The following is a 57,671-nucleotide window of genomic DNA, read 5'->3' on the forward strand; positions in this document are numbered from 1 at the left end:
GTATAAGAGACAGGATCAACTATGCCAGGGCCGCGGATATCGCCAGCCTGTTCCAGTCCGCGCCCGATGAGGAGGCGTCGCAGGGGGCGTCGCGGGGCGCCATCGCGGTCGATGAGCGCAGCAACAGCATCATCGCCTACCTGAGTCGTGAGCGGCTGGAGGAACTGCGGGGCATCGTCGCGCAACTGGATATCCCGATACGCCAGGTGATGATCGAAGCGCGCATCGTCGAGGCGAGTGTCGACTATGACCGCAGCCTTGGCGTGCGCTGGGGCGGCAATATCCGCGCAGGCGACTCCTGGGGCGTCTGGGGCGGGGGCGGGTTGCTTGCGACAAGTGACACGGCGCTCATCGCGCTGCCGGAGAACTCTCCATTCGTGGACATGGGCGCCGTGGGCGCCTCGTCGGGGATCGGCCTGGGTTTCGTCGGCGACAATGCGCTGCTGGACCTGCAGCTCTCGGCGATGGAGAAGAGCGGCAATGGTGAAGTGGTATCGCAGCCCAGGGTGGTGACCGCCGACAAGGAGACGGCGCGGGTCCTCAAGGGGGCCGAGGTGCCCTACCAGACGACCAACACCAATGGCGCGACCAACACATCGTTCCGCGAGGCTTCGTTGTCCCTCGAGGTGACGCCGCAGATCACCCCGGACAACCGGATCATCATGGCCGTCAGGGTCACCAAGGACGAGCCGGACTTTTCCCAGGCCGCCACCACTGGCGTGCCGGCCATCAGGAAGAACGAAGTGAATGCCAAGGTGCTGGTGGCCGACGAGGAAACCATCGTCATCGGCGGGGTCTTCTCCAATACCCGGAGCAAATCGGTGGACAAGGTGCCGCTGCTGGGGGATATCCCCTTGCTGGGCCGGCTTTTCCGGCGCGAACTGGTGCAGGACAGGAAATCCGAGCTGCTGGTCTTCATCACTCCGCGTATCATGGGCGCTTCCGCCATTGCAGTGAATCGCTGACCAGTCGATGCGCAACATTATCCTCGTAGGCCCGATGGGGGCTGGCAAAAGCACCATCGGGCGGCTTCTCGCCAAAGAATTGCACCTGCCGTTCAAGGACTCCGACAAGGTGATCGAACAGCGCACCGGTGCGAGCATCCCGTTGATCTTCGACGTGGAGGGCGAGCAGGGTTTCCGTGAGCGCGAGCATGCGGTGATCGCCGACCTGTGCCAAGCGGGCGGGCTGGTACTGGCGACCGGTGGCGGGGCGGTACTGCGCGAGGACAACCGTGCGGCGCTGAAGGCCGGTGGGCGCATCATCTACTTGCGTACCTCGGTCGAGCAGCAGCTCGCTCGCACGGCGCGCGACCGCAACAGGCCATTGCTGCAGACCGCCGACCCGCGGCAGAAACTGACCGAACTGATGGCGCTGCGCGACCCCCTGTACAGGAGCATCGCGGACATCATCATCGAGACGGACGAGCGGCCGCCGCGCAACGTGGTGGTGCAGATACTGGAGCGGCTGCAGTCGCTGGGGGCCGTTCCCGTTTCGCCGTGAGCCAAGGCAATCGGCATGTGCTCCCGGCGCATGTCCGCGGTTGCTATCCAGGCGTCCGAGCAAACACCCATGGCCCCATCTCGGGGGCCTTCGGCGCCCCTGCCGACGAAGGTCGGGGCTGGCCGGGCTCGCGGCGAATGGCGTGGCGACTATGGAAAGAGCCGTCGGCGCGGCATTCGCACATATACGATGATCTTCGGTTGCCGTGTACGCTCTATCTCCCGGCACGTATTGGCAATCCGCCCGCAATGCAGTGCCCTCCTGCGCCAGGCATATTCCTGTGTGCAAGCGATGACGGATGTGTTCATGCGATTGCCAGGGTTGTGACGAAACGGGGTCAGTCCATGGGCGAAACTGCGTTATCCTAGACGCCTTTTTACGGGGGGCATCATGCAGACTCTTAAGGTCGAACTCGGCGAGCGCAGTTATCCCATCCATATCGGCAGGCAACTGCTCGACGATACGGAACTGCTGGCACAACGGATACGTGGCAGGCAGGTCGCCATCGTCACCAATGAGACGGTCGCCCCCCTATACCTGCACCGGCTGTTGCAGAGTCTGCGCGACTTTTCCGTCACGCCCATCGTGCTGCCGGACGGCGAGTCCTACAAGAACTGGGAAACCCTGCAACTGATCTTCGACGGCCTGCTGCAGGCGCGGCATGAGCGCAGTACCACGGTGGTCGCCCTGGGCGGCGGGGTGATCGGCGACATGGCCGGTTATGCCGCCGCCAGCTACCAGCGTGGCGTCGACTTCATCCAGATACCCACGACCCTGCTGTCGCAGGTGGATTCTTCCGTGGGCGGCAAGACCGGGATCAACCACCCCCTGGGCAAGAACATGATCGGTGCCTTCTACCAGCCGCGCGCGGTGATCATCGATACCGAAACCCTGGAGACCCTGCCGGGCCGCGAGCTTTCCGCCGGGCTGGCGGAAGTCATCAAGTACGGCCTGATCTGCGACGAGCCTTTCCTCGGTTGGCTGGAGGAGCATGTCGAGCGCCTGCGCGCGCTCGACCCGGAGGTGCTGGCCGAGGCCATTCATCTCTCCTGCGCGGCCAAGGCCCGGGTGGTCGGTGCCGATGAACGCGAGTCGGGGGTGCGGGCCACGCTCAACCTCGGCCATACCTTCGGCCACGCCATCGAGACGCACCAGGGCTATGGCGTCTGGCTGCACGGGGAAGCCGTGTCGGCCGGAACTGTCATGGCGCTGGAGATGTCTCGTCAATTGGGTTGGCTGACGGTCGGCCAGCGTGATCGCGCGGTACGACTGCTGGCGCGTGCCGGGTTGCCGGTCGCGCCGCCGGCGAATATGACCGCGGACGATTTCATGCAATATATGGCGGTCGACAAGAAAGTGCTCAACGGACAACTGCGGCTGGTGCTGCTCAAGCACCTGGGTGAAGCGGTAGTGACCGGGGATTTTCCTGCCGACGTGCTACAAGCAACGTTGGGCGTGGATTACGCCGCCCTGACGCAACAGTTGGAATCCAGGTAATACGTTCATGTCCAGTTTGTCTGCCGACGATACCTTTCTGAACTACTACGGGTTCAGTCACGATCCTTTCGCCTCGCGTGTTCCGGGCTTCAAGTTCTTCCCGGCCCAACGCAAGCCGGTGCTTGGGCAATTGCACCACCTGGCGCGCTACAGCCAGTTGCTGCTGGTGGTGACGGGGCCCGAGGGGAGCGGCAAGACGCTGTTGCGCCAGGCCCTGGTGGCCAGTAGCAACAAACAGACGGTGCAGAGCGTGGTGATCACGCCGCAGGGCAGCGCCGATGCCAGCGTGGTCCTGCAGCAGGTGGCTCAGGCGCTCGGTGGCGTGCGTGCGGATTTCGATGGCGTGCTGGCGCAGATCATCCAGTTGGGGCTGACCGGCCAGGAGGTCTACCTGCTGGTCGATGATGCCGAGCGCCTGACCGGGGCGGCGGTGGAAACCCTGTTGCGCCTGGCGCAAGGCAGCCCCGAGGGGCGGCCACATGTGTTCCTGTTCGGCGAACAGGCGCTGGTGCCCAGGCTGGAAGCCCTGGTCGATGATCAGGAACTCTTCCATATCATCGCCCTGCAGCCTTATGACGAGGATGAAACCCGCGAGTATCTCGCCTTGCGCCTCGAAGGGGCAGGGCGGGGCCTGGAATGCCTGAATGAGCAACAGATCGAGCGCATCCACGAGGTGTCGGAAGGTTGGCCGGGGGTGATCAACCAGGTCGCGCGGGACGAGTTGGTCGAGGCGATGCAGGCGTCGGGTTCCTCCAGGCGCAAGGGGGGCTGGCTGGCCGCCCTTCCGATCAAGCATATGGTGGCCGTTCTGGCGGTTCTTCTGTTGATCGGCTTGGGTTTTCTGTTTTCGCGCGAGGCTTATGAGGAAGCAAGTGCACCAAAAGTGACGAATGGTTTGCCCCTTGATGGTGCGTTTTCGGGGAGGGAGCAGGATTCGACAGCCATCGAATTCGAGGGGGCGGGAGAGCCGCAGCCGGTCATTCGCGAGCCGCTGGCGGCTTCGGGTGAGATCGATGAAGATTTTGCCGGTATCGAGCGCGATAATGCCCCGAGCATTCCTGCTCCTGCTCCTGCTCCTGCTCCTGTAGCGGTACCTGTGCCAGCACCGGCGACAGCACCTGCGCCTGTAGCGCCGCCGGTCGCAAAGGCACCTGCTCCGGTGGAAAAGCCCAGGGAAGCGCCTGTTCCGGTGCGACCGATTGTCGCAGATAAGCCGAAGGCGGCCCCGCTGAACGTGCCTGATAGTAGTGCGAATTGGTATGCGGCGCAGAATGGATCGCATTACCTGGTCCAGGTCCTCGGCACCAGCAGTGAGGCCAACGCTCGGGAACTGGTGCGCAAGCACGGCGCCAACTACCACTATTTCGTCAAGCAGCACCAGGGTAAGCCGCTGTATGTGGTGACTTATGGCAGCTTCTCCAGCCGCGCGGCGGCCGTGGCGGCGATCAAGACGCTGCCGGCCAACCTGCAGGCTGGAAAACCCTGGGCACGAACTTTCGCCAGTGTCCAGCAGGAAATTCGGTAAAAAACCAGAAAATGCCCCAAAAAAGTGCGCAATGCACTTGTTTGGGGCTTGCAAAAAAAAATTGTGTCGCTCCACCCTGCTTTGTAAACTGCTCCCCCTTTTGCCCTCATGACCACGGGGCTTCGCTCTGTTCGGCTGGTAAGAGGTTGATTTACAACGTATTTAGCGGGTGGATTAGCTATGAATGCAGGTCTTTTTCGTCCTGAAGAGTTCAAGGATAACTGCGGCTTCGGCCTGATTGCCCATATGCAGGGCGAGGCCAGCCATCACCTGCTACAGACAGCTATTCAGTCGCTGACCTGCATGACCCACCGCGGCGGTATCAATGCCGATGGCAAGACCGGCGACGGCTGTGGCCTGCTGATCCAGAAACCCGACCTGTTCCTGCGCGCCATCGCCCGCGAAACTTTCGCCGCCGAGCTGCCCGAGCGCTATGCCGTGGGCATGGTGTTCCTCAACCAGGACCCGGTGCGTGCCGAAGCCGCGCGCGAGAACATGAACCGCGAAATCCTCGCCGCCGGCCTGCAACTGGTCGGCTGGCGCAAGGTGCCTATCGATCCATCCGTGCTGGGCCGCCTGGCGCTGGAGCGCCTGCCGCAGATCGAGCAGGTGTTCATCGCTGGCGAAGGGCTGTCCGAGCAGGAGTTCGAGGTCAAGCTGTTCTGTTCCCGCCGGCGCTCGTCGGTGGCCAATGCCGAGGACAGCGAGCACTACATCTGCAGCTTTTCCCAGAGCACCATCATCTATAAGGGCCTGATGATGCCGGCCGACCTGGCCGCCTTCTATCCGGACCTGGGTGACGAGCGCCTGCAGACCGCGATCTGCGTATTCCACCAGCGCTTCTCCACCAATACGCTGCCGAAATGGCCGCTGGCGCAGCCGTTCCGTTTCCTGGCGCACAACGGCGAGATCAACACCATCACCGGCAACCGCAACTGGGCCCAGGCGCGCCGGCTGAAGTTCGCCAATGGGCGGATTCCCGACCTGCAGGAGCTTGGCCCGCTGGTCAACCGCGTTGGCTCCGACTCGTCGAGCATGGACAATATGCTGGAGCTGCTGGTCACCGGTGGTATCGACCTGTTCCGTGGCGTGCGCATGATCATTCCGCCAGCCTGGCAGAACGTCGAGACCATGGATCCGGACCTGCGCGCCTTCTATGAATACAATTCCATGCATATGGAAGCCTGGGACGGCCCGGCCGGCGTGGTGATGACCGATGGCCGCCATGCCGTCTGTCTGCTCGACCGAAATGGCCTGCGCCCGGCGCGTTGGGTCACCACCCGCAATGGCTATATCACCCTGGCTTCCGAAGTCGGCGTGTGGGACTACGCGGCAGAAGACGTGCTGGCCAAGGGCCGGGTCGGGCCGGGGCAGATCCTCGCGGTGGATACCCGCACCGGCCAGGTGATGCACACCGACGATATCGATGCACGGCTGAAATCCCAGCACCCCTACAAGAAGTGGCTGCGCCAGCATGCCCTGCGCATCCAGTCGAGCCTGAGCGACAACGACCATGGTTCGGCGTTCTACGACCCGGACCAGCTCAAGCAGTACATGAAGATGTTCCAGGTCACCTTCGAGGAGCGCGACCAGGTGCTGCGCGTACTGGCCGAGCAGGGCCAGGAAGCGGTCGGCTCGATGGGCGACGATACGCCGATGGCGGTGCTGTCGCGGCGCGTGCGCTCGCCCTACGATTATTTCCGCCAGCAGTTCGCGCAGGTCACCAACCCACCGATCGACCCGCTGCGCGAAGCCATCGTGATGTCGCTGGAAACCTGCCTGGGTGCGGAGAAGAACATCTTCGAGGAAACCCCCGAGCACGCCCTGCGCGCGATCCTCAGTACGCCGGTGATCTCGCCGGCCAAGTGGCGCGCCATCATGGAGCTGGAAAGCGCCGACTTCGACCGCTATTTCATCGACCTCAACTACGACGAGTCGGTAGGCCTGGAAGCGGCGGTGCGCAATATCGCCGACCAGGCCGAGGAAGCGGTGCGTGCCGGCAAGGTGCTGCTGGTACTGAGCGACCGTAATATCGCGCCCGGCAAATTGCCGGCGCATGCCGCGCTGGCCGTGGGGGCGGTGCATCACCGCCTGACCGAAAAGGGCCTGCGCTGCGACTGCAACATCCTGGTGGAAACCGCCACCGCGCGTGACCCGCACCACTTCGCGGTGCTGGTCGGTTTCGGCGCCAGCGCGGTCTACCCGTACCTGGCCTATGAAGTGCTGGGCGACCTGATCCGCACCGGCGAGGTGCTGGGCGACCTCTACGAGGTGTTCAAGCATTACCGCAAGGGTATTTCCAAGGGGCTGTTGAAGATCATCTCGAAGATGGGTATCTCCACCATCACCTCGTACCGTGGCGCCCAGTTGTTCGAGGCCATCGGTCTGTCCGACGAGGTGGTCGAACTGAGCTTCCGCGGCGTCGCCAGCCGGATCAAGGGCGCGCGCTTCGTCGATCTGGAGGCCGAGCAGAAGCTGCTGGCGGGCGAAGCATGGAGCGCGCGCAAGGCGATCCAGCAGGGCGGCCTGCTGAAGTTCGTGCATGGTGGCGAGTACCACGCCTACAACCCGGACGTGGTCGGCGCCCTGCAGGCGGCGGTGCAGTCCGGCGACTACTCGCTGTTCAAGCGCTACACCGAACTGGTCGACCAGCGCCCGGTGTCGATGGTGCGTGACCTGCTCAAGGTCCGCGAATCCGAGCAGCCGCTGGCGCTGGACGAAGTGGAGCCGCTGCAGGCGATCCTGCAGCGTTTCGATTCGGCCGGTATCTCCCTCGGTGCGCTGTCGCCCGAGGCGCATGAGGCGATCGCCGAGGCGATGAACCGCCTCGGCGCGCGCTCCAACTCCGGCGAGGGTGGCGAAGACCCGGCGCGCTACGGCACGCTGCGTAGCTCCAAGATCAAGCAGGTGGCCACCGGCCGCTTCGGCGTCACGCCGGAATACCTGGTCAATGCCGAAGTACTGCAGATCAAGGTGGCACAGGGCGCCAAGCCCGGCGAGGGTGGCCAGTTGCCCGGTGGCAAGGTCAATGGCCTGATCGCCCGGCTGCGCTATGCGGTGCCTGGCGTCACGCTGATTTCGCCGCCGCCGCACCATGACATCTATTCCATCGAAGACCTGGCACAGCTGATCTTCGACCTCAAGCAGGTCAATCCGCGGGCGCTGGTATCGGTCAAGCTGGTGGCCGAGCCGGGTGTCGGCACCATCGCCGCCGGCGTGGCCAAGGCCTATGCCGACCTGATCACCGTGTCCGGCTATGACGGCGGCACTGGCGCCTCGCCGCTCACCTCGATCCGCTACGCCGGTTCGCCCTGGGAGCTGGGCCTGGCCGAGACGCACCAGACCCTGCGCGGCAACGACCTGCGCGGCAAGGTACGGGTGCAGACCGACGGCGGCCTGAAGACCGGCCTGGATGTGGTCAAGGCCGCCATCCTCGGCGCTGAGAGCTTCGGCTTCGGCACCGCGCCGATGATCGCCCTGGGCTGCAAATACCTGCGCATCTGCCACCTGAACAACTGTGCCACTGGTGTCGCCACGCAGAATGATCAGTTGCGCAAGGATCACTACATAGGTACGGTCGACATGGTGGTGAATTTCTTCACCTTCATCGCCACCGAGACCCGTGAGTGGCTGGCGCGCCTGGGCGTGCGCAGCCTGGGCGAGCTGATCGGCCGCACCGACCTGCTGCAGATCCTGCCGGGCGAGACCGACAAGCAGGCGCACCTGGACCTGACGCCGCTGCTGGGCAGCGACCATATCCCGGCGGACAAGCCGCAGTTCTGCGAAGTCGATCGCAACCCGCCGTTCGACAAGGCGCTGCTGTCCGAGCGCATGATCGAACTGGCCCGTGGCGCCATCGAGGCCCGCAGCGGTGGAACCTTCGAGCTGGATATCTGCAACTGCGACCGTTCGGTGGGTGCGCGGGTGTCCGGCGAGATCGCCCGACTGCACGGCAACCAGGGCATGAGCGATGCGCCCATCACCTTCCGTTTCAAGGGCACGGCCGGGCAGAGCTTCGGCGTATGGAACGCCGGTGGCTTGAATCTCTACCTGGAAGGCGATGCCAACGACTATGTCGGCAAGGGCATGACCGGCGGCAAGCTGGTGATCACCCAGCCCAAGGGCAGCGTTTACGCCAGCCGGGACTCGGCGATCATCGGCAACACCTGCCTGTATGGCGCCACCGGCGGCAAGCTGTTCGCCGCCGGTACCGCGGGTGAGCGTTTCGCGGTGCGTAACTCCGGCGCGCATACTGTGGTGGAAGGCGTCGGGGATCACTGCTGCGAGTACATGACTGGCGGCTTCGTCTGCGTACTGGGCAAGACCGGCTACAACTTCGGCTCGGGCATGACCGGTGGCTTCGCCTATGTACTGGATCAGGACAATAGCTTCATCGACCGGGTGAACAACGAACTGGTGAATATCCAGCGTATCACCGGCGAGGCGATGGAAGCCTACCGCAGCCATCTGGAGGCGGTATTGCGCGAATACGTCGAAGAAACGCAAAGCGCGTGGGGTTCCGAGTTGCTGGAGAACCTGGACGACTATTACCGCCGTTTCTGGCTGGTCAAGCCCAAGGCGGCCAACCTGGCCAGCCTGTTGTCGAACACGCGGGCCAACCCGCAATAAAGCAGCTCCATGCCGCAAGCCTCAAGCTGCAAGCCAGCAGTTGGCTTGCCGACCACCGTGATTGTCTTGCGGCTTGCAGCTTGCAGCTTGCCGCCGCTGTTAAGAGGTAACGCAATGACTGAACGTCTGAACAACGACTTCCAGTTTATCGAGGTCGGACGCCAGGATCCGAAGAAGAAGCTGCTGCGCCGCCGCAAGAAGGACTTCGTGGAAATCTACGAGCCCTTCAAGCCGCAGCAGGCCTCCGAGCAGGCGCATCGCTGCCTGGCCTGTGGCAACCCTTATTGCGAGTGGAAGTGCCCGGTTCACAACTTCATTCCCAACTGGCTCAAGCTGGTGTCGGAAGGCAATATCCTGGCGGCCGCCGAGCTGAGCCACCAGACCAACACCCTGCCGGAAGTCTGTGGCCGGGTGTGCCCGCAGGATCGCCTGTGCGAGGGCGCCTGCACCCTCAATAGCGGTTTCGGCGCGGTGACCATCGGTTCGGTGGAGAAGTACATCACCGATACCGCCTTCGCTATGGGCTGGCGCCCGGACATGTCCAAGGTCAAGCCGACCGGCAAGCGCGTGGCGGTGATCGGCGCAGGCCCGGCGGGCCTTGGCTGCGCCGACATCCTGGTGCGCAATGGCGTTGCCCCGGTGGTCTATGATCGCAACCCGGAGATCGGTGGCCTGCTGACCTTCGGTATTCCCGAGTTCAAGCTGGAGAAGACCGTGCTCAGCCATCGCCGCGAGGTCTTCACCGGCATGGGCATCGAGTTCCGCCTGAACACCGAGATCGGCAGGGACGTTTCCATCGAACAACTGCTGGCCGAGTACGACGCGGTGTTCATGGGCATGGGCACCTACACCTACATGAAGGGTGGCTTCCCTGGCGAAGACCTGCCCGGGGTGCACGACGCGCTGGACTTCCTGGTGGCCAACGTCAATCGCAACCTGGGTTTCGAGAAGAGCCCCGAAGACTTCATCGACATGAAGGGCAAGAAGGTGGTGGTGCTGGGCGGCGGCGACACCGCGATGGACTGCAACCGCACGTCGATTCGCCAGGGGGCGGGCAGCGTCACCTGTGCCTACCGTCGTGACGCGGCGAATATGCCGGGTTCGCGCAAGGAAGTGAAGAACGCCAAGGAAGAGGGCGTCAAGTTCCTCTTCAACCGCCAGCCCATCGCCATTGTCGGCGATGGCCGGGTGGAAGGGGTCAAGGTGGTGGAAACCCGCCTGGGCGCGCCGGATGCCCGTGGCCGCCGCAGCCCCGAGCCGATTCCCGGCTCCGAGCAGATCCTGCCGGCCGATGCGGTGGTGATCGCCTTCGGCTTCCGTCCGAGCCCGGCACCCTGGTTCGAAGGCCAGGGCGTCGCCACCGACGGCCAGGGCCGTGTGGTAGCGCCCGCCGAGGGGCAGTTCAAGTTCCAGACCGGCAACCCGAAGATCTTCGCCGGTGGCGACATGGTGCGCGGCTCCGACCTGGTGGTGACCGCCATCCACGAAGGCCGCACGGCGGCCGAGGGCATCCTCGACTATCTGGGGGTGTGAAAAGCGGGCTGGAGGCTTGAGGCTATGGGCTGGACGAAGGAGCAGGATGGGGTGACATAGGGTTAAGCGACCGCAAACTTGTCCAGCCTCCAGCCTCCAGCCTCCAGCCTCCAGCCTCCAGCCGCGTCATCGTCCAAGCTTCCTCAATTCATCCGACTCCACGATACGCACCCCCTGGTCCTCTTCCAGGGCCAGGCGCCAGAGTGCGCGGGCCAGTACGCAGACATCGATGCCGTGGTATTTGCCGGGTAGCAATTGCGACAGTGGCGCCGCCAGGCGTTCTCCCAGTCGTGGTTCGAGGCGTGCGCCGAGCAGTTGCGAAGGCCGGGCGATAGTCAGTTGTGGCCAGCCCTGCGCCTGTAGTTGCGCTTCGGTTTCGCCCTTGATGCGGGTGTAGAACAGCGGGCTTTCCGGGTTGGCGCCCAGCGAGCTGATGACCAGCAGGTGGCGTGCGCCAAGTTCCAGCGCCCGTTGTGCAAAGGCCAGCACCAGGTCGTGGTCGACGGCGCGGAAGGCTTCCTGGCTACCCGCCTGTTTCAGGGTGGTGCCGAGGCAGCAGAAGGCGCTATCGAACTTGCCGGACAAAGCCGGCAGCAACTGCGCCAGTTCGCCGACCGGGTTCTCCAGCCGTGCATGGCTGGCCAGGGGACGGCGGGTCGGGGCCAGCACGTGTTCCACGGTCGGCTCGTTGAGCAGGCGGTCGAGCAGGTGTTCGCCGGTCAGGCCGGTGGCGCCGGCCAGGAGGATGCGGCGTGGCGTGTTGGGCATGGCTATGCTCCTGATCGTGATTTCATCATCAGCCGCCAACGCAGCAGAACCCGTGCAGGCGCCCAGAGCTGTGGTTCGGAGGGTTCGAAGCGGTCGGCCTGTTCACGTTCGGCAACGATGGCGCTGGCCAGTTCGAACGCTTTCTTGAGGTCGTCGGTCTGCCGCAGGGCGTCGGCGAACAGGGCGCGACCGAAGTAGGTGAAGTCGCTCTCTTCCGAGCAGCCGAAGGATACCCGGTCGGCACGGGCAGCGGTCATGATCAGGGTGTCGTCATCCCTGAGCGGTGCGATGAAACCACCGGAGAAGCAGGCGGAGATCACCACCACCTTGGGCCGTCCCGCCAGTGGCCGCAACAGCTCCGCCAGCTCGTCGGCGGACAGGTCTTCCAGCGCCAGGCGTGGCTGTTCCAGCGCCAGGCGGTGGTCGGACGAGCCGTGGCTGGTGAAGTATAGGAATAGCAGGTCTTCCGGGCCGCTACTCGCAGCCAGCGCTTCGATGGCGCGGCGCAGGTTCTCGCGGGTGGCCAGTGGCCGGTCGGCCAGATGGTCGCGATGGTTGGCCAGGTTGATCTGGCCGTGCGCGGCGAACTCCGTGGCGAGCAGGTCGCTGACGTAGTCGGCTTCGCGCAGGAACACACTCTGCTGCCCGTCCCCGGCGAAGGTCAGGGTGTAAAGCTCTCTGGCGGGTGTCGAGGCCGGCAGGGTGTCGATGGCCCGTTGCAACAGCGTGCCCTGGCGCAGCAGCGCCAGCTCCAGCGGGTCTGGCTGGCGTTGGCCCTGTGCGTCGAGCGCCAGGCGGCCATTGTGCCAGGTGCCGCTGCGGGTCGTCCCGTCGGCGAGGGTCAGGGTTCCTTCACCGTGATAGCGCCCGCGGCGGAACTGGCCCTGGTAACGGCTGCCATCCGGGCGTTGCAGCAAACCCTGGCCGTGGTAGCGCCACTGCTTGAAACCGCCCTGGTAGCGATTGCCGTCTTCGTCCTCGTAACTGCCCTGGCCCTGTAGCTGGCCATCCTCGAACTCACCGCGCCAGCGTGCGCCGTTTTCGTCCTGGTAGTCGCCCTGGCCGTGGAACTGGCCGTTTACGAAGGCGCCCCGGTACTGTGCGCCATCGTTCGAGCGATAGTGCCCCTTGCCTTCGAGCAGGCCTTGCCGGAAGACCCCGGCGAGCGTGCCGTCGGCATCGCTGAGCAGGCCCTCGCCATTGGCCTGGCCCTCTTCGAAACGGCCCTGGTGGCTGCTGCCATCGGCGTATTGCAGCAGGCCCTGGCCATGCAGCAGCCCCCGTTCGAATTGCCCCTGGTAGTGGCTGCCGCCCGGGTAGTCGAGGCGGCCCTCGCCCTGCAACAGGCCATCGGCCAGGGTGCCCTGGTAGCGGCTGCCATCGGGCAGCACCACATCGGTGGGTGTCAGGGGGGCGCTTTCGCCACAGGCGACGAGCAGGCAGCCTAGAAACAGCGGTATGAAGGGGCGCATCGAGGGTTTCCGAAATCCAGGTACGTGGCAGTATGCCGCAAAGCCTTCAGAGATGCCGGTGTGCGATAGGATGTACCGCGGGGGGATCGCACTATGCGCGGCAACGAGCCGAAAAGAGCGCTAGAGGCTGGGCGAAAGAGCCTGCGCCGCTGTTCTTCATCCAGCCCCAGCGCTTTTGTCGAAGCACCTTGCCCATGAATGAGCGCATGGCGCGGCGCTCGCCAAGGTGCTGTTGCAGTGAAACGTCAGGAGGGCTAATGCCTACGGGTTCATCATCTTTACCCGCGAGTTTACCCGCGAGCGCGTTCGAGGGCTGGGATGGCAGCACGGCCCAGGCACGCGAGCTGCAGTTGGCGCTGGCGCGGCGGGTGTGTCTGGAGGATGACTTCGTCCCGCTGCGGCGGGTCGCCGGGGTGGATGTCGGCTTCGAGGAGGGCGGGACTATCACCCGGGCGGCGGCGCTGCTGCTGGATGCCGAGAGCCTGCAGGTACTGGCCAGCCGCTTGGTACGCCAGCCGACGAGCATGCCCTATGTGCCTGGCTTGCTGTCGTTCCGGGAGTTGCCGGCGGTGCTCGAGGCGTTGCGTGGCCTGCCCGAACTGCCGGACCTGATCTTCTCCGATGGCCATGGCATCGCCCATCCGCGTCGCCTGGGGATTGCCGCGCACCTCGGGGTGGTGACCGGCTTGCCGACCATCGGTGTGGCCAAGACGATATTGACGGGCGTGCATGCCGAGCTGGGGGAGGAACGCGGTGCGCGGGTCGACCTGTGCGAGCGCAGGACCGGCGAGGTCATCGGCAGTGTGCTGCGCAGCAAGACTCGGGTCAGGCCGCTGATTGTTTCGCCGGGTCACCGGGTCAGCCTGGCCAGTGCCCCGGAACTGGTGATGCGTTTCGTCACCCGCTACCGTCTGCCGGAGCCAACGCGGCTGGCGGATCGCCTGGCGTCGCGGCGGGACGAGGCATAGGCTTCAAGCTTCAAGCTGAGGCAACGGGTTCGCCATGCTGTTGCAGCGCCCAGCGCACATGCTCGCGCACCAGTTCCGAGGGGTGGTCCATGCGTGAGCGCAGGGCTTCCAGTACGGGGATGGTCGAGGGGGCGTTGCCCAGCCCCACGGCGAGGTTGCGTAGCCAGCGTTCGTAGCCGGCGCGGCGTAGCGGCGAGCCTTCGGTGCGCGCGAGGAATTCTTCCTCGCTCCAGCCGAACAGTTCGCTGAGCTCGGCGTTGTCGAGGCTGTGGCGAGGGGAAAAGTCGCCCTGCTCGGTGGCGCGGGCGAAGCGGTTCCACGGGCAGACGATCTGGCAGTCGTCGCAGCCGAAGACGCGGTTGCCGATCCTGGCACGCAGTTCCGTGGGGATCGGCCCCTTGAGTTCGATGGTCAGGTAGGAAATGCAGCGCCGCGCATCCAGTACCCGGGCGCCGACGAAGGCTTCCGTGGGGCAGGCCGTCAGGCAGGCGCTGCAACTGCCGCAGTGCTCGCGGGCATGGGGGGCGTCCACCGGCAGTTCGATATCGACGAACAGCTCGCCGAGGAAAAACCAACTGCCGGCCTGGCGATTGAGCAGCAGGGTATTCTTGCCGATCCAGCCCAGGCCGGCCTGCTGCGCCACGGCCTTCTCCAGCACCGGGGCGCTGTCGACGAAGGCGCGAAAGCCGAGCGGGCCGATCACGGCCTGGATACGGTCGGCCAGTTGCTGCAGGCGTTTGCGGATCAGCTTGTGGTAGTCGCGGCCGAGGGCATAGCGCGATACGTAGGCTTTCTCCGGCTCGCCCAGGCGTTGCGTCATGCGGGTATCTCCGGGCAGGTAGTCCATGCGCAGGGAAATCACCCGCAAGGTGCCGGGCACCAGTTCGGCCGGTCGGGAACGCTTGCTGCCGTGGGTGGCCATATACTCCATCTCGCCGTGGTAGCCTTCCGCGAGCCAGCGCCGCAGGTGCGCTTCATGCTCGCTGAGGTCGAGGCCGCTGATGCCGACCTGCTGGAAACCCAGCTCGCGGCCCCATGTCTTGATGGCGTGGGCGAGGGTGGAAGGGTCTGGATGATTGGGGGTATCGAGAGAAGGATCGGGCATCGGAGATTTCGCTGGCGGCTGGCGGGTATAATTGTGGCATGCCGCTGCCATCCTTCGGGCCATCGCTGAGAGGGTGCGTGAATGGCTGCACTCGGTAATATTGCGTTGAAATCTGCCTGAAAGTGCTCATTTACCACGTGTAAACTGCGCTTTCCGGTCGACTTCGCCTTGTCTTGCCTTCGTTCGCCTGTTTTGTAAACACCCTCCGAGGCGATGTCAAAAACAGCTTCCGGCCATTTTAAGGCTTATTCATGTCGCAGAACACTGAACAGATGCCGGTATCCCTCTATCGCGCCGCCCAGGTGCGTGAACTCGATCGCCGCCTGATCGCTGCCGGTACGCCGGGCGTTGTACTGATGCAGCGTGCCGCCCACGCTGCCTGGCGTACGCTGCGGCGGCACTGGCCGACGGTCGGTTGCGTGACGGTGCTGGCCGGCCAGGGCAACAACGCCGGCGACGGCTATTTGCTGGCGGTGCTGGCGCAACGCGCCGGCTGGCGCGTGAAGGTACTGGCGGTCGGCGATCCACGGCGCCTGCGTGGCGATGCCGCGGCGGCGGCCGAGGAGGCGCGGGTGGCCGGGGTGGTGTGCCAGGACTGGCGCGACACCTCGAGCCTGGATGGCGTGCTGGTGGATGCCCTGCTCGGCACCGGGCTCAGTGGCGATGTGCGAGCGCCCTACATCGACGCGATCAGTGCGATCAATGCCAGTGGCCGGCCAGTGCTGGCACTGGATGTGCCATCCGGCCTGTGTGCCGATACCGGTCGCGCCCTGGGGCTGGCGGTGAAGGCCAGTGTGACGGTGACCTTCATCGGCATGAAGATCGGCCTGCTGACCGGTGAAGGTCCGGCCCTGGCCGGTGAGTGCGTGTTCGATGACCTGCAGGCCGACCCGGCCATTCTCGAACAGGTGCCTGCTGCGGCGCAGCGCCTGGCCAGCGTCACACTGCAGGCATTGCCGGCGCGTTCGCCGACCGCGCACAAGGGGCGCTTCGGGCACTTGCTGGTGCTCGGCGGCGACCGGGGTACCGGTGGCGCCGCGCTGCTGTCCGCCGAAGCGGCGTTGCGCTGCGGCGCCGGCATGGTGAGCCTGGCCACGCGCCCGGAGCATATCGCCGCAGCCCTGGCGCGGCGGCCGGAAATCATGACCCTGGGGGTCGACTCGACCTATCGCCTGCATGCGCTGGGCGAGGTCGCCGATGTGCTGGTGGCCGGCCCGGGACTGGGCGTCGCGCCCTGGGGGCGGGCGCTGCTGAGCCTGGCGGCGTCGCGGGCGGTGCCGCAGCTCTGGGATGCCGATGCGCTCAACCTGCTGGCCGAGGGCCTGCTGCAACTGCCGGCTGGCGCTGTGATCACGCCGCATCCGGGGGAGGCGGGGCGCTTGCTGGGCTGGAGTACCGCCGAGGTCCAGGCCGATCGCCCACGAGCGGTGCTGGCGCTGGCACAGCGCTACAACTGCGTGGCGCTGTTGAAAGGCGCCGGCACCTTGATCGCCGATGCCCAGGGACGCCTGGCGCTGTGCGATCACGGCCATCCCGCCATGGCCGGGCCGGGCCTGGGGGACGTGCTGGCCGGCGTGATCGGCGCGCTGCTGGCGCAGGGCTTGTCGCCGTTCGATGCGGCCAGCCTGGGCTGCTGGCTGCATGCCCGGGCCGGCGAGCGGCTGGGGCGCGAGGGCCGTGGGTTGGCCGCCAGCGAGCTGATACCGCTGGTTCGCCGTCTGCTGGAGGAGCACTCGCCATGCCTGAGCTGATACTGCACGCCGAGGACGAAGCGGCGATGCTGGCACTGGGCGGCCGTATCGGCCAGGCCAGCGGCGGGCGTGGCGTGATCTACCTGCACGGCGACCTGGGCGCCGGCAAGACCACGCTGTCGCGCGGTCTGTTGCGTGGTCTGGGCCATCAGGGCAAGGTGAAGAGCCCGACCTTCACCCTGGTCGAGCCTTATGCGCTGGAGGGGGTGCAGGTCTATCATTTCGACCTCTATCGGCTGGTCGACCCGGAGGAGCTGGAATACCTGGGGATCCGCGATTATTTTGCCGCCGATACGCTGTGCCTGGTCGAATGGCCCGAGCAGGGCGCCGGCGTTTTGCCAAAGGCGGACCTGGACATTACCATTGGCCCGCATGGCGCCGGGCGTACACTGCGCCTGTCACCGCTCAGCCCGCGCGGCGAGAATTGGTGCGCGGTTCTGGGCAGAACACTATGAAGAGGGTGGATATGCGCATACGCGCGTTGCTGGGTGGCCTGCTGTTGCTGGCGATGACCCTCCAGGCATGGGCCGCTGCCGATGTCAACGGTGTGCGCCTGTGGCGGGCACCGGACAATACGCGGCTGGTGTTCGACCTTTCCGCGCCGGTGCAGCACAGCATCTTCACCCTGACCGCGCCGGACCGGCTGGTCATCGACGTCAAGGGCGCCAGCCTGAAGACCGCGCTGGATGGCATGCCGCTGGACAATACGCCGATTACCGGGGTGCGTTCGGCGCAGTACGACGCGCAGACCCTGCGGGTCGTCATCGATCTTTCCGCCCAGGTGTCGCCCAAGAGCTTCTCGCTGCCGCCGAACCAGCAGTATGGCCATCGCCTGGTGGTCGACCTGTTCGACCAGAATGCCCCGGCCCAGCGGTCGCCCGCGCCACCGGCCACGGCCACTTCGAGTACGCCGAATGCCCCGGTGTCGCCGACCCTGCCCGCCAGCAAGCTGCCGGTGCTGCCCAGCAGCAAGCGCGATATCGTCATCGCCATCGACGCCGGGCATGGTGGCGAGGACCCGGGGGCCATCGGCCCCGGGCGCATCTTCGAGAAGCATGTGGTGCTGCAGATATCCAGGGAGCTGCAACGCCAGATCAACGCCGACAAGGGCTTCCGTGCCGAACTGGTGCGTACCGGCGACTACTTCATCCCCCTGCGCAAGCGCACCGAGATCGCCCGCAAGAAGGGCGCCGACCTGTTCGTCTCCATCCATGCCGACGCCGCGCCCCGCGCCGCAGCCTTCGGCGCCTCGGTATTCGCCCTGTCGGACCGTGGCGCGACCTCGGAGACCGCGCGCTGGCTGGCCGACAGCGAGAACCGTTCGGACCTGATCGGTGGCGCCGGCAACGTCAGCCTGGGTGACAAGGACCAGATGCTCGCCGGCGTACTGCTCGACCTGTCGATGACCGCCTCGCTGGCCTCCAGCCTGAACGTCGGGCAGAAGGTACTGAGCAACATGGGCAATATCACGCCCCTGCACAAGCGCCGGGTGGAGCAGGCCGGCTTCATGGTGCTGAAGTCGCCGGACATTCCATCGATCCTGGTCGAGACCGGCTTCATCTCCAACCCGTCCGAAGCCAAGAAACTGCAGACCAGCAGCCACCAGCAGGCGCTGGCGCGCTCGATCCACAGTGGCGTACGGCAGTTCTTCCATGAAAACCCGCCGCCGGGCACCTATATCGCCTGGATGCGCGACTCCGGCAAGATCGCCAGCGGGCCGCGCGAGCATGTGGTGCGTGCGGGCGAGAGCCTGGCCATCCTGGCGCAGCGCTACCAGGTCAGCCTGGCGGCCCTGCGCAGCGCCAACAACCTGAAAGGCGACACGATAAAGGTGGGCCAGACCCTGAAGATTCCCGCGACCACCCTGGCGGCCCAGCCATGAGCGAACGGCGCCGTATTCAACTGCTCGACCCGCGGCTGGCCAACCAGATCGCCGCGGGCGAGGTGGTCGAGCGTCCAGCCTCGGTTATCAAGGAACTGCTGGAGAACAGCCTGGACTCGGGCGCCCGGCGTATCGACGTGGATATCGAGCAGGGTGGCGTGAAGCTGCTGCGGGTGCGCGACGATGGTTGTGGCATCCCAGAGGATGAACTGCCGCTGGCCCTGGCCCGCCACGCCACCAGCAAGATCCGCGACCTGGACGAACTGGAGCGGGTGATGAGCCTGGGCTTCCGTGGCGAGGCGCTGGCGTCGATCAGCTCGGTCTCGCGGCTGACCCTGACCTCGCGCACCGCCGAGGCCAGCGAGGCCTGGCAAGTGGAAACCGAGGGCCGTGAGATGGAGGCGCAGGTGCAGCCCGCTGCCCATCCGGTCGGTACCTCGGTGGAAGTGCGCGACCTGTTCTTCAATACGCCGGCTCGGCGCAAGTTCCTGCGCAGCGAGAAGACCGAATTCGATCACTTGCAGGAAGTCATCAAGCGCCTGGCACTGACGCGTTTCGACGTGGCCTTCCACCTGCGCCACAACGGCAAGGTGGTGCAGGCGCTGCACGAGGCGCATGACGATGCCGCACGTGCGCGCCGGGTGGCGGCGGTTTGCGGCCCGGCCTTCCTGGAGCAGGCGCTGCCGCTCGAGATCGAGCGCAACGGCTTGCACCTGTGGGGCTGGGTCGGCCTGCCGACCTTTTCCCGCAGCCAGGCCGACCTGCAGTATTTCTACGTCAACGGGCGCATGGTGCGCGACAAGCTGGTGGCACACGCGGTGCGCCAGGCCTATCGCGACGTGCTGTTCAATGGCCGTCACCCGGCTTTCGTACTGTTCCTCGAAGTGGACCCAGCAGTGGTGGATGTCAATGTCCATCCGACCAAGCATGAGGTGCGCTTCCGCGACAGCCGCATGGTACACGACTTCCTCTATGGCACCCTGCACCGGGCCTTGGGCGACGTGCGCCCGGAAGACCAGTTGCCGCCGGCCCAGGCCGAGGTACCACCCCGGGCCAGCGGCCTGGAAGCCGGCGAGTTCGCCGGGCAGAACGAAATGAGCCTGGCCGCCAATCTGCTCGAGCGCCCGCAAGTCGAGCCGCAGCCCGCCTGGCGCGGTGCCGGTGCCGGCTACCAGTCGAGCTACCCGGCGAAGGGCGCGATGCCGGTTGCCGAGACCTACAAGGAATACTTCGCGCCGCTGGCCGAGCCTTCGTCGCCGGCGCCGGCCCTGCCCGAGAGCCAGGGGGATATCCCACCGCTCGGTTATGCCATCGCCCAGCTCAAGGGTATCTATATCCTCGCCGAGAATGTCCAGGGCATGGTGGTGGTGGATATGCACGCGGCCCACGAGCGCATCACCTACGAGCGGCTCAAGGTCGCCATGGCCAGCGAGGGCCTGCGCGGCCAGCCGTTGCTGGTGCCGGTCAGCATCGCTGTCAGCCAGCGCGAGGCCGACTGCGCCGAAGAGCATGCCGAATGGTTCCAGAAACTGGGTTTCGAATTGCAGCGCCTGGGGCCGGAAAGCCTGGCGATCCGCCAGATCCCCGCGCTGCTGAAGCAGGCCGAGGCCAACCGGCTGGTCACCGACGTGATCGCCGACCTGCTGGAGTACGGCACCAGCGACCGCATCCAGGCGCACCTGAACGAACTGCTCGGCACCATGGCCTGCCACGGCTCGGTACGCGCCAACCGCCGCCTGACCCTGCCGGAAATGAACGCCCTGCTGCGCGACATGGAAAGCACCGAGCGCAGCGGCCAGTGCAACCATGGCCGCCCGACCTGGACGCAGATGAGCATGGACCAGCTCGACAAGCTGTTTATGCGCGGGCAGTGAGTCCGCTCGGGGTGGGTGGCGCTGCGTCCAGCCCTCCCCTTAGGCCATGGGTCAGAAGCTGTATTTCGCGCTGAGCATGAAGTTGCGCGGGGCGCCGTACTGCGAGACGCCACCCCAGTTCGGGTGCGACGCCAGCGTCTGGTAATACTTCTTGTCGAAGATATTGTTGATGCTCAACTGGGTGTCCAAGTGTTCGTTGACCTGATAACCGAGCATGGCATCGGCGATGGCGTAGGCCTTTTGTTCGATCTGGTAGTCGACCGTCCCGTTGACCCCTTTGCTGTAGGTGGCGTTCTGACGATAGAGGCTGGCGCCTACGCGCCATCTGTTCAGTTCCCCGGGCAGATGGTAGGTGGTGCTCAGGTTGAGCTGGTGGCGCGGCAGCTTGGTATTGAACAGGCGCCCCTCGTTGGTTTCGTCGGCGTCCTGCTGGTACTTGGCCTCGGCGAAGGTGTAGCCCGCCGCGATTTGCCAGTTGTCCGTCAATCGGCCGTTGATCTCCAGTTCCACGCCCTTGCTACGCACCTTGCCGGCGGCTTCGTAGCAGGTGGTGGCCGACGGGCATCCCGTCTGATCGGCCAGCACGCTGGCGCGGTTTTCCTGGTCGAGCTGGAAGATCGCGGCGCTGGCGTTCAACCGGCCCTCCAGGTATTCGCCCTTGATGCCGATCTCGTAGTTCTTGCCGGTGATGGGATCCAGCAGGCCCCCGTCGGCGCCTCGCGCATTCTGGGGCTCGAAGATGTCCGTGTAGCTGGCATAGACGGAGTGCCATTTGTCCAGGTCGTAGATGACCCCGGCATAACGGGTGACATTGCGCGTGACCTTGTAGCGGGTGTGCGTGCTGCCCCGGGCCACATCGTTCTCGTACCAGTCCAGCCGCCCGCCGAGGATGACCTTCAGCGGGTCGGCGACGTTCAGGCGGGTGGTGATGTAGGTGCCCGTCTGTTCGGTGTCGTAACCGCTGGGCGTGCCGGGGGTGAAGGTCGGTTTGGCCTGGCTGCTGGGGTTCCAGGTGGACAGGTCGATGCCGCTGGCGATCGTGCGCTGCCCGCCGGCCAGGTCGTAGCTCACTTCCCTGCGGCTGGCGCCCAGTACCAGTTCGTGGCTGCGCCCGGCGAAGGTGAAGGGGCCGCTGGCGAACAGGTCGTAGCTGCGGTTGTCGTAGTTGGTCGAGTAGCGGCCGGCCATCTGGTTATAGGTGGTGCCATCCTGGGTGTACATGTAGGAGCCCAGGTATTCCATGTCCACCCAGCTCTTGCTGGCCGCCAGGCGGAGTTTCCAGTCGTTGTCGAAGTGGTGTTCGAGTTCGCCGAACAGGGTCTTGGACTCCTTGTCCCAGTACTCCCAGTCATTGCCCAGGTAGGTCGAGCGGGACAGGCCGAGGTCACTGCCGTCGGCCGCCGTGGGGATACCGCCCCAGGTGGCGTTGTTGTTGTCGTTCTGGGATGAGGCGCCCACCGTGAGGGTCGTGCGCTCGTCCAGGTCGATTTCGCCGATCGCGTAGAGCAGGCCGTACTCGTTCGAGGTGTAGTCCTGGAAGCTCTGTTTGTCCTGGTAGGCCGTGACGACACGCCCGCGCACCGTACCCGTGGCGTTGAGCGCGCTGGAGGCGTCCAGCTCCGTGCGGTAGTTGTCCCAACTGCCCGCGCTGCCCTTGAGGCTGACCTGGGTATCCTTGGTCGGGCGTTTGCGCACGAGGTTGAGGGATGCGGACGGTGCGCCGGAACCCTGCATGAGGCCCGTGGCGCCGCGGACGACCTCGACCCGGTCGTACATTGCCATGTCGGGCGAGGGCACCGAGTCGCCATCGTAGGAAGAGGGCAGGCCGTCGTACATCAGGGTGCTGATCATGAAGCCGCGCGAGTACAGCTCGACGCGCTCGGTGCCCGCTTTCACGAGTGTCAATCCGGGGGTGTTCTTGACCACGTCCTCCAGGTTGTTCATGCCCTGGTCGTCCATCCGCTGCCGGGTGATGACTGTCACCGATTGCGGTGTCTGCCTTGGCGAGAGAGAAAGTTTCGTGGCCGTGCTCATCGAACCGCTGGTGTAGGAGCCTGTGCCTTCCGTCGTGGCTGAGTCTCGAATAGAGGTGCTGGTCACATTCGTCGCCCCCAGTTCCAGCGCCGTTCCTTCCGCGACTGGCTGCACACTGATGGCGCCGCTCTCCGTGCTCAGCAATTGCAGGCCACTGCCGGCCAGGGCCTGGCGGACGGCTTCGCGGGTGTCCAGTTGGCCATGCACCGGCGCGCTGCGCTTGCCTTGCAGCAGCGCCGGGTCGGCGGCGATCAGTTGGCCGCTCTGGCGGGCGATCTGGCGCAAGGTCTGTTCCAGCGGGGCGCTGGGCAGGTCGTAGGACTGGGTGTCGGCCAGGGCCGACAGCGGCAGGTGGGCAAGGCTGAGGGCGACAGCCAGCGCCAGGGCGCTGGGGCGTAGTCGGGGCGTGTGCATGAGTGGTGTCCTCGTTGCTGTTGTGTGGGCAGTCACTCCTTATGTGCAACGAGCGGGCGAAACCCTTTATAGGAATGCGAAATATTTTCTTTTATCCATGTCCCTTCCCACGAATGGCACCTGCCGGTCTGGCAGATTCCAGGGGGCAGCAGGGCTGGACTTACATGGCTAGGCCAGGTCGATCAGGGTCAGCGGACCGTAGTGGCGAACCTGGATCGGCAGAATGTCTTTCAGCGCTTGCAGGCTGCGCGTTACATCATCCAGTGGAAATACGCCGAAGACGCGCAGCTCCGCCGCCGCCGGTGAAAGGCGCAGCAGGCCCCGGTGATAGGGACGCAGGCTGTCGATCACCTGGGCCAGTGGCTGGTCGCTGACTTCCAGTTGCCCGTCGACCCAGGCGTTCAGGCGCGCCGATGCAGCCAGCGGGGTCAACCGGTCGCGCTCGAAGTCCAGTGCCTGCCCGTTTGCCAGTACGGCCCGTTGCCCGTTGCGGGTGGTTATTTCCACGCTATGCCGCTGCACCTCGACCAGGCTGTGCCCCGGCGTCTGGCGTACGCTGAAGCGGGTGCCGAGGGCGCGCACCAGGCCTTCGGCGGTTTCCACGATCAATGGTCGTCGGGTGTCGCTGGCCACGTCGATCAGCAATGCGCCCTGGCGCAGGCGCAGCAGGCGCTGCTGCCGGTCGAAGGCCAGGTCGACCACCGTGCGCGCATCCAGGACCAACTGGCTGCCATCGTCCAGGCGCAGTCGCTTGCGTTCGCCGGTGCGGCTGCTGATATCGGCCAGCAGCCCGTTCAGCGGCCGGTCTCGTTGCGTCACCAGCAGCCCGCTGGCGCCAAGCAGCAACGCCAGGGCCCCGCCATCGCGCAGCAGCTTGCGCCGGCTGGCGGAGATGCCCGATTGGCGCAGCAGGCGCGTCGCCGTCTGCAGTTGTCCGGGGTGACGGCTTTCCGCGTCTGCCAGGCGATCCATCGCTGGCGCGATACCGCCTTGCAGCCGCTCCCAGGCCGCGCGGTGACGCGGGTCGGCGGATAGCCAGCGTTCGAAGGCGAGGTGTTCTTCGGTGCCGGCGGTGCCCGAGCTCAGGCGCAGCATCCAGTCGATGGCCGCTTCGCCAGCGGGATCGAGCCGGCTCATTGCGTGTTGGCGAGGTAGCAGTGCACCAGGGCCTGGCGTATCCAGCGTTCCACGGTGGACAGCGAGACGCCCAGGTGCGCGGCGATCTGCGGGTGGGTCATGCCTTCCAGGCGATTGAGCAGGAAGGCGTGGCGTACCTTGTCTGGAAGGTCGCCGAGCAACTGGTCGAGGAGGAGGATGGCTTCGCTCAGCAGGGCCAGTTCCTCTTCCGAGGGGGCGCAGGTTTCCGGTAATTCGGCCAGTGCCGCCAGGTAGTTGCGCTCCAGCTCCTGGCGCCGCCAGAAGTCCCAGAGCATGCGCTTGGCGAGGGTCTGCAGGTAGGCGCGGGGCTCGCGCAATTGCTCGGCCTGGCCGGAGCGCAATACGCCGAGGAAGGTGTCCTGGGCCATGTCCGCCGCATCTTCGCGCTTGCACAGGCGACGGCGGAGCCAGCCATAGAGCCAGGCATGGTGCTCGCGATAGAGCTGGTCGAGATGGCTGTGCGGCATTGGACTGATTGGTTTTGATAGGAATGATTATTCTTGTATTTCCGCACGGATGCCGCAAGGGGTTCATGAGTCGAAGGCAGGCCGGTCGGGTCGCCACCAGGTATCTGCACAGTTGTCTTCGCCGGTGCCTGCAGGAAGAATCCCGGCGACCTTGGCCTTGTGCACCCAGGCTCCCGCCTGCGCCGGAGCGACGGAGGTAGGGCTTTTCCCCATGGTTGCTTTCGGTATTGACCGTGAGCGGTGTGTCCTGCGGATATTCTGCTTCGGGTCTATGGCCGGTTGCCTTTCAACGTCGTCTTGCGCGGACGTTGAAAGGCACGCTTGCTAGAAGTACCGGGTTACGCTGAGCTTGGCGTTGCGCCCCTGCACATAGGCGGAGTCGCCTGCCAGTGCCTGTCGATAGAAGCGGTTGAACAGGTTGTCCACGGTCAGGTTGATGTGAGTACCGGCCAGCCCTTGCTGCCTGGGCGTCCATTCGGCGAAGAGGCGGTGGCTGTCATAGCTGTCGTTGGCGAAGTGGTTCCACGAACTCTCGCCAGTGACGTCATAGAGGTCGCTCGGCACACGGTCCGTCTTGCGCACGAACTCGCCCTGCCAGCCGAAAATCGCGTCGATTTCGTAGACTTTCACCCCCAGTGTCGCGACCCATTTCGGTGGGGGAATGTCACGCGCCCAGACATCCGGTCCCCAGGGGTTGGAATAGGCGCCCTGGTGTTTGCCGGTCATCCAGGCATAGGACAGGCTGGCGAATATGCGCTGGCTGTCGTAGTAGCTTTCGATCTCCACGCCTTTGATGGTCAGGTCGCCAATGTTGCGGTAGTTGGGCAATGGCAGGAGTTCCGCGCATTTGGCCGAGATGCTGCCGCCTTCGATGGCCTGGCGCTCGCAGGCAATGGAGCGGAACTTGAAGATTTCATCGCTGATACGGTTGTGGAACAGGGTGGTACGTACCTGCAGGTTATCGCCGGATTGCAGCAGGTCGTTCAGGGTGACGACACTGCCTGCGCGCAGGGCGCGGATACGTTCCGGGTCCAGTTGGCGGCTGGTCCCACCGATGGTGCTGCTGTTTTGCAATTCGTACTGCTCGTCGATGACCGGGGCGCGCCATGTCTTGCTGTAGTCGGCGAACAGTCCCAGGTTGTCGTTGACGCGCCAGAACAGCGACAGGCGTGGCGACCAGCCCGAGTAGCTCTTGGCGCCGTAGTCATGGCCGCGTTCGGCGTTCTGGTAGATCGGTGCCAGGTTGGCCTTGCCTTCGTTGCGCACGCTGTCGAAACGCAGCGAGGGGGTGATGGTCAGGTTGCCGAGGGTAATGGCGTCCTTCACGTAGGCGCTTTGCGTGCGGGTGTTGCCCCGCGGCATGAAGTAGGGCTGGAACCAGCCATAGTTGTACTGCGGTGTGGCGTAGGTCGAACCGGGCAGGTACATCAATACATCGCGCACATGGTGTTGCCAGGCCACGCCAGTGGTCAGTTCGTGCGCCAGCGCGCCGGTATCGAAGCGGCTGACGTTGCGCAGTTCCATGACGGTGTCGTCGTACTCGGTGTTGATCCACTTGCCACCCGAGGTCATTGAGTAGTTTGCGCCTTCGCGTCGCTCGTCCGTCTGTTCGGTCTTCGAGTAGGAGTAGGTGAACTCGAGGTCCAGCCAGGGGTTTTCCCGGGGCTCGTAGTCGTACTTCAGCGACCAGGTGGTGTCGGTGACCTCGCGGTCCGCCATGTTGATGCGCATGGCTTTTTCCAGGTCTCCGTCGTTCCTGTTGATGGTGTACCAGCTCGGCAGGAAGAAGGTCACGGCGCTGAAGGGCAGGAAGGCTTCGTTGTGCGAGCGGCTGAAGGACAGCCCCAGGTGGTGCTCGTCATTGACGTGGAGGTTGGCCTTGATCAGGCCGGCTTCCAGATTCTGGTCGCTGTAGGGGTAGCGGGTCGGGTAGCGGTAGCTTTCCCCGGCGAACTGGATATGGTCGGCCAGTTTCACATTGTTGCCATCGCGCTTGGTCAGGAACACCAGGGCGTCGGCGAAACCATCCTCCGTCCGGCCATAGACGGCGCCACTGTATTTCTGCTGCTGGTCGTTGCTCTGGTAGCCGTACTTGAGCATGGCGCCGACGTTCTGGCCCTCCTTGAGCAGGTCCGGGGCGTCCTTGGTCTCCATGTGCACGCTGCCGCCGAAGCCGCCGTTGCCGGTGAACACCGAGTGCGGGCCTTTTTCCACTTCGATGCGTTTGATCAGCTCCGGCTCGATGAAGACGGTGCCTTGCTGGTAACGCTCGAAACCACTCTTGGAGGCGCCATTGAGGCTGATGGAGATGTCTTCCGCATCCCCCAGGCCCCAGATGTTGATGGTCTGGCCGCCCGGACGGATCGAACCGCCCATGCTGACGCCCGGCAGGGTCTGCAGCAGCGAGGGGATGTTATCGGCCTGCTGGCGTTCGATTTCCTTGCGGGTCAGGGTCGAGCGCCCGACGTTGTCCGGGCTGATGGTGTGCCCGTCGCCCAAGATGAACTGCGTGCCCAGGTCGATGACGTTGCCATCGGAGGTTTTCTGGCGCTGGCGGATGATGAAGCCGTTCGCGGTTTTCGCATATTCAAGGTCGCTGCCGGACAACAATTGCTGCAGCGCCGCTTCGGGCGTGTACTGGCCTCGCAAGCCGACGCTGGGCAGGTCCTGCAACTGTTGGCGAGAGTAGGAGAGCAGTGTGCCGCTCTCGATGCCGAAGCGCGCCAGTACCGATTCCAGCGAGCTGGCAGGGATATCGTAGCGTTGCTGGCTGGCGTGGACGGGCATGGCCGCCAGGGCGGTCACGCCCAAGGGCGCGCCGAGCAGCAGGGTGCGCAGTGTCTGGGCGAGCAGGTGTTTTCGTTGTGATGCGGGTTGGCGACTCATTGGTATCCCCCGGTTGAGCCAAGAAAGGACTTTCACCTTCATTGCCCCGCCGGAGTCGAAAATAGCTCACAGAAACGATGAATTATTATTTCGGTTGCAGGCGTACCCAATAACGACTGAACGATTGGACCCGCACAGGTAGCGTGTCTTGCAGCATGGCCAGGACCTGGTCGCTGCGCAGCAGGGCGTAGGTCCCGGAAACCGGTAGATGCGCGATCTGTGGAGCGCAGTCCAGGTGCCCGGGGCGATAGCGTTCCAGGCGTTTCAGCAGTTCTCCCAGCGGCATGTCGTGGGCGACCAGCATGCCCCTGGTCCAGGCGCCGGCCTGTTCGCCGGCACGTCCCAGGTGCCGAATGCCCTGATGGTCGAAACGGGCCTCGCTGCCCGCTGCGACAGTCCCGGCGGGGCTGGCGGACTGCGCCGTCGTGATGGATACGGCACCTTCGAATACGGTGACCTCGGTTTCAGGAGCCGAGGTGAACTGATTGACGGAGAACCGGGTGCCCAGTGCCTGCAGAATGCCGTTGTGGGTGCTGACCCGCAGAGGCCGCCGCAGTGGGTCAGGTGCGCTGGTGAGCTGCAACTGGCCAGCGATCAGGTGAAGCAGGCGCTGGTGGTCGTCGTAGCGGATCGCCACGGACGTATTGGCATCCAGCTCCAGCAGGCTGCCATCGGCCAGCGTCATATCGTGTCGCTCGCCCGTGCCGGTATGCAGGTCGGCTTGCCAGCGTTGCCAGAGCAGGCTGTCGCGGTAGGTCCAGGCAATGCTCCCGGTGGTTGCCAGTACCACGAGGGTCTTCATCACCTGGCGTCGACTTGGCAGCGAGCGGCTGGCCAGGGTGGCATGGGCCAGTGGCGAGGAGAAACCCTGCAGGCTCCGGGTGAAGCCCTGAATACGTTGCCAGGCCCGCTCATGTTCCGGGTTCGCCGCCCGCCAGTTCCTGCACTTCTGCTGCAAACCGGGGTCGTCCGGCTTCTCCTGAAGGTCCAGCAGCCACTCGGCAGCCTGGCGTACCACGGCCTTGCTGATGGGGGCGTCAGTCATCGGCCAAGCAGCAACGTTGCAGGGCGCGGATGATATGTCGTTTGACCGTGGCGACGGAAATGCCCAGCTCCATGGCAATGTCCGCCTGCTTCATGCCGTCGAGTTGCGACAAGAGGAAGGCCTTGCGCACGATGAAGGGCAATTCTCCCAACGTACGGTCGACGGCCAACAATGACTCGAACAGCAGGGCATGCAGTTCCGGCGACGGTGCCTGCTGTTCGGGTAGCTGTGCCAGGGCTTCCTGGTAGGCTCGCTCGATATGCCGATGGCGGTGGAAGTTCGCCAGGATGCCCTTGGCAATAGTCAGCAGAAATGCCTGGGACCCGCGGATTTCCAGGTCGTGCTGCTTTTTCAGCAGGCGCATGAAGACATCATGGCTCAGGTCGCTGGCATCGGCAGTGCAGTCGAGGCGACGGCGCAGCCAAGTGTGCAACCAGGCGTGGTGTTCGCGATAGAGCTGGTCGATATCGGCAGGGGGCATGTGATGGCTTGATATTAATAGGAACGATTATTGTTGTTTTTTATTCGAGGTGTCGCAAGTAATTCCTCGGCAAAGCTGGACCAGCGGCTTGGCTTTCCTCCTCCAGCTTGAGTAGACTCCTTCCTGTTCTTGTCGGGGTGCCCAGAGCCGTGGGCTGAGATCGGATAGTTCCGGATCCCGTTGAACCTGATCAGGTTAAGGCCTGCGTAGGGAACAAGATGCACTCGCCGCATTGTCGCGGCGGGCCTTCTGCACCAGCCATGGTGCGCCTCACGCTGTTCGTCCGCCCCAGGTTCGCTCCGACACTTCCCGCAGGAGCCGAGCCGATGAGCAGCAAACGACAAAACAGCCCGAACCCCATCCTGAGCGAGTCGGCCAAGGTCGATCAGCAGTCCGTCCAGCCTTTCCCGCGTTCGCAGAAGGTCTATGTGCAGGGTTCGCGCCCGGATATCCGCGTGCCCATGCGCGAGATCAGCCTGGATGTCACGCCGACGGCCTTCGGTGGCGAGATCAATGCCCCGGTCACTGTGTATGACACCTCCGGTCCTTACACCGATCCGAATGTGAGTATCGACGTGCGCGAGGGGTTGGCCGACATCCGTTCGGCGTGGATCGACGAGCGTGGCGATACCGAGCGCCTGGGCGGGCTGACATCCGAGTTCGGCCAGCGGCGCCTGGCCGACGCCGAACTGGCGGCCATGCGCTTCACCCATGTGCGCAACCCGCGCCGTGCGAAGGCCGGGCAGAACGTCTCGCAGATGCACTATGCGAAGAAAGGCATCGTCACTCCGGAGATGGAGTTTGTCGCCATCCGCGAGAACATGAAGCTCACAGAGGCGCGCGAGGCCGGGCTGCTGAAGGAGCAGCATGGCGGGCAGAGTTTCGGCGCCTCCATTCCCAGGGAAATCACCCCCGAGTTCGTGCGCCAGGAAGTGGCCCGTGGCCGGGCGATCATCCCGGCCAATATCAACCACACCGAGCTGGAGCCGATGATCATCGGTCGCAACTTCCTGGTGAAGATCAACGGCAATATCGGCAACTCGGCGCTGGGGTCGAGCATCGAGGAAGAAGTCGCCAAGCTGACCTGGGGCATCCGCTGGGGCTCGGACACCGTCATGGATCTCTCGACGGGCAAGCATATCCACGAGACCCGCGAGTGGATCATCCGCAACTCTCCGGTGCCGATCGGTACCGTGCCGATCTATCAGGCGCTGGAGAAGGTCGGTGGCGTCGCCGAGGACCTGACCTGGGAGCTGTTCCGCGACACCCTGGTCGAACAGGCCGAGCAGGGTGTGGACTACTTCACCATCCATGCCGGCGTGCTGCTGCGCTATGTGCCGCTGACCGCCAAGCGCGTGACCGGCATCGTCTCTCGTGGCGGTTCGATCATGGCCAAGTGGTGCCTGGCGCACCACAGGGAAAACTTCCTCTACAGCCATTTCGAAGACATCTGCGAGATCATGAAGGCCTATGACGTGTCCTTCTCCCTGGGCGACGGCCTGCGCCCGGGTTCGATCGCCGACGCCAACGACGCCGCGCAGTTCGGCGAGCTGGAAACCCTCGGCGAGCTGACCAGGGTGGCCTGGAAGCACGACGTGCAGTGCATGATCGAAGGCCCCGGCCATGTGCCGATGCAACTGATCAAGGAGAACATGGACAAGCAGTTGGAATGCTGCGACGAGGCGCCGTTCTACACCCTCGGCCCGCTGACCACCGATATCGCCCCTGGCTACGACCACATCACCAGTGGCATCGGCGCGGCGATGATCGGCTGGTTCGGTTGCGCCATGCTCTGCTACGTCACGCCCAAGGAGCATCTGGGCCTGCCGAACAAGGATGACGTCAAGACCGGCATCATCACCTACAAGATCGCCGCCCATGCCGCCGACCTGGCCAAGGGCCATCCCGGCGCGCAGATCCGCGACAACGCCCTGAGCAAGGCGCGCTTCGAATTCCGCTGGGAAGACCAGTTCAACCTCGGCCTCGACCCGGATACCGCGCGCAGTTTCCATGACGAGACGCTACCCAAGGACTCGGCCAAGGTCGCCCACTTCTGTTCGATGTGCGGGCCGAAGTTCTGCTCGATGAAGATCACCCAGGAAGTGCGCGAATACGCCGCGGAAAATGGCCTGACCGACGAGCAGAAGGCCATCGAGGCCGGCTTCGCCGAGCAGGCGGATCGCTTCCGCGGCGAGGGCTCGGTGATCTACCGGCAGGTGTAGGGAACGGCAGCTTCAAGCTGCAAGCCTCAAGCTTGGGGCTTGCAGCCTGGGGGCTACCGCTGCTTGATTATGCCTTCCAACTGCCCATAGGGGATCAGCAGCTCCGGGTGCCCGCTGGAGTAGGGGGCGATGGCATAGACATCGTACTTGAGCAGGACGCCTTCCTTGAGCAGGGCGACATGATCGGTGCGTTGGAAGGGCCAGGACGCCAGGAAGTCATCGTCGCGGGCGAAGCCATTGGCGGCCAGCCATTTCCAGTGGGCATCGGCGGCCTTGTCCCAGAAGGCCCTGGCCTGGCCTGGCAGCAGCATGTCCGCCAGCTCCAGTTGGCGTTGCTGGCGCAGGTCGTAATTGATGAAGGCGCGCCCCGGCATGCCGTGGGCGCCACCGGTGAACAGGTAGCTGGAAAGCTCGATGACCACCAGGTCGTCGTGGCTTTGCCGTACCTTGGCCTGCAGGTAGCTGCTCCAGCCGGGTTCGGCCTTGGCCAGGAAGTCGTCGCGATAGTCCGCCAGCGATGCCGGCACCTGGTCATCGGGCGTGAATACCGTCATCTGCCGCAGGCGCAGGTCTATCAACTGGTTGAGCGCAGGCTGGTCGGCGAATGCCAGTGTGTCGACGTTGACCAGCGGGCAATCCTGCCCCGAGCAGCCCTGTGGCGTCCGCTCCCAGGCGATGTGCTCGGCAGCCGGCGACGATGGCCCGCCGAGGCTCTGGCAGCCGGCGAGCAGGGATAACAGGACGAGGGAACACGACAGGGTACGCAGGGGAGACATTGGCAGGTCCTTGATCTCGCATGGGGTGGTTTGAAGGCTTTACGCCCACGCCGTTCAACGTCTTCGAAAAGAGGGTTGTCGGATGGACGGTCGTAGCGGCTGGCTTGCCCGCGAGGCCTTATGGCCGGCGCGGCCACATTCGCGGCCAAGGCCGCTTCTACATGGGCACGACGGTCTTTCTGTCCGCTGAGCCCGCGGCCGTTCGGTTGGACATTTCACGCTCGCAATGGGTTCGTTCCATCCTCTCGATTCGGCTGTCGTTTGTTCGGTGGGCAGGCTCGCGAGATTGTGAACAGGTTCTCAGAGGACTATGCGGGCGCGGGCGTGGAAACAGTAGCCGCTGTTGCGCAGGGTCTTTACCGGCAACGACTGCCCACTGGCTTCTTCCACCTTGCGCCGCAGGCGGCGCATCTGGGTATCCAGGCGGCGTTGGTCATAGTTCAAGTAGTCGGCGCCGAGTGCCTGGACGATACAGTCGCGGCTGACGTTGTTGCCGGCATTTTCCATCAGGCAGTGCAGTACCAGCATGTCCTGCTGCGACAGCGGCACCGAGGCGCCGGCAGGTACCCGCAAGCGCCGTGGGCCGACTTCCAGCGACCATTGCGCGTGCTGGCTGCGCAGTTCCAGGCGGCGGGCCAGGGCGGCCAGGGTCGCTGCCAGTTCTTCGAGGTCGCAGCCCTTGCTCAGGTAGTGATCGGCACCGATATCGAGGCCGTTGATCCGGTCCGCGGTGGTGCCCCTGGCGCTGAAGATGACGATGCCGAGTGGATGTCCGCTCTGGCGCAGGCGCTGGATGAGTTGCAGGCCGCTGCCGTCGGGCAGTCCTATGTCGATGACGGCCAGGTGATGGCGGTGCGCCTGGAATTGTTGTTCGAATTCGGCAAGGCTGGCGGTCCTGGTGGCCCTGTAGCCTTCTTCATCGAGGAATTCGCCCAGTTCCTGGCGTAGCACGGGTTCGTCTTCGAGCAATATTACATCGATCATCGGGGCTATTCCGGAAGCGTGCATGTCTGGCGTTATCGTGGGGGATGCACGATATGACAGATCGAATCCATACGCACGTGCGTTTGCCGCATCCCGACACAAGGGCCACAGCAGTTATACTGCGACGCCATTCTGGCCTACAACTGCTTGGTAAGGTGCTCCATGCGCAATGATGCCCGCGATGAACTGGATGATGTGCCGAGCCTGGGTATGGCAGGCGAGCGTGATGTCGAGTCGGCGCGGCATGAGCCACCGCGGCGGTCGGCGGCGGGGACGGGGATCTTGTGGAGTGTCATCGCCGCACTGCTGATTTCCTTCGGCGTGCTGGGCTGGTGGAGTTTCCAGCAGATCGGCCTGCTGAATATGCGGCTGGTCGCGACCCAGGAGAGTTTTGCCCGTATCAGCGAGGATGCGGCCGGACGTTTGCAGGATATCTCCGGCAAGGTGGTGGCGACCGAGTCCAGCGTCAATAGCGAAAGCGAAGCGCTCAAGCTGCGCATCAAGCAACTGGAAAGCCAGGTGCTGGAGATCGCGCAGCAGCAGCAGGCCCTGGCCACCGAGCAGAAAAGCCTGCAGGGGCGGCAGGGCAATCATGACCAGCGCCTGCAAGAGCAGGAACGCGGCCTGAGTGCCGGTGGCGAACGTCAGCAGGCTCTCGATGCGAGCCTGCGTTCTCTGCAGGGCGAGCAGAAAGCATTGCAGGAGACGCTGGCGCAGGCTTCCCGGACGCTCGATGAACAGGCGCGGAGCCTGGCCGCGCAGAAGGACAATGCCACGGCCCTGGAAAGCCTGGGCAAGGAAGTGGGCGCACTCAAGGCGCGTGGCAATCCGGCCCAGGCCATAAGCCGGCTGGAGCAGGACCTGTTGGTGTTGCGCAGTGAACTGGAGAATCGCCCGGCATCCGCGCAGGGGGTCGATATTGCCGAATTCGACGCCTTCCGTGCCCAGGTCACGCGCAATATCAATACGCTGCAAAGCCAGCTCGCCAATCTGCAGGGCCAACTGAATGCTCGTTGATTGAGCTGCGTCAATAGACTGGCAGGCAGCACTCGTTACGCATGCAAGTTTCAGGTACGGGGCATTCTTCTGTAATGCCCTGGTGATATTATCCGGGCACTCTTGCCCTGTTCTGGGGCACGGCGGACTTTCTGGCTGGTAACTCCATGACTGAATCGTGCGATTCGTTCACCCACCGTCTGGCTTCCCTGCTTCCCAGTGAACTGGAGCGTACCGAGCTTATACAACTGCTTTCCCCTCGCGGGCACTCACTGATCCTGAAGCGACGGCGGGCGACACTGATCGTCAACCGCGTAAGGATGTTCGCTTTTCTCTTCGCCGTACTGACACCGCTCTGGGGCCTGATCGACCTGGCGGTATTCAGCTATCCGCTGTGGATGGGACTGGCCACCTGCCGGCTGCTGGCCTGCCTGGCCTTCATCTGCCTGCTGCTGTTCTATCGACCGAGGGGCAACATGCTCGATGCCTACCGTTCGATTACCCTGCTGTTCGCCATTCCTACGCTGTTCTACATCGCTTCGCACACCTTGCTGGGCGAGGGGCAGCACCTGACCGGCCTTTCCGCGATGGTGGCGACCGGATATGCCTTCCTGCCTTTCGTGCTGATGGCGGGGCTGGCGATCTTCCCCCTTACCGTCAAGGAAAGCCTGATCCTGGCCAGTGTGCTGCTGCTGGCCCAGGGGCTGGCCGGCTATCTGAACTGGGCGACCCTCAACTGGCCGTCCTTCGCCGGTGGTTTCTGGCTGCTGGCGCTGATCGCGGGCGTCACCGCCCTGGCCAGCATCAGCCAACTGGCGTTCATGATCGCCCTGGTGCGCCAGGCCGTGCGTGACCCGCTGACCGGGATTCTGTCGCGTGGCAGCGGCGAGGAAATCCTCGGTCTGCAATGGAGCACCGCACGGCGCAGAAACACCTGCCTGTCGCTGGCATTCATCGACCTCGATCATTTCAAGACGATCAACGACCGCTTCGGCCACGAGGCGGGCGACCGGGCCCTGTGCGAGTCGACGCAGCATATGCTCGATAACCTGCGCGGCAGCGACAGCCTGTTGCGCTGGGGCGGCGAGGAGTTCCTGCTGATCATGCCGGATACCGACCTGCAGCAGGCGCGCCAGGCCTTGCAGCGACTGCTGAGCAAGGGGCTGGGCCATCGCCCCGATGGCCAGCCGCTGACCGCCAGTATCGGCCTGGCCGAGCGCTGCTTCGATGGTTGCGGCGACTACCATGCGTTGCTGGAACTGGCCGACCGGCGCATGTACATGGCCAAGAGTGGCGGTCGCAACCAACTCTGCTGGCAGGATGAACGCGAAGGGGAACGCCTGTTCAGCCTGTCGCATCCGCGACCTTGAAGACATGCCGCAGGTAGGCGACGAAGGCTTCGTCCTCGCACATGGTCTTGCCTGGCGAGTCGGAAACCTTCGCCACCGGCTGGCCATTGCAGCGGGTCATCTTGATCACCATGTTGGTCGGGGTGACGCCCGGGATGTCGCAGGTCAGGTTGGTGCCGATGCCGAAGCTGACCCGGCTGCGTCCCGCCAGCGCCCGGTACAGCGATAGCGCCACGGGGAAGTCCAGCCCGTCGGAGAACACCAGGTTGCGTGTCATCGGATCGATGCCCAGCCGGCGGTAGTGGGCGATGGCCTTTTCCGCCCACGCCAGTGGGTCGCCGGAGTCATGTCGCAGGCCGTCGAACAGCTTGGCGAAATACAGATCGAAGTCTCCCAGGAAGGCATCCATGGTGATGCAGTCGGTCAACGCCGTGCCCAGTGCGCCACGGTATTCCCGTGCCCAGCAATCCAGGGCGGCGACCTGGCTGTCGATCAGCCGCGGGCCGAGTTGCTGGTGGGCCATGATCCATTCGTGGGCCATGGTGCCCATGGGTTTCACCCCCAGGGTTCGCGCCAGGTGCACATTGCTGGTGCCGACGAAGTGGCCGGGGAAATCCTGCCGCAGGCTGTCCACCACCATGGCCTGTACCGCGAAGGAAAAGCGCCGGCGCGTGCCGAAGTCAGCCAGGGTGAAGCCGGCCAGTTCCTGGGGGCTCATCCGTTGCCTGAGCCATTGGTATTTGTCCTCCAGCCGGGCCTGTGCCTGTTCCAGGCTGACCTGAGGATGCAGGGCGCGATTGCGCACTTCGCTGATGATCGCCAGCAGCGGGATTTCGAACAGGATCACGTGCAGCCAGGGGCCGCGCAGGCGGATCACCAGTTCGCCCTGCTCGATGCCGGTATGCACGTAGCGCAGGTCGAAACGGAACAGGCCGAGGAAGCGGATGAAGTCCGGCTGCATGTAGGGAATGCTTTCCAGGAACGCCAGTTCTTCCGGTTGCATGCGTAGTTCGCTCAAGGCTTCCAGTTGTTCGCGCACGGCTTCCAGGTAAGGTGCCAGGTTTTCGCCGGAGCGGCTGCGGAAGGCCCATTCCACTTCAGCGTTGGGATAGTGGTGCAGGACGGCCTGCATCATGGTCAGCTTGTAGAAGTCGGTGTCCAGCAGGCTTTGCACGATACGCTCGGAAAAGGCTTGGGTCATGGCGGGCTCGCTATCCAGGTTGCTAGGGTCTGTTGACGTTTCGTCGCAAGCCGCGTTGTCGCGAGAAATTCCTCCCGGTCAGGCCGCGCCCGTTCCCGACGGGCTTGCGGCATTCACTCCATCCCTGGAGATTGGGCAGGACGCAGGCAATGGTCACTCCCTTGCCAAGCCCTGCAACGACAGCGGGGGGCATTTCTCGCACAACCCGGAGGGCCGGGCCTGTTTTCACACCAGGCTGTGTTACTCGATGGCTCATTTGGCCCACCAAACTTCGCATCTCGCGCCTTGCCTCGTGTGAAAACAGGCTCCGGCGCGGTCGCGCCGAAACGTCAACAGACCCTAAGTGGTGGCGGGATTCTCGCATGTCGGGAGGGACGGTTGCTTACGGCATGATATTGCATGTAATACCGGGCAAAGGCTCATTTACACTATGCCCCCAGCCCAGGCACGTGGGAGGCGGGGCGGTTGGCCCTGCCCACGCCCTGGTTCACTGGCCCGATGACAGTCGTCTTCATTTTTTGCGGTGTTCCCGTGCCTTCGATCCTGTTGCGTTTGCTGTCGCTGTGGTGCTGTCTGTGCCTGCCGCTCGAGGCGCTGGCGGATGTCCTGCGCCTGGAAAGCGGCATGCACTCTTCCGGAACCTCCGGGTATCTGGAGCGCTTCGATGATGCCGGCGGGCGGATGAGCGTGATGGACGTGGATGACGCATCCGGCTGGCAGCCGCTGCCGCATGGCTTGAGCGCAGGCTTCAGCCTGGCGGCGATCTGGTTGCGCCTGGACCTGCAGGTGCCGCCGGATGCTCGGCGCAACTGGGTTCTGTCATTGAGTAATGCATTGCTCGACGATGTACAGGTCTATCTGCACGATGGCGACCGCTGGCGTCTGATCGGCCACAGTGGCGAGAACCTGCCCCGTGCCCTCTGGCCGGTGGATAACCGCAGTCCGGCATTCCATCTGCCGCCGCTGGGGCTCGACGAGCAACGGCTGATGGTGCGGTTGCAGAGCAAGAATGCCCTGGCGGTGCGGCTGGATATCTGGGAGCAGCAGGCGTTCAACGATCATTCGCGGCGCGAGGCGCTGCTCTTCGGTATCTATTTCGGTTTCTACCTGCTGCTGATCTGTTCCTTTGCGGTGTTCTGGCGGCTCACCTCCGCCCGCGACAGCGGGTTGTTCCTGATCTATGTCATCACCGGTGTGTTCAGCGAGACTCTGACGCTCGGGCTGATCCAGCAGGCCACGGGGTTGCCGGTCTGGCTGAGTGACCGCTTGCTGGGCGTCGGCATCATCATCGGGCTACCGGTCGGTTTGCTGCTGGCGATGCGTCAACTGGAGCTGGAGACACTGTATCCGTTGGCGGTACGCCGGGTATTTCGCGTGTGCAGCCTGTTTGCCGCGGTGATGGGGGGCTGGATCATACTGGGGCACTACGGCTGGGCCATGGTCCCGACACAGACGATCGCCCTGCTGGCGATTCCCTGCCTGGTCCTGCTCGCGATCGTGCTGTGCGTACGCGGGCACGAGTCGGCACGGTTTTTCCTGCTGGCATTCGGGGTGTTCTATATCGGCATCATCATGGGCTTCATGCGCAACCTCGGCTATCTACCGGTCAATACCTGGACCGAACATGCCTCGAGCGTCGGTGCGATGTGGTACATGGCCCTGGTCAGCCTGCGTATCGTCGCGCGCTACCATCGCCAGCGGCGTGAACATGAGCGGGCCCAGGGCATGCTGCTCGCCGAGCTGGCCCAGCAGCACAGCCAGCGGCTGGAGCAGCAGGTGATGCAGCGTACTTCCGAGTTGCGCGAGGAAATCGGCCGGCGTGAACGCCTGGAACAGGAGTTGCGCAATGCCTTGTCGCTGGAACGCAAGGTACGAGAGGAACAACGGGACTTCGTGGCGATGGTTTCCCATGAGTTCCGTACGCCGCTGGCCATCATCAGTACCACCGCCCAGCGCCTGGGCGGGACGCTGGGCCGCATGGAGCAACGCAACCTGGAGCGTTGCCAGCATATCCGCAAGGCCTCCCAGCGCCTGATGGCGCTGGTGGATGATTACTTGAGCGATGAGCGCATGACGGCCACCCAGGCAGAGCCGCGCCTGGCCAGTTGCGATTTGCCGAGCCTGCTCGGCGGTTTGCAGGACGAGTTCGCCGCCGGCCGCATCCAACTGGACTATCGCCTGGCCGGCAGCGACCTCTATTGCGACAGTGGGCTGTTACGCATCGCCCTGCGCAACCTGCTGGCCAATGCCGATCGTCATGCGCCGGAGCATGAACCGGTCTGGCTCGAGGTGGATGCGGATGGGGATTGCGTCCGCTTCCGTGTTATCAATGGCGGCGGCGCCATCTCCGAGGAAGAGCGCGACAGGCTGTTCCAGAAGTACTTCCGTGGCCAGGCGGCCCAACTGAGCCCGGGTGCCGGGCTGGGGCTCTACCTGGTGCGGCGTATCGCCAGGCTGCTGGGTGGGAATGTGCAACAGGAGAGGAACGATGATGCCGAGCGCGTGTGCTTCTGCCTGACGTTGCCGTTGCAAGATGGGGGCGAGGGCTGATGCCGCTTTGCCCATACCGATTGACCGGCCATGCCGCCCGAGGTCCCGCGTGAGAAAGATCGCCCTGTTCGCCGATGTCCAGAACCTCTACTACACGGTGCGCCAGGCCCATGCCTGCCACTTCGACTACACGGCCCTGTGGGCGGATGTCAGCCGCCAGGGGACGATCGTCGAGGCCTACGCTTATGCCATCGACCGTGGCGATGCCCGCCAGCAGCAGTTCCAGCAGATCCTGCGCAACCTGGGGTTCGTCGTGCGGCTCAAGCCCTATATCCAGCGCAGCGACGGTTCGGCCAAGGGCGACTGGGACGTGGGCATCACCATCGACGTGCTGGACGCCACCCCCCGTGTGGAGGCGGTGGTGCTGGCCTCGGGCGACGGCGACTTCGACCTGCTGCTGGAGCGGGTACGGCGCGATGGTGTGCATGCCACCGCCTACGGCGTCCCGGGGCTGACGGCACAGTCGCTGATCCGCGCGGCGGACCGTTATGTGCCGATCGAGGGGCGACTCCTGCTGCGCTGACGCTTCGCGCGCGGGCAGATAGCCTTCGATAAAAGCGCTGGAGACTGGAGACTGGAGGCTGGACGAGAGGCCGTTCGTGCTCTACCGAAACCAAGGCTTCTACGCCCCGCTGTCCAGCTTCCAGCGCTTTTGTCGGTTCTTTGAGTGCATAGCGCGATCGCCCTGTCATGCGATTGCCCTGACGATCCTTCGAGACCATGCCCAGGGACAATGGCGCCTTGTCGCGACGGGCGGCGCTATGCGCCGTCCTCCTGTGGTTGCGGTCTTGGCGGCATATGCTGGGTATTGGTGCGCTGGTCGTTGTACCAGGACTCCAGATGCACATCGAAGCCCCAGAGCCGGTGCAGGTGCTTGAGCACCTGGAGGGTGGAGTCGCCCAGCGGCTTGCGTTCGTGCTGGTAGTGACGCAGGGTCAGCGAGCGGTCGCCGCGGCGGTCGACGTTCCACACCTGGACGTTGGGTTCGCGGTTGCCCAGGTTGTACTGCGCGGCCAGCAGCTCGCGGATGCTGTGGTAGCCGTTCTCGTCATGGATGGCCGGCACCAGCAGGTCGTCCTTCTGATCGTCGTCGAGGATGCTGAACAGCTTGAGGTCGCGGATCACCTTGGGCGAGAGGAATTGCAGGATGAAACTCTCATCCTTGAAGTCGCGCATGGCGAACTTGACCGTCGTCAGCCAGTCGCCGCCGGCGAAGTCGGGGAACCAGCGGCGGTCTTCCTCGGTGGGGTTTTCGCAGATGCGGCGGATGTCCTGGAACATGGCGAAGCCCAGGGCATAGGGATTGATGCCGCTGTACCAGGGGCTGTCGAAGGCGGGCTGCAGGACCACGCTGGTGTGCGATTGCAGGAATTCCAGCATGAAGCCGTCGGTCACCAGGCCTTCGTCGTACAGGTCGTTGAGCAGGGTGTAGTGCCAGAAGGTGGCCCAGCCTTCGTTCATCACCTGGGTCTGGCGCTGCGGATAGAAGTACTGGGCGATCTTGCGCACGATACGGATGATCTCGCGCTGCCAGGGCTCCAGCAGCGGGGCGTGTTTTTCCAGGAAATAGAGGATGTTTTCCTGTGGTTCGGCGGGGAAACGCTTGTCGTCGCGCTCGGCGTCCCTGCTGGCGCCCTTGGGGATGGTGCGCCAGAGGTCGTTGACCTGGCGTTGCAGGTGTTCCTCCCGTTCCTGCTGGCGCTGGCGCTCTTCCTCGGCGGAGATCGGGTAGGGGCGCTTGTAGCGGTCGACGCCATAATTCATCAGGGCATGGCAGGAGTCGAGCAACTGCTCCACCGCGTCGATGCCATGGCGTTCCTCGCACTGGTTGATGTACTGGCGGGCGAAAACCAGGTAGTCGATGATCGAGCGGGCATCGGTCCAGGTGCGGAACAGGTAGTTACCCTTGAAGAAACTGTTGTGCCCATAGCAGGCATGGGCGATCACCAGCGCCTGCATGGTGATGGTGTTTTCCTCCATCAGGTAGGCGATGCAGGGATCGGAATTGATCACGATCTCGTAGGCCAGGCCCATCTGCCCGCGCGAGTAGGAGCGCTCGGTGCTGAGGAAGTGCTTGCCGTAGGACCAGTGGTGGTAGCCCAGGGGCATGCCGACCGAGGCGTAGGCATCCATCATCTGCTCGGCGGTGATCACCTCGATCTGGTTCGGGTAGGTGTCGAGGCCGTAGCGGGTGGCGATACGGCTTATTTCCCGGTCGTATTCGCGGATCAGCTCGAAGGTCCACTCCGAGCCGCTGGAGATCGGCTGGCGCCGAGTCGATTGGGTCGGGCTGCTCATGTCGTCATCCTGCGCTGGAAGAGTTCCCGGAACACCGGATAGATGTCGGCGGCGCTGATCAGTTGCTGTTGCGCGAAGCTGTCGGGGAAGCCTTCCGCTACCTGTTCATAGGCGTACCAGAGCGCCTGGTGTTCGCGCGGGGTGATTTCCACATAGGTGAAGTACTGCACCAGCGGCATGATCCGCTCGAGCAGGAGGTCGCGGCAGATCGGCGAGTCGTCGTTCCAGTTGTCGCCATCCGAGGCCTGGGCGGCGTAGATGTTCCATTCGTTGGCCGGGTAACGCTCGTCCATGACTTCCTGCATCAGTTTCAGGGCGCTGGAAACGATGGTGCCGCCGGTTTCGCGGGAGTAGAAGAATTCCTCCTCGTCCACTTCCTTGGCGTTGGTGTGATGGCGGATGAACACCACGTCGATGCGCTCGTAGTTCCGTTTGAGGAACAGGTAGAGGAGGATGAAGAAGCGCTTGGCGATGTCCTTGGTCGCCTGGGTCATCGAGCCGGATACGTCCATCAGGCAGAACATCACCGCCTTGGAGCTTGGGTTGGGCTGGCGGCTCAGCAGGTTGTACTTGAGGTCGAAGGGGTCGAGAAAGGGAATGCGCTCGATGCGTACGCGCAACTGTGCGATTTCCTGCTGTATCGCCTGGATGTCGCCGAGGTTGTCCGGTTCGTCGCGTTTCAGCCGCTCGAGTTCCGCCTTGGCCTCGCGCAGGCGGGCGCGGCTACTGCCGCTCAGGGCGATACGCCGGGCATGGGACGAGCGCAGGGTGCGCACGATATTGATGCGTGACGGATTGCCCTCGCTACTGATGCCCGCGCGCACGGTCTTGAAGGTGTCGGCGCCGGTCAGGTGGCGCTTGAGCAGGTTCGGCAGCTCCAGGTCCTCGAACATGAAGTCGAGGAACTCTTCCTGGGTGATCTGGAACACGAAGTCATCCATGCCTTCGCCGCTATCGCTGGCCTTGCCCTGGCCCGCGCCGGCGCCACCGCCGCTCGGTGGCCTGGCGATATGCTCGCCGGCGGTGAATTCCCGGTTGCCAGGGTGCACGATGGTCTGCCGCCCGCCACGCCCATGGTGCAGCACCGGCTCGTCGATATCACGGCCGGAGATGCTGATCTGTTCGCCATGTTCCATATCTGTGATGGAACGCCGGCTGACGGCTTCCTCCACCGCTTTCTTGATGTGCTCGCGGTAACGCCGCAGGAAGCGCTGGCGATTCACCGTGCTCTTGTTCTTGCCATTCAGGCGTCGATCGATCACGTAGCTCATACGAGCCCTCCGGGCTGAGGCTGGAGGCTGGAGGCTGGACGGGGTGTCGCTTTTTCGTCCAGCGTCCAGCCTTTAGCCTTGAGCGGCTTTTGGCTTACTGCGATTTACGTACCCGCAGGTACCACTCGGAAAGCAGGCGCACCTGTTTCTCCGTGTAGCCGCGCTCGACCATGCGTACCACGAAGTCGCTGTGCTTCTTCTGGTCTTCCTTGCTGGCCTTGGCATTGAAGCTGATGACCGGCAGCAGGTCCTCGGTGTTGGAGAACATCTTCTTCTCGATCACCACCCGCAGCTTCTCATAGGACAGCCAGCTCGGGTTCTTGCCATTGTTGTTGGCGCGGGCGCGCAGCACGAAGTTGACGATCTCGTTGCGGAAATCCTTCGGGTTACTGATGCCGGCCGGCTTCTCTATTTTTTCAAGCTCCTCGTTGAGGGTGACGCGGTTGAGTATCTCGCCGGTTTCCGGGTCGCGGTATTCCTGGTCCTGGATCCAGAAGTCGGCGTACAGCACGTAGCGGTCGAAGATGTTCTGCCCGTACTCGCTGTAGGATTCCAGGTAGGCGGTCTGGATTTCCTTGCCGATGAAGTCGATATAGCGCGGCGCCAGGTATTCCTTGAGGAAGCGCAGGTAGCGCTCACGCACTTCGGCGGGGAACTGTTCCTGTTCGATCTGCTGTTCCAGCACATACAGCAGGTGCACCGGGTTGGCGGCGACTTCGTGGGCGTCGAAGTTGAACACCTTGGAGAGGATCTTGAAGGCGAAGCGGGTCGACAGGCCGTTCATGCCCTCGTCCACGCCGGCGGCATCGCGGTATTCCTGGATCGACTTCGCCTTGGGGTCGGTATCCTTGAGGTTTTCCCCGTCGTAGACACGCATCTTCGAGTAGATGTTGGAGTTCTCCGGTTCCTTCAGGCGGCTCAGCACCGAGAACTGAGCCAGCATCTTCAATGTGTCGGGGGCGCAATGGGCGTGGGCCAGGGAGCTGCTGACGAGCAGCTTCTCGTAGATCTTCACTTCATCGGAAACGCGCAGGCAGTAGGGCACCTTGACGATATAGATACGGTCGATGAAGGCTTCGTTGTTCTTGTTGTTGCGGAAGCTGTGCCACTCGGACTCGTTGGAGTGGGCCAGCAGGATGCCGCTGTACGGGATCGCCCCCAAGCCCTCGGTACTGTTGTAGTTGCCTTCCTGGGTGGCGGTCAGCAAGGGGTGCAGCACCTTGATCGGCGCCTTGAACATCTCGACGAACTCCATCAGCCCCTGGTTGGCGCGGCACAGTGCGCCGGAGTAGCTGTAGGCGTCGGGGTCGTTCTGCGGGAAGTCCTCCAGCTTGCGGATGTCCACCTTGCCGACCAGGGCCGAGATGTCCTGATTGTTCTCGTCGCCCGGTTCGGTCTTGGCCACGGCGATCTGGTTGAGGATCGACGGGTAGAGCTTGACCACGCGGAACTGGCTGATGTCGCCACCGAACTCCTGCAGGCGCTTGGTCGCCCAGGGCGACATGATCGAGCTCAGATAGCGGCGCGGGATGCCGTAGTCTTCCTCGAGGATCTGCGCGTCTTCCGCCGGATTGAACAGCCCCAGCGGCGACTCGAATACCGGCGAGCCCTTGATGGCATAGAAGGGCACCTTTTCCATCAGTTGCTTGAGCTTCTCGGCCAGGGAGGACTTGCCGCCACCCACCGGGCCGAGCAGATAGAGAATCTGCTTCTTCTCTTCCAGGCCCTGGGCGGCGTGGCGGAAGTAGGACACGATCTGCTCGATCGCTTCTTCCATGCCGTGGAAGTCGGCGAAGGCCGGGTAGCGGCGGATCACCTTGTTGGAAAAGATCCGCGACAGCCGTGGATCGCTGGCGGTTTCCAGCAGTTCCGGCTCGCCGATGGCCATCAGCAGGCGCTCCGGGGCGCTGGCGTAGGTGGTCGGGTCCTGCTTGCACAGGTCGAGATACTCCTGCAGCGAGTACTCCTCCTGGCGGGTCGCTTCGAATCGTTGCTGGAAGTGGCTGAAAATGCTCATGACTTCACCTCGATGCTCAGTGCGGTGTTGTCATCAGGCATTCTGGAGCCGGCCGGTCAGGCCCCGCACGACAAGCCCCCGTCGCAGACGGCTTCCCGTATGGAGCTCGGCCCTGGAGTTCCCCCGAACACCTAATGGTCGAAAACGGTGGACACGGCGGACGCTGTGCCGGTCTTCAGCCATTTGGATGGCCTGAACTCAAGGATAGTTCGGATTTATCCGAACATGGAGGCTTTCTTTTCAATCGACTTGTGTCGACGGCGGCCCTGGGGCGACCGTTCGCGCAGTCAGTCCTGGCTGGTCTCGATATGTTGCGGGTACAGGCTGTGCCAGAGTTCGAAACCGCCATCGAGGCTATAGACCGCATCGAAACCCTGGCTGGCGAGATAGGCGGCGGCACTCTGGCTGGAGTTGCCGTGGTAGCAGGCGACGATCAGCGGCTGGTCGAGGTCGGCGGCTGTGATGAAATCGGCCAGCGAGTGGTTGTCCAGGTGATACGAGCCACTGATACGAGCGTTGGCGAAGCTCTGGGGATCGCGGATGTCCACCACTACCGCACCTTGTTCGCGCAGGGATTGGGCCTGTTGCGGGTCGATGCGTTTGAAGTCGGTCATGGAAAGCAGCTCCAAGCGTTAAGCGGCAGGCAAAGACAGCCAAAAGGTGCCAGGACAAAGCGCAGCAGTCTAGCAGAGTCGCTTGCAAGGCGTGTTCGAAGCCCGGCAGACCGAGGGTGATGCACTGTCTCGTTGCCCGAGGATTGGTAATCGAATCTGCACGCGAGGGTGCAGCGCAAGAGCTGCCCAGACGCCCGTGGTGTGGTTATTCCTGGTGCGCATGGCGCTTCAGGGCATGTGCGCGCGGGTGTCGTTCAGGACTTGGGGCGGGGGCAATCGCACTGGTGACGTACCCCGCTGTCGAGATCGAGCAGGGTCAGGCAGTTGCCCCAGACGCAGCCGGTATCCAGGGCATGGACATTGGGCTCGTCGCAGCGCCCTTCCAGGGCGGCCCAGTGGCCGAAGATCAGGATATTGTCGCGGGTCTTGCGGTTGCGGTGGCTGAACCAGGGCGCGAAGCCCTCCGGGGCGCTGTCCAGGCCTTCCTTGCTGAGCAGGTCGAGGGTGCCATCGGCCTTGCAGAAGCGCATGCGCGTGAAGTAGTTGGTGATCAGCCGCAGCCTTGGGATGCCGTGCAATTCCTTTTTCCACTTGTCCGGCAGGTTGCCGTACATACCGTCGAGGAAGGGCAGCAGCATGGCGTCGTCACGCAGCGCCTGTTCCACCTCATGGGCGCGCAGCAGTGCCTTGTTCAGTGACCATTGCGGTGGAATGCCCGCATGCACCATGGCGGTATTGCGTGCCGGATCGTGGTGGATCAGTTTCTGCTGGCGCAGGAAGTCGATCAGGTCGTTGCGGTCGGGAGCGTCGAGGATCGGCTGCAGTGTGTCCGAGCGCTTGAGCCGGCCGAAGCCATAGGCGACGGCCAGCAGGTGCAGGTCATGGTTGCCGAGTACGCAGATGCCCGAACCGCCCAGGTCGCGCACGAAGCGCAGGGTCTGCAGCGACTGCGGGCCGCGGTTGACCATGTCGCCGACCACCCACAGGCAGTCGCGCGAGGCACTGAAATCGACTTTTGCCAACAGCTTCTTGAGTGGGTCGAGGCAACCCTGCAGGTCGCCGACGGCATAGGTGGTCAATGCAGGACTCCCGGAACGGCCAGGCGGAAAGGCGTGATGATGGCATCGAAGCTGTGGCCGTCGACGGCGAGCATGCGGTAGCTGCCGTGCATATTGCCGACCTCGGTGCTCATCAGCGTACCGCTGCTGTAGACATGGCTTTCGCCCGGTTCGATCACCGGTTGCTCGCCGATCACTCCCGCGCCGCGGACTTCCTGTATCCGGCCATCACCATCGGTGATGATCCAGTGGCGCGACAGCAACTGGGCGGCGATGGCCCCGTTGTTCTCTATGGTCACCGTGTAGGTGAAGGCGTAGCGATTCTGCTCCGGCTGCGATTGTTCGGGCAGGTAGCGCGGGCTGACGTTCACGTCGATCTGGTAATAGGCGGTCTGGATCATGCGGTGTCCTGGCTCAACTGGTTGGACAGACGGACGAAGGCGGCCAGGTCAAGCTGCTCGGGGCGCAGGCTGCCATCGACCTCCGCGGCCTCGATGGCCGGGGCATCCAGCAGGCCCTTCAGGGTATTGCGCAAGGTCTTGCGCCGCTGGTTGAAGGCTTCGCGCACCACGCGCTCCAGTTGCCGGTGATCCCGGGCCGGGTAGGGCAGGGTGTCGTGTGGGACCAGGCGCACGATGGCCGAGTCCACCTTGGGGGCTGGGTTGAAGGCGCCAGGGCCGACATTGAACAGGTGCTCCACGCGGCAGTGGTACTGCACCATGATCGACAGGCGTCCCCAGTCGCCGTTGCCGGGCTCGGCGGCCAGGCGCTCGACCACTTCCTTCTGCAGCATGAAATGCATGTCGCGGATCCGCGTGGCGTGCTCGAGCAGATGGAAGATCAGCGGGGTCGAGATGTTGTACGGCAGGTTGCCGACGATCCGCAGCTCGCGCGGTCGTGGGGCAAGCTGCGCGAAGTCGAACTTGAGCGCGTCGCCCTGGTGCAGGTGGAAACGCTCGTTGCCAGCGAACTTCCCTTGCAGGATCGGTATCAGGTCGAGGTCCAGCTCGACCACATCCAGTTGCGCGCCGCTGTCCAGCAAACCCTCGGTCAATGCACCCTGGCCGGGGCCGATTTCCACCAGGCGCTCGCCGGCCTTGGCGTGGATCGCGCGCAATATGCGATGGATCACGCCCGCATCGTGCAGGAAGTTCTGGCCAAAGCGCTTTCGTGCGCGGTGTTGCTGCATAAAGAGTGGCTCCAAGCGGCAAGCTGCAAGCTGCAAGCGGTGAGCAAGAGCGTGAAGCAAAAAGATAGACTGCGCAGCTTATCAGGTGAGCCAGGGGGTGGCATCTTCCCTGGCTTGCTGCTTTTAACTTGAGGCTTGTGGCTTGCAGCTTGTGGCTCGCTGCATCCGATAGGCCGTTTCCAGTGCCACCTGCAGGCTGCCGGTGTCGATGCGGCCAGTGCCGGCCAGGTCGAGGGCGGTACCATGGTCGACCGAGGTGCGGATGATGGGCAGGCCCAGGGTGACATTGACCGCCGCGCCAAAGCCCTTGTATTTCAGCACGGGGAGGCCCTGGTCGTGGTACATCGCCAGTACCGCGTCGCAGTGCTCCAGGTGCTTGGGGGTGAACAGTGTGTCGGCGGGCAGGGGGCCGGTGAGGTCCAGGCCCTCGGCGCGCAGTTCATGCAGGGCGGGCTCGATGACTTCGATTTCCTCTCGGCCCAGATGGCCGCCTTCCCCCGCGTGCGGGTTCAGGCCGCAGACCAGAATGCGTGGCCTGGCGATGCCGAACTTCTCCACCAGGTCCTTGTGCAGGATGCGCGCAACCCGCTGCAGGCGCGGCCCGGTAATGGCGTCGGCGACCTCGCGCAGCGGCAGGTGCGTGGTGACCAGCGCCACGCGCAGGCCCTGGGTGGCGAGCATCATCACCACCTGCTCGGTATGGGTCAGCTCGGCGAGAAATTCCGTATGGCCGGAGAAGGGAATGCCCGCTTCGTTGATCACGCCCTTGTGTACCGGGGCGGTGATCATGCCGGCGAAGTACCCATCGATGCAGCCCTGGCCGGCGCGGCGCAGGGTTTCCAGCACATAGGCGCCATTGGCCTTGTCCAACTGCCCGCAAACCACGGGGGCGGCCAGGGGCGTGTCCCAGACGTAGAGACTGCCCGCCGGTGCGGGGTGCGGCGGCCAACTGGAGGGTGCGACTGGGAGCAACTGGATATCCAGGCCCAACCGGGCAGCGCGCTCGCTCAGCAGCGCCAGGCTGGCGATGGCCACCAGCGCCCGGGGTTGTGCCTCGCGCGCCAGCAGCAGGCAGAGGTCGGGGCCGATACCGGCGGGCTCTCCGGGGGTCAGGGCGAAAGGAAGGGACATGGAGTGCAAGCCTCAAGCTGCAAGCGACAAGTCAGGATGGAAATACGGAGTTCGAAGCTCGACAGGGATGCGCAAACCCGCACACCCTGTCTTGCAGCTTGCAGCTTGCAGCTTGCAGCTTGCAGCTTAAAGCTTGATCTCCACATAGGCTTCGTCGCGAATCTGGCGCAGCCAGGTTTGCAGTTCTTCGTCGTATTTACGGTTGCGCAGCAGGTTGACGGCCTGTTGCTCGCGGAAGGCCTCGCTGGCGTCCGTGGCACGGCGACCAAGCACTTCCAGAATATGCCAGCCGTAGGCGGTCTCGAACGGTTCGGACAACTGGCCATTGGCGCTGTCGGCCATCACCGCGCGGAATTCCGGAACCAGTGCGTTCGGATCGATCCAGTTGAGATCGCCGCCGTTGAGGGCCGAACCCGGGTCTTCGGAGAAGCTCTTCGCCAGTTCGCCGAAATCCTCACCGTTCAGGATGCGCTGGCGCAGTCGCTCGACCAGGCGGCGGGTTTCTTCGCTGCTGCGGATGGCGCTGGGCTTGATCAGGATATGACGGACATGTACCTCATCCCGCACCAGGTGCTCGCCACCGCGCTTGTCCAGCAACTTGAGCAGGATGAAGCCCGCCGGGGTCCGTACCGGCTCGGTGACCTGGCCGATGGCCAGGTCGCCTACCAGGCTATCGAAAGGCGGGGGCAACTGGGCAGCCTTGCGCCAGCCCATGTCGCCGCCTTCGAGGGCGTTCTCGCTGGCCGAGCGGGAAACCGCCAGTTGCGAGAAGTCGGCACCTCCCTGCAACTGCTGGTAGGTGTCCAGGGCGGCGCGCTCGGCGTGCTGGATGGTCTGGGCATCCGCGCCTTCGGGGAGCGGGATGAGGATATTGCCCAGGTGGTATTCCTCGGAGAGCTGGAGTTTGCCCAGATCGGAGGAGAGGAAGTTCTGTACCTCCTGGTTGGAAACCTGGATACGTTCGGCAACGCGCTGCTGGCGCACGCGGCTGATGACCATTTCCCGGCGAATCTGCTCGCGCGCGGCTTCCAGGCTGAGGCCATCGTTGGCCAGGGCGGCACGGAACTGCTCCAGGGTCAGGTTGTTGCGCTGGGCGATGGTGCCGAGGGCCTGGTTCAGCTCCTCGTCGCTGATGCGGATGCCCGAGCGTTCGCCCAGTTGCAGTTGCAGATTTTCCGTGATCAGCCGTTCCAGTACCTGTTGTTGCATGACCTCTTGCGGCGGCAGTTCCGCACCGCGTTTTTCGATGGTCTGCAGCACTTCATTGATGCGCTGGTCCAGTTGGCTCTTCATGATCACGTCGTTGTCGACGATGGCCACGATGCGGTCGAGCGGGCGTACTTCGGCCAGGGCAGAAGTGGCGAGAGTGCTGTTGCCCAGCAACAGGGCGCCCAGTAGCAGCGGGCGCAGGCCGTTAGAAAGCTTGATCTTCACGTTGACGGTAACCTTGAATGCCTTGGTCGAGGAATGTCTCGGCGGAGTTGCCGAATACACCACCGAGTCCCTTGAGGACGATTTGCAGGAAGATGCCGCGGTCCGGTTCGTCGTTCTGGCGAGGGTTGAGGCCGACCTCATCATAATCGATCCAGTAGCGGTTGATCAGGCGCAGTTTCCAGCAGCAACTGTCGTACTCGAAGCCGCCGAAGGCCTCCAGCGTACGGTTGCGGCCATAGTCATGCTGCCAGCGGGCGATCACGCTCCATTGCGGCACGATGGGCCACACGGTGGAAAAGTCGTGCTGGCTGATCTTGTAGTAGTTCTTGATGTAGGTGCCGCTGGTCGGCGAGCCGTAGTTAGAGTCGTATGTCCACTGGCCGGTCTCGCGGTCGAAACGCAGGGTGTCGTTGCGATAGCGATAGCCGATGTTGACGATCTTGTTCGGATTGTCCGCCGGCTGGTAGTGGAGCATGGCGCTGCCGGAGCGGGTGCTGTGGCTGTCCGGGTCCCAGTTGAAGGTGGAGGCGAAGCGCCAGTCGCGGTCGTAGCGGTACTCGTATTCCAGCGCATAGGGCGATACCGAGGATTGCGCGGCGGCGCGGGTGCGGTAGTCGATCCCTGGCAACTGCACCTTGCGGTCCTGGAAGTAGAACGTCTGGCCGATGCTCAGGCGCTGGCGCTCGAAGCCGTTCGGCTCGACCCAGCGGTTGGTGAGTCCCAGGGAAAGCTGGTTGGCGTCGCCGATGCGGTCACGCCCGGAGAAGCGGTTGTCGCGCCACAGGGACGAGTAGCTGAAGCTGGTCTCGCCGGTATCGAAGACCGGGATATCGTCCTGGTCCTTTTCCGGCACGTAGAGGTAGAACAGGCGCGGCTCCAGCGACTGGCGATAGTCTTTGCCGAACCAGTTGCTGTCGCGGTCGAAGTACAGGCCGCTGTCGACGCTGAAGATCGGTACGCTGCGGTCCTGGTTGCTGTCGAAGGTGGTGCCGGTGGCCAGGCTGGCTTTACCGGTACCGTCCAGGCTCAGGTCGTACTGGGTGTAGGCGTACTTGACCTTGGGCGTGAGGAAGCCCCAGCTCCAGTTCAGTGGCAGGCTGACACTCGGCTCCAGATGAACGCGATCGCCTTCGGCGCGGTTCAGGCCGCGCAGGCGGGCGTCGTACCACTGCTCGGGCAACCCATACTGATTGATGTAGTTGCCATTCTTCAGGCTGCGCTGGAAGCTGACGAACTCGGTGTCATAGGCGAAGCGCAGCCCACCCGGCTGGAACGGCAGGGCGCCGTTCAGGGTGACTTGCGGCAGGCGCTCGTACGGGGTGATGTCGGTCACCGTGGCGCGTTCGTAGGCATGCAGGTTCAGCCGGGCGGTGAAGCTGTCGCCACGGTAGGACAGGCTACCGCGCTGGTTGAGGAAGTCCGGCTTGTCGATACCCAGTTGGGTGTCCAGGTCCTGGAAGTAGTACGGGTCGCTGATGTCGGTGTAGTCGAGTTCCGCCAGCCAGCGCGAGTCCAGGCCGGTCGTGTGCTGCACGCTGTACATCCAGCGCTGGTCCTCGTACTCCGACTGCAGCTTGCGCTCGTCTTCCTGGTCGTCCAGGTAGGCTGCGCCGATCTGGCCTTCGCTGCCGCGCGTCAGGTAGCGGAACTCGCCTTCCATCAGCAGGCCGCGCTTGGTCATCAGGTGCGGGTAGAGCGTGGCGTCGAAGTTGGGAGCCAGGTTGAAATAGTAGGGCGTCACCAGCGACAGGCCGGTATCGCTGGCGCTGCCGATGCTGGGCATGAGGAAGCCGGACTGGCGCCGGTCATCGATGGGGAAGTGGATATAGGGTGTGTAGAACACCGGGATATCCTTGACCCGCAGCGTGACGTTGGTGGCGGAACCGAAGCCGGTGGTCGGGTCGAGGGTGACGTTGTTGCCTTTCAGGTGCCAGGCATTGTCCGCCGGTTCGCAACGGGTATAGGTGCCGTCCTTGAGGCGGATGATCGAGGTTTCCTCGCGCTTGGCGTACTGAGCGCTGCCGCGTGTGCGGCTCTGGTGCATGACGTACTCGGCGTTCTCGACCTTGGCCTCGCCGCTGTCGAGGTGGATTTCCGCACGGTCGCCGACCAGCAGGGCGCCGTTGTCGCGTATCCGCACATTGCCGGACAGTTCGCCACGGTTCTCCAACTGGTAGAGGCTGGCTTCATTGGCCTCGGCCTGCATGCTGCCCTGGCGCAGGACGACATCGCCGGCCAGGGTGGCGATTTCCTGCTCCTGCTCGTAACGCGTGGCCTTGGCCGATACATAGGTCGGCGATTCGCTCATCGGCGTATCGTCGCGCTGGCCGGGCCGTGGCGGCTCGATATAGGCGCCGTGGCAATACGGGCCGGCCTCGGCCAGTTGCGCGGCGGTCAGGTTTTCGCGCGGGACCCAGTCCAGGTGGCTGTAGTCGCTGCTGCGCGAGGCCAGGGCACGCCCCTTGCTCTCGGTGACCAGAAGAGGCTGTTCGGCCCGCTGCTCGGCCTTGCCCGGGCGGCTTTCGGCGGGTTTGTCGGGTTTGGCGGCAACGCTGGCATTGGCCGCGCTGGCGCTCGGGCGTGGTGGCAGGTCGCTGGCGGGGCTCTGCGGCGCACAGTTCCAGCCGCCCGATGCGCCTGGCTGGCAAGCGAACTGTTCGGCCGCCGAGGACAGGCTGGCGGCGAGTGGCTGCATGGCGAGCAGGCCGCCGGTGACCAGCAGGGGAAATCTTTTACGAAACGCGGGATATTTGACTGCCATCTTTTTCTAGGGTCCGTGCTTGCGGCGAGCCATGGAGCGGCCAGGCCGCACGCCTCTCGATGGGCGGAGATTTGCAGACACGCTACGCGCGTCGCACAAGATTCGCGATAATAATGCATGACCCGCCTATCGGCTAGCGCCGTGGAGAGCTCCAGATATGCCGCAACATGATCACCGCCTGCAGGAACTGACCGCCTGGTTCGAACGCCAGTTGCCGGGCCTGCACCCGGACAACCCATCGGGGAGCCTGACCCCCGCCAGCAGCGATGCGAGTTTCCGCCGCTATTTCCGTTGGCAGGGGCAGGGCCGCAGCCTGATTCTGATGGACGCTCCGCCGCCACAGGAGAACTGCCGGCCATTCGTCAGAATGGCCGCCCTGCTGGGCGAGGCCGGCGTGCATGTACCCAGGGTGCTGGCCGAGGATCTGCAGCAGGGCTTCCTGCTACTTGACGATCTGGGCCGGCAGACCTTCCTGGATGTGATCGATACGGGCAATGCAGATGCCTTGTTCAATGCCGCCATCGATGCCTTGCTGGCATTGCAGGCGCATCCGCTGGACGAGTCGCTGCCACGTTATGACGAGGCCCTCTTGCGCCGCGAGCTGGAACTGTTCCCCGAATGGTATGTGCGGCGGCACCTGGGATGGGCGCTGAGCCCCGCGCAGCTCAGTGCCTGGCAACAGGTCAGCGACCTGCTGATCGATTCGGCCCTGGCGCAGCCGAAGGTGCTGGTGCACCGTGACTACATGCCGCGCAACCTGATGCTGAGCGAGCCCAATCCCGGCGTGCTGGACTTCCAGGATGCGGTCATCGGGCCGGTGACCTATGACATCACCTCGCTGTTCAAGGATGCCTTCGTCAGTTGGCCGGAGGAACGTGTCCACGACTGGCTGGCCCTCTACTGGCGGCGAGCGGGCGAGCTTGGCATTCCGGTGCAGGCGCAATGGCGGGATTTCCTGCGTGCCAGCGACCTCATGGGTGTGCAGCGCCATCTGAAGGTGATCGGCATCTTCTCGCGCATCTGCCACCGTGACGGCAAGCCGCGCTACCTGGCGGATGTGCCGCGCTTCTTCGGTTATATCCGCACTGTGCTGGCGCGCCGTCCGGAGCTGCGGGAACTGGGCGTGCTGCTCGATGAGCTGGCATCGCTCCCTGCGGCAAGGGTGCCGTCATGAAGGCGATGATCCTTGCCGCCGGCAAGGGCGAGCGACTGCGCCCGCTGACCCTGCATACGCCGAAGCCGCTGGTGCGGGTGGCCGGCGTGCCGTTGATCGAGTACCACGTGCGGGCCCTGGCCGCAGCCGGGTTCCGCGAACTGGTGATCAACCATGCCTGGCTCGGCGAGCAGATCGAGGCGTACCTGGGGGATGGCAGCCGCTGGGGTGTCGCCATTCGCTATTCGCCGGAGGCCGAGCCACTGGAAACGGGCGGCGGTGTGCGACAGGCCCTGCCGCTGCTGGGCGATGAACCTTTTCTGCTGGTCAATGGCGATATCTGGACCGACCTTTCGTTCGCCGGCCTGCGCCTGGCAGGTAACGACCTGGCGCATCTGCTGCTGGTGGACAATCCGGGGCACAACGCCGCGGGCGACTTCGTGCTGTGTGCCGGGCGTGTGCGCGATGATGACGTGGCGGGGGAGCGGCTGACCTTCAGTGGTATCTCCGTGCTGCATCCGGCGTTGTTCCACGATGTGCCGGAAGGGGCTTTCAAGCTGGCTCCGCTGTTGCGCCAGGCAATGGCCGATGGGCGTGTTTCCGGGGAGCGGCTGGCCGCTACATGGGTGGATGTGGGCACCCATGAGCGGCTGCAGGCGGTCGAAGCCATCGTGCGGGAGCGCCACTGAATGTTCTGGCCCATGACCTACCTGGGCGTGTTGGCCGGCGCCTTCCTGGCGAGTATCCCCGGTGCGATTCTCGGCGCCTTGCTGGGGCAGGCACTGGACCGGCATTTTCGTATCGACTCCTGGCAGGGGTTGCGTGAGCGGCTTGGCGCCCGGCCCGGATTGAGCGATGAGCAACTGCTGTTCTTTCTGCTGGGTCGGCTGGCCAAGAGTGGCGGGTGTGTGCGGGCATCGCATATCCAGGCCGCCCGCCGGGAGATGCAGCGACTGAAACTGGATGCCGGCGGGCAGCGGCAGGCCATCGAGTCCTTCCAGCAGGGGCGGGACAGCAGCGAAGGGCTGCGCTCTCTGCTGCGGCCGCTGGCCAGGCGCCGGGCCGAGGCCCAGGCGGTCCTGCAGGCCTGCTGGCGCATGGCGCGTGCGGAGGGTTCCATTGGCGTCCGTGAGCATGAACTGATCCTGCTCTGGGGGCGCTGGATGGGTTGGGACAGCGAGTCGGTGGCCGCGCTGGACCGGCAGCGGCGCAAAGAGTCGCCGTCCATTCGTACCGGCGTCTACGAGCAGGCGTTGCATTTGTTGGGCGTCGATGGCTCGAGCGATGCCCAGACGATCAAGCGCGCCTATCGCCGTCTGCTCAGCCGGCACCATCCGGACAAGCTGGCCGGTGCCGGCGCGACACCCGAACAGGTGCGCGACGCGACGGAGAAGACCCGCGAGCTGCACAATGCCTACGCGCTGATCCGGGAGCGCAAGGGGTTTCGCTAGGGCGCGTCTCAAGCTGCAAGCAAAAGATAGGATGCCGCTTCGGTGCTTTCGCCTGGAGCCTGTTCACGACTTCTCCAGCCACCACCGCCGCAGGGTGCGTCGGGCGCACTGGCAAGCGACACGTTATCACCCCGGTGCGCACGGCGCAGCCTACGGAAATTGCGCTTCCAGCTTATTGCTTCCAGCGTCCAGCTGCTTATCCAGCCAGCCGCGGACGCGCCGCTGGAGGCGCTCGCGGGCGGCATCCGGGTCGGCGCTTAATTGGCTCAGGGCAATCTGGCCGTAGTTCGCATGGTCCAGGCGTTGGCTTTCGTTCCTGCGCTCGCGGGCGGCCTGGCGTGCGATGTCATCATCCTTGTAGTAGATATCGGCGGTGGGCAGTCCGAGGGCCGCGATGGAAACCTCTTCATCGGCGTCGACGGGCTGTTTCGGGGAAATGACCAGCAGGTAGTCGACCGCCTCGGTATCGGTACTGCCCAGGTAGCGGGCGGCCCAGTAGGCGCCCGTGCCATGGCCGAGCAGCACCAGGCGTTTGACGTTCTGTTCCCTGGCGAAGTCGAGGGCGGCGGTGATGCGTTCGTCGATGCGTTCGCGACGGCTCTTACGTTCCTGTCGGGGTTGTTTTTCCGCCGTGTCGCGTTCGACGGGTGTGTCTTCATTCTGTGGGGGGGCGGTCTTTTCCGGAAGATAGCCGGCTTCGGTAGTCTCTGCTGGTGGCTGTTCTTCTGGCGGCTCGCCCTCGCTGGCCGCCGTCGGTTCATCCTCGGGCGGGCTGTCTTCCTTGGCGGGTGTGGCCGGGCGTTCCGATTCGAAGGCAGGCGGGTCGGGCAGGGTCAGGCTCAGGGTGTGCCAGCCCGCGTCCGGCAAGCGTTGGCGCAGCGGGGCGATAGTGTCGGGCCAGTCGGCGTGCTCGCCGTCGCTGGGCAGCAGAATGACCAGCCCCCTGGGCTGGGCCGTATTGGCCGGCAACCAGAACCCCGCGAACGATTCTTCACCCGCCTGTAGCTGCCGGAGTTGTTGCGCAAAGCGCATGGCCAGGGCCTTGGCATCGCTCTCGCTGCGCTCATCAGGTGCGAGATGGACGGCAGCCGTGGGCGGCTCGGGCGGCGACGCTGGCTGCTCGGCGGCGGGGGCATCCTGTTCGGCCAGGGCCGCCGGCAGGTTGCAACTCAGCAGGGCAAGGCCCAGCAAGGCGGGCAGGAGGTAGGCGGCAGGCATCTGTGGCTTGTCCGGTAGCGGGCGTCGTCGTGCTAGTAAGCCACAAGCGGCAAGCCGCAAGCCACTGGCGGCGTTTGCCCGGGGGCAGAAAAATCTTTTCAGCCCGTGCGGTACGTGCTTTGCTTCGGCGCTGGGTTTTGTCTCCATGATGGTCGGGTGTCGAGCATGAGTCGTTGTTTGTTGCTGCCGCTGTTCGCGCTGTGGTTATCGTTGTCGGGCTTGGCCGGCGCGGCTGATGGCGCAGCCTTTTCGGCGCAGCAGCAAGCCTGGCTGGCGGAGCACCGGCAATTGCAGGTCGGGGTGATCCTGCAGGCGCCCTATGCGCAACTGGAGCGGCGCCAGCAACGGCTTTCCGGCGCCAATGCGCAGCTCATGGAGCGGCTGGCGCAACTGATGGGGGTGGAACTGCGCTGGCACTATTTCAGTACCCAGGACGATCTGCAGCGGGCCTTGCGCGAGAAGCGCGTCGACCTGGCGCCGGGGCTTTCGCAGACGCCGGCGGGATTGCGGTTGTGGAACTTTTCCGATCCTTATATGCGCGTCGCCCATCTGTTGCTGGGGCGGCGCGAGGGCACCGGCAGCGTCGATATGGATGACCTGGCCCATGGCACCCTCGTCGCGGCCCATGGCAGTGCGACGGTGCTCGATTACCTGCTCACCAGCTATCCCCATCTGCGACTGGAGGAGAGCCCCACGGCAAGCCAGGCCCTGCACGCGGTGCTGGGGCAACAGGCGCGTTATGCGGTAGTGGGGGAGGCTCAGGTCAGCCGTCTGTCGCGGGACCCGGAGTTCGCCGAACTGGCGATCGTCGGCGATATCGGCTTCCCCTTGCTGTTGCGGGTCGGCACGCGCAAGGACTGGCCGGAGTTGGCGGAGATAGTCGATGTGGCCCTGCATGCGATCCCGGCGCGCGAGCTCGACCTTCTGCACCAGCGCTGGCTGCAGATCGCCTACCCGATGCCATCCGCCGCCCAGGACCTGTTGCGTAACCTCTGCCTGCTGTTCG

At 64.3% G+C, this 57,671-nt stretch carries 43 protein-coding genes and 1 riboswitch (1 of these 44 running past the window's edge); of the genes, 20 read left to right on the forward strand and 23 right to left on the reverse strand.

Annotation, left to right across the window (positions count from 1 at the left end; all coding sequences use genetic code 11):
- The 6 genes from pilQ to DNJ95_RS12740 all read left to right on the forward strand — a co-directional run.
- A partial coding sequence (pilQ, locus tag DNJ95_RS12715) for a type IV pilus secretin PilQ (protein WP_131185106.1) occupies nucleotides 1–965 on the forward strand: 965 nt, incomplete at its 5' end.
- Between the two features lie 7 nt (nucleotides 966–972).
- On the forward strand, nucleotides 973–1,503 hold the full coding sequence (aroK, locus tag DNJ95_RS12720) for a shikimate kinase AroK (RefSeq protein ID WP_131185107.1): 531 nt from the start codon (nucleotides 973–975) through the stop codon (nucleotides 1,501–1,503).
- A gap of 390 nt (nucleotides 1,504–1,893) precedes the next feature.
- Nucleotides 1,894–3,000, forward strand: a complete 1,107-nt coding sequence (aroB, locus tag DNJ95_RS12725; RefSeq protein WP_131185108.1) for a 3-dehydroquinate synthase — start codon at nucleotides 1,894–1,896, stop codon at nucleotides 2,998–3,000.
- A gap of 7 nt (nucleotides 3,001–3,007) precedes the next feature.
- Nucleotides 3,008–4,525, forward strand: a complete 1,518-nt coding sequence (locus DNJ95_RS12730) for an SPOR domain-containing protein (RefSeq protein WP_131185109.1) — start codon at nucleotides 3,008–3,010, stop codon at nucleotides 4,523–4,525.
- Nucleotides 4,526–4,705: 180 nt separating this feature from the next.
- A complete protein-coding gene (gene gltB / locus DNJ95_RS12735; protein WP_131185110.1) occupies nucleotides 4,706–9,154 on the forward strand; it encodes a glutamate synthase large subunit in 4,449 nt (1,482 codons plus the stop codon).
- Nucleotides 9,155–9,268: 114 nt separating this feature from the next.
- Nucleotides 9,269–10,687 (forward strand): FAD-dependent oxidoreductase, encoded by a 1,419-nt coding sequence (locus tag DNJ95_RS12740; RefSeq protein ID WP_131185111.1) that lies wholly within the window; start codon nucleotides 9,269–9,271, stop codon nucleotides 10,685–10,687.
- A 126-nt stretch (nucleotides 10,688–10,813) separates the two neighbouring features.
- On the opposite strand, the gene DNJ95_RS12745 is transcribed toward DNJ95_RS12740, so the two are convergent.
- Nucleotides 10,814–11,455: an oxidoreductase gene (locus tag DNJ95_RS12745; RefSeq protein WP_131185112.1), complete on the reverse strand. Its 642-nt coding sequence runs from the start codon at nucleotides 11,453–11,455 to the stop codon at nucleotides 10,814–10,816.
- Between the two features lie 2 nt (nucleotides 11,456–11,457).
- Nucleotides 11,458–12,927 carry a C13 family peptidase gene (locus tag DNJ95_RS12750; protein ID WP_131185113.1) on the reverse strand — a complete coding sequence of 490 codons (1,470 nt, stop codon included), beginning with the start codon at nucleotides 12,925–12,927 and terminating at the stop codon, nucleotides 11,458–11,460.
- Nucleotides 12,928–13,184: 257 nt separating this feature from the next.
- On the opposite strand from DNJ95_RS12750, the gene nfi reads away from it, so the two are divergent.
- Complete coding sequence (nfi, locus tag DNJ95_RS12755) at nucleotides 13,185–13,895, forward strand: deoxyribonuclease V (protein WP_131185114.1); 711 nt, start codon at nucleotides 13,185–13,187, stop codon at nucleotides 13,893–13,895.
- 10 nt (nucleotides 13,896–13,905) lie between these two features.
- Here nfi and queG read toward each other — a convergent pair whose 3' ends face one another.
- A complete protein-coding gene (gene queG, locus DNJ95_RS12760) occupies nucleotides 13,906–15,000 on the reverse strand; it encodes a tRNA epoxyqueuosine(34) reductase QueG (protein WP_131185115.1) in 1,095 nt (364 codons plus the stop codon).
- Between the two features lie 251 nt (nucleotides 15,001–15,251).
- Between queG and DNJ95_RS12765 the strand changes: the two genes are divergently transcribed.
- The 4 genes from DNJ95_RS12765 to mutL are packed head-to-tail and all read left to right on the forward strand — an operon-like array spanning nucleotide 15,252 to nucleotide 20,507.
- A complete protein-coding gene (locus DNJ95_RS12765; RefSeq protein WP_131185116.1) occupies nucleotides 15,252–16,751 on the forward strand; it encodes an NAD(P)H-hydrate dehydratase in 1,500 nt (499 codons plus the stop codon).
- Nucleotides 16,739–17,206 carry a tRNA (adenosine(37)-N6)-threonylcarbamoyltransferase complex ATPase subunit type 1 TsaE gene (tsaE, locus tag DNJ95_RS12770; RefSeq protein ID WP_131185117.1) on the forward strand — a complete coding sequence of 156 codons (468 nt, stop codon included), beginning with the start codon at nucleotides 16,739–16,741 and terminating at the stop codon, nucleotides 17,204–17,206. The genes DNJ95_RS12765 and tsaE overlap by 13 nt, the downstream gene beginning before the upstream one ends.
- Nucleotides 17,207–17,217: 11 nt before the next feature.
- Nucleotides 17,218–18,633 (forward strand): N-acetylmuramoyl-L-alanine amidase, encoded by a 1,416-nt coding sequence (locus DNJ95_RS12775; protein WP_131185118.1) that lies wholly within the window; start codon nucleotides 17,218–17,220, stop codon nucleotides 18,631–18,633.
- The gene (gene mutL, locus DNJ95_RS12780) at nucleotides 18,630–20,507 is read left to right on the forward strand and encodes a DNA mismatch repair endonuclease MutL (RefSeq protein WP_131185119.1); all 1,878 of its coding nucleotides are present in this window, start codon (nucleotides 18,630–18,632) and stop codon (nucleotides 20,505–20,507) included. Before DNJ95_RS12775 ends, mutL begins: the two co-directional genes overlap by 4 nt.
- Nucleotides 20,508–20,558: 51 nt before the next feature.
- Here mutL and DNJ95_RS12785 read toward each other — a convergent pair whose 3' ends face one another.
- The 6 genes from DNJ95_RS12785 to DNJ95_RS12810 form a co-directional block, all read right to left on the reverse strand.
- Nucleotides 20,559–22,955 carry a TonB-dependent siderophore receptor gene (locus DNJ95_RS12785; protein ID WP_131185120.1) on the reverse strand — a complete coding sequence of 799 codons (2,397 nt, stop codon included), beginning with the start codon at nucleotides 22,953–22,955 and terminating at the stop codon, nucleotides 20,559–20,561.
- Between the two features lie 168 nt (nucleotides 22,956–23,123).
- Nucleotides 23,124–24,092, reverse strand: coding sequence for a FecR domain-containing protein (locus tag DNJ95_RS12790; protein ID WP_131185121.1), 969 nt, complete (start codon nucleotides 24,090–24,092; stop codon nucleotides 23,124–23,126).
- Complete coding sequence (locus tag DNJ95_RS12795) at nucleotides 24,089–24,580, reverse strand: sigma-70 family RNA polymerase sigma factor (protein WP_131185122.1); 492 nt, start codon at nucleotides 24,578–24,580, stop codon at nucleotides 24,089–24,091. Before DNJ95_RS12795 ends, DNJ95_RS12790 begins: the two co-directional genes overlap by 4 nt.
- Nucleotides 24,581–24,904: 324 nt before the next feature.
- Entirely contained in the window at nucleotides 24,905–27,466 is a 2,562-nt protein-coding gene (locus DNJ95_RS12800; protein WP_276330885.1) for a TonB-dependent receptor, read from the reverse strand.
- 85 nt (nucleotides 27,467–27,551) lie between these two features.
- Nucleotides 27,552–28,511 (reverse strand): FecR domain-containing protein, encoded by a 960-nt coding sequence (locus tag DNJ95_RS12805; RefSeq protein WP_131185123.1) that lies wholly within the window; start codon nucleotides 28,509–28,511, stop codon nucleotides 27,552–27,554.
- Nucleotides 28,504–28,992, reverse strand: a complete 489-nt coding sequence (locus DNJ95_RS12810) for a sigma-70 family RNA polymerase sigma factor (RefSeq protein WP_131185124.1) — start codon at nucleotides 28,990–28,992, stop codon at nucleotides 28,504–28,506. The genes DNJ95_RS12805 and DNJ95_RS12810 overlap by 8 nt, the downstream gene beginning before the upstream one ends.
- Before the next feature lie 123 nt (nucleotides 28,993–29,115).
- Nucleotides 29,116–29,222, forward strand: a riboswitch (TPP riboswitch).
- Nucleotides 29,223–29,318: 96 nt separating this feature from the next.
- On the opposite strand from DNJ95_RS12810, the gene thiC reads away from it, so the two are divergent.
- Nucleotides 29,319–31,214 (forward strand): phosphomethylpyrimidine synthase ThiC, encoded by a 1,896-nt coding sequence (gene thiC, locus DNJ95_RS12815; protein WP_131185125.1) that lies wholly within the window; start codon nucleotides 29,319–29,321, stop codon nucleotides 31,212–31,214.
- A gap of 53 nt (nucleotides 31,215–31,267) precedes the next feature.
- On the opposite strand, the gene DNJ95_RS12820 is transcribed toward thiC, so the two are convergent.
- Together DNJ95_RS12820 and DNJ95_RS12825 are read right to left on the reverse strand one after the other, a co-directional pair.
- A complete protein-coding gene (locus DNJ95_RS12820; protein ID WP_131185126.1) occupies nucleotides 31,268–31,990 on the reverse strand; it encodes an RsiV family protein in 723 nt (240 codons plus the stop codon).
- A 300-nt stretch (nucleotides 31,991–32,290) separates the two neighbouring features.
- Nucleotides 32,291–32,974, reverse strand: a complete 684-nt coding sequence (locus DNJ95_RS12825; protein WP_131185127.1) for a response regulator transcription factor — start codon at nucleotides 32,972–32,974, stop codon at nucleotides 32,291–32,293.
- A 162-nt stretch (nucleotides 32,975–33,136) separates the two neighbouring features.
- On the opposite strand from DNJ95_RS12825, the gene DNJ95_RS12830 reads away from it, so the two are divergent.
- Both DNJ95_RS12830 and DNJ95_RS12835 read left to right on the forward strand, forming a co-directional pair.
- On the forward strand, nucleotides 33,137–33,991 hold the full coding sequence (locus DNJ95_RS12830) for a coiled-coil domain-containing protein (protein ID WP_131185128.1): 855 nt from the start codon (nucleotides 33,137–33,139) through the stop codon (nucleotides 33,989–33,991).
- 146 nt (nucleotides 33,992–34,137) lie between these two features.
- Nucleotides 34,138–35,340 (forward strand): GGDEF domain-containing protein, encoded by a 1,203-nt coding sequence (locus DNJ95_RS12835; protein ID WP_131185129.1) that lies wholly within the window; start codon nucleotides 34,138–34,140, stop codon nucleotides 35,338–35,340.
- On the opposite strand, the gene pncB is transcribed toward DNJ95_RS12835, so the two are convergent.
- Nucleotides 35,315–36,520, reverse strand: coding sequence for a nicotinate phosphoribosyltransferase (gene pncB, locus DNJ95_RS12840; RefSeq protein ID WP_131185130.1), 1,206 nt, complete (start codon nucleotides 36,518–36,520; stop codon nucleotides 35,315–35,317). The two genes, DNJ95_RS12835 and pncB, sit on opposite strands and share 26 nt — an antisense overlap.
- 531 nt (nucleotides 36,521–37,051) lie before the next feature.
- Here pncB and DNJ95_RS12845 point away from each other — a divergent pair.
- Together DNJ95_RS12845 and DNJ95_RS12850 are read left to right on the forward strand one after the other, a co-directional pair.
- Nucleotides 37,052–39,070 (forward strand): sensor histidine kinase, encoded by a 2,019-nt coding sequence (locus tag DNJ95_RS12845; RefSeq protein WP_207388772.1) that lies wholly within the window; start codon nucleotides 37,052–37,054, stop codon nucleotides 39,068–39,070.
- A gap of 49 nt (nucleotides 39,071–39,119) precedes the next feature.
- Nucleotides 39,120–39,593 (forward strand): LabA-like NYN domain-containing protein, encoded by a 474-nt coding sequence (locus tag DNJ95_RS12850; RefSeq protein WP_131185132.1) that lies wholly within the window; start codon nucleotides 39,120–39,122, stop codon nucleotides 39,591–39,593.
- Between the two features lie 236 nt (nucleotides 39,594–39,829).
- Here the strand turns inward: DNJ95_RS12850 and DNJ95_RS12855 are convergent, their stop codons facing one another.
- The 10 genes from DNJ95_RS12855 to DNJ95_RS12900 all read right to left on the reverse strand — a co-directional run bounded on the left by DNJ95_RS12855 (nucleotide 39,830) and on the right by DNJ95_RS12900 (nucleotide 52,843).
- Entirely contained in the window at nucleotides 39,830–41,368 is a 1,539-nt protein-coding gene (locus tag DNJ95_RS12855; RefSeq protein WP_131185133.1) for a SpoVR family protein, read from the reverse strand.
- Entirely contained in the window at nucleotides 41,365–42,639 is a 1,275-nt protein-coding gene (locus tag DNJ95_RS12860) for a YeaH/YhbH family protein (protein ID WP_131185134.1), read from the reverse strand. The genes DNJ95_RS12855 and DNJ95_RS12860 overlap by 4 nt, the downstream gene beginning before the upstream one ends.
- 94 nt (nucleotides 42,640–42,733) lie before the next feature.
- Entirely contained in the window at nucleotides 42,734–44,656 is a 1,923-nt protein-coding gene (locus DNJ95_RS12865) for a PrkA family serine protein kinase (RefSeq protein WP_131185135.1), read from the reverse strand.
- Nucleotides 44,657–44,943: 287 nt separating this feature from the next.
- Nucleotides 44,944–45,270 (reverse strand): thiosulfate sulfurtransferase GlpE, encoded by a 327-nt coding sequence (glpE, locus tag DNJ95_RS12870; RefSeq protein ID WP_131185136.1) that lies wholly within the window; start codon nucleotides 45,268–45,270, stop codon nucleotides 44,944–44,946.
- A gap of 254 nt (nucleotides 45,271–45,524) precedes the next feature.
- Nucleotides 45,525–46,349, reverse strand: coding sequence for a symmetrical bis(5'-nucleosyl)-tetraphosphatase (locus tag DNJ95_RS12875; protein WP_131185137.1), 825 nt, complete (start codon nucleotides 46,347–46,349; stop codon nucleotides 45,525–45,527).
- Complete coding sequence (apaG, locus tag DNJ95_RS12880) at nucleotides 46,346–46,729, reverse strand: Co2+/Mg2+ efflux protein ApaG (protein WP_131185138.1); 384 nt, start codon at nucleotides 46,727–46,729, stop codon at nucleotides 46,346–46,348. The genes DNJ95_RS12875 and apaG overlap by 4 nt, the downstream gene beginning before the upstream one ends.
- Nucleotides 46,726–47,517 (reverse strand): 16S rRNA (adenine(1518)-N(6)/adenine(1519)-N(6))-dimethyltransferase RsmA, encoded by a 792-nt coding sequence (gene rsmA, locus DNJ95_RS12885; protein ID WP_131185139.1) that lies wholly within the window; start codon nucleotides 47,515–47,517, stop codon nucleotides 46,726–46,728. Before rsmA ends, apaG begins: the two co-directional genes overlap by 4 nt.
- Before the next feature lie 123 nt (nucleotides 47,518–47,640).
- Nucleotides 47,641–48,648: a 4-hydroxythreonine-4-phosphate dehydrogenase PdxA gene (gene pdxA / locus DNJ95_RS12890; protein WP_131185140.1), complete on the reverse strand. Its 1,008-nt coding sequence runs from the start codon at nucleotides 48,646–48,648 to the stop codon at nucleotides 47,641–47,643.
- Nucleotides 48,649–48,774: 126 nt separating this feature from the next.
- On the reverse strand, nucleotides 48,775–50,082 hold the full coding sequence (locus DNJ95_RS12895; RefSeq protein WP_131185141.1) for a peptidylprolyl isomerase: 1,308 nt from the start codon (nucleotides 50,080–50,082) through the stop codon (nucleotides 48,775–48,777).
- Entirely contained in the window at nucleotides 50,063–52,843 is a 2,781-nt protein-coding gene (locus tag DNJ95_RS12900; RefSeq protein ID WP_131185142.1) for an LPS-assembly protein LptD, read from the reverse strand. The genes DNJ95_RS12895 and DNJ95_RS12900 overlap by 20 nt, the downstream gene beginning before the upstream one ends.
- 157 nt (nucleotides 52,844–53,000) lie before the next feature.
- On the opposite strand from DNJ95_RS12900, the gene DNJ95_RS12905 reads away from it, so the two are divergent.
- From DNJ95_RS12905 to DNJ95_RS12915, 3 genes are read left to right on the forward strand one after another with little or no spacing between them, the layout of a single operon-like run.
- The gene (locus tag DNJ95_RS12905) at nucleotides 53,001–54,017 is read left to right on the forward strand and encodes an aminoglycoside phosphotransferase family protein (RefSeq protein WP_131185143.1); all 1,017 of its coding nucleotides are present in this window, start codon (nucleotides 53,001–53,003) and stop codon (nucleotides 54,015–54,017) included.
- Nucleotides 54,014–54,685: an N-acetylmuramate alpha-1-phosphate uridylyltransferase MurU gene (murU, locus tag DNJ95_RS12910; protein WP_131185144.1), complete on the forward strand. Its 672-nt coding sequence runs from the start codon at nucleotides 54,014–54,016 to the stop codon at nucleotides 54,683–54,685. Before DNJ95_RS12905 ends, murU begins: the two co-directional genes overlap by 4 nt.
- Nucleotides 54,686–55,447: a TerB family tellurite resistance protein gene (locus DNJ95_RS12915; protein WP_131185145.1), complete on the forward strand. Its 762-nt coding sequence runs from the start codon at nucleotides 54,686–54,688 to the stop codon at nucleotides 55,445–55,447.
- Nucleotides 55,448–55,597: 150 nt separating this feature from the next.
- Here the strand turns inward: DNJ95_RS12915 and DNJ95_RS12920 are convergent, their stop codons facing one another.
- A complete protein-coding gene (locus tag DNJ95_RS12920; protein ID WP_165491630.1) occupies nucleotides 55,598–56,665 on the reverse strand; it encodes a DUF3530 family protein in 1,068 nt (355 codons plus the stop codon).
- 165 nt (nucleotides 56,666–56,830) lie between these two features.
- Here DNJ95_RS12920 and DNJ95_RS12925 point away from each other — a divergent pair, with 165 nt between their 5' ends.
- A protein-coding gene (locus tag DNJ95_RS12925) for a PAS domain-containing sensor histidine kinase (protein WP_131185147.1) crosses the window boundary here: on the forward strand, nucleotides 56,831–57,671 show its start. The gene runs 1,541 nt beyond the window's last position; only the first 841 of its 2,382 coding nucleotides appear in the window; it begins with the start codon at nucleotides 56,831–56,833; its stop codon lies off the right edge, out of view.

It is taken from the genome of Stutzerimonas kirkiae, from assembly GCF_004327335.1.
In the GTDB taxonomy this organism is placed as follows: Bacteria; Pseudomonadota; Gammaproteobacteria; order Pseudomonadales; family Pseudomonadaceae; genus Stutzerimonas; species Stutzerimonas kirkiae.

Bases quoted from the DNA above. Each gene is read 5' to 3' on its own strand.
- rsmA (WP_131185139.1), bottom strand. From the start codon at position 47,517: ATGCAGCAACACCGCGCACGAAAGCGCTTTGGCCAGAACTTCCTGCAC.
- DNJ95_RS12915 (WP_131185145.1), top strand. From the start codon at position 54,686: ATGTTCTGGCCCATGACCTACCTGGGCGTGTTGGCCGGCGCCTTCCTG.
- DNJ95_RS12730 (WP_131185109.1), top strand. From the start codon at position 3,008: ATGTCCAGTTTGTCTGCCGACGATACCTTTCTGAACTACTACGGGTTC.
- DNJ95_RS12920 (WP_165491630.1), bottom strand. From the start codon at position 56,665: ATGCCTGCCGCCTACCTCCTGCCCGCCTTGCTGGGCCTTGCCCTGCTG.
- DNJ95_RS12795 (WP_131185122.1), bottom strand. From the start codon at position 24,580: ATGCCGCACAGCCATCTCGACCAGCTCTATCGCGAGCACCATGCCTGG.
- DNJ95_RS12805 (WP_131185123.1), bottom strand. From the start codon at position 28,511: ATGACTGACGCCCCCATCAGCAAGGCCGTGGTACGCCAGGCTGCCGAG.
- murU (WP_131185144.1), top strand. From the start codon at position 54,014: ATGAAGGCGATGATCCTTGCCGCCGGCAAGGGCGAGCGACTGCGCCCG.
- aroK (WP_131185107.1), top strand. From the start codon at position 973: ATGCGCAACATTATCCTCGTAGGCCCGATGGGGGCTGGCAAAAGCACC.
- DNJ95_RS12825 (WP_131185127.1), bottom strand. From the start codon at position 32,974: ATGATCGATGTAATATTGCTCGAAGACGAACCCGTGCTACGCCAGGAA.
- pdxA (WP_131185140.1), bottom strand. From the start codon at position 48,648: ATGTCCCTTCCTTTCGCCCTGACCCCCGGAGAGCCCGCCGGTATCGGC.
- DNJ95_RS12740 (WP_131185111.1), top strand. From the start codon at position 9,269: ATGACTGAACGTCTGAACAACGACTTCCAGTTTATCGAGGTCGGACGC.
- DNJ95_RS12790 (WP_131185121.1), bottom strand. From the start codon at position 24,092: ATGAGCCGGCTCGATCCCGCTGGCGAAGCGGCCATCGACTGGATGCTG.
- DNJ95_RS12860 (WP_131185134.1), bottom strand. From the start codon at position 42,639: ATGAGCTACGTGATCGATCGACGCCTGAATGGCAAGAACAAGAGCACG.
- DNJ95_RS12765 (WP_131185116.1), top strand. From the start codon at position 15,252: ATGTCGCAGAACACTGAACAGATGCCGGTATCCCTCTATCGCGCCGCC.
- pncB (WP_131185130.1), bottom strand. From the start codon at position 36,520: ATGACCCAAGCCTTTTCCGAGCGTATCGTGCAAAGCCTGCTGGACACC.
- DNJ95_RS12835 (WP_131185129.1), top strand. From the start codon at position 34,138: ATGACTGAATCGTGCGATTCGTTCACCCACCGTCTGGCTTCCCTGCTT.
- DNJ95_RS12855 (WP_131185133.1), bottom strand. From the start codon at position 41,368: ATGAGCAGCCCGACCCAATCGACTCGGCGCCAGCCGATCTCCAGCGGC.
- DNJ95_RS12775 (WP_131185118.1), top strand. From the start codon at position 17,218: ATGCGCATACGCGCGTTGCTGGGTGGCCTGCTGTTGCTGGCGATGACC.
- DNJ95_RS12820 (WP_131185126.1), bottom strand. From the start codon at position 31,990: ATGTCTCCCCTGCGTACCCTGTCGTGTTCCCTCGTCCTGTTATCCCTG.
- DNJ95_RS12745 (WP_131185112.1), bottom strand. From the start codon at position 11,455: ATGCCCAACACGCCACGCCGCATCCTCCTGGCCGGCGCCACCGGCCTG.
- glpE (WP_131185136.1), bottom strand. From the start codon at position 45,270: ATGACCGACTTCAAACGCATCGACCCGCAACAGGCCCAATCCCTGCGC.
- gltB (WP_131185110.1), top strand. From the start codon at position 4,706: ATGAATGCAGGTCTTTTTCGTCCTGAAGAGTTCAAGGATAACTGCGGC.
- DNJ95_RS12830 (WP_131185128.1), top strand. From the start codon at position 33,137: ATGCGCAATGATGCCCGCGATGAACTGGATGATGTGCCGAGCCTGGGT.
- DNJ95_RS12810 (WP_131185124.1), bottom strand. From the start codon at position 28,992: ATGCCCCCTGCCGATATCGACCAGCTCTATCGCGAACACCACGCCTGG.
- DNJ95_RS12750 (WP_131185113.1), bottom strand. From the start codon at position 12,927: ATGCGCCCCTTCATACCGCTGTTTCTAGGCTGCCTGCTCGTCGCCTGT.
- thiC (WP_131185125.1), top strand. From the start codon at position 29,319: ATGAGCAGCAAACGACAAAACAGCCCGAACCCCATCCTGAGCGAGTCG.
- aroB (WP_131185108.1), top strand. From the start codon at position 1,894: ATGCAGACTCTTAAGGTCGAACTCGGCGAGCGCAGTTATCCCATCCAT.
- DNJ95_RS12900 (WP_131185142.1), bottom strand. From the start codon at position 52,843: ATGGCAGTCAAATATCCCGCGTTTCGTAAAAGATTTCCCCTGCTGGTC.
- DNJ95_RS12800 (WP_276330885.1), bottom strand. From the start codon at position 27,466: ATGAGTCGCCAACCCGCATCACAACGAAAACACCTGCTCGCCCAGACA.
- apaG (WP_131185138.1), bottom strand. From the start codon at position 46,729: ATGATCCAGACCGCCTATTACCAGATCGACGTGAACGTCAGCCCGCGC.
- queG (WP_131185115.1), bottom strand. From the start codon at position 15,000: ATGCCCGATCCTTCTCTCGATACCCCCAATCATCCAGACCCTTCCACC.
- DNJ95_RS12785 (WP_131185120.1), bottom strand. From the start codon at position 22,955: ATGCACACGCCCCGACTACGCCCCAGCGCCCTGGCGCTGGCTGTCGCC.
- tsaE (WP_131185117.1), top strand. From the start codon at position 16,739: ATGCCTGAGCTGATACTGCACGCCGAGGACGAAGCGGCGATGCTGGCA.
- mutL (WP_131185119.1), top strand. From the start codon at position 18,630: ATGAGCGAACGGCGCCGTATTCAACTGCTCGACCCGCGGCTGGCCAAC.
- nfi (WP_131185114.1), top strand. From the start codon at position 13,185: ATGCCTACGGGTTCATCATCTTTACCCGCGAGTTTACCCGCGAGCGCG.
- DNJ95_RS12865 (WP_131185135.1), bottom strand. From the start codon at position 44,656: ATGAGCATTTTCAGCCACTTCCAGCAACGATTCGAAGCGACCCGCCAG.
- DNJ95_RS12905 (WP_131185143.1), top strand. From the start codon at position 53,001: ATGCCGCAACATGATCACCGCCTGCAGGAACTGACCGCCTGGTTCGAA.